Below are 46299 nucleotides of genomic sequence, written 5' to 3' on the forward strand. Positions count from 1 at the left end.
AGGCGCGCGGCCAGGTAGGACTCCAGCTGGTCCATCGCCACGCGCTCCTGCGACATCGTGTCGCGCTCCCGCACCGTGACGGCGAGGTCGGTGAGCGTGTCGAAGTCGACCGTGACGCAGAACGGCGTGCCGATCTCGTCCTGGCGGCGGTAGCGGCGGCCGATGGCGCCGGCGTCGTCGAAGTCGACGTTCCAGTTGCGGCGCAGGGCCGTCGCGAGGTCGCGGGCCTTCGGCGAGAGGTCGGCGTTGCGCGACAGCGGCAGCACCGCGACCTTCACCGGGGCGAGGCGGCGGTCGAGCTTGAGCACGACGCGCTTGTCCACGCCGCCCTTGGCGTTCGGGGCCTCGTCCTCGGTGTAGGCCTCGAGCAGGAACGCCATCATCGGGCGGCCGACGCCCGCCGCCGGCTCGATGACGAACGGCTTGAAGCGCGAGTTCGTGGCCTGGTCGAAGTACGACAGGTCGACGCCCGAGTGGTTCGAGTGCGTGGTGAGGTCGAAGTCGGTGCGGTTCGCGATGCCCTCGAGCTCACCCCACTCCTGGCCGCCGAACTGGAAGCGGTACTCGACGTCGACCGTCCGCTTCGAGTAGTGCGACAGCTTTTCCTTCGGGTGCTCGTAGTGGCGCAGGTTCTCCTTGGAGATGCCCAGGTCCGTGTACCAGCGGGTGCGCTCGTCGATCCAGTACTGGTGCCATTCCTCGTCCGTGCCGGGCTCGACGAAGAACTCCATCTCCATCTGCTCGAACTCGCGGGTGCGGAAGATGAAGTTGCCCGGCGTGATCTCGTTGCGGAACGACTTGCCGATCTGGCCGATGCCGAACGGCGGCTTCTTGCGCGACGTGGTCTGCACGTTCAGGAAGTTCGTGAAGATGCCCTGCGCGGTCTCGGGGCGCAGGTAGTGCAGGCCCTCCTCGGTCTCGATCGGACCGAGGTGCGTCTTGAGCAGGCCGTTGAACATCTTCGGCTCGGTGTACCGGCCGCGCGTGCCGCAGTTCGGGCACGGCACGTCGGAGACGTCGCCCTCGGCGACCTCCTTGCCGGTGCGCTCCGCGTACTCCTCGGACAGCGTGTCGGCGCGGAACCGCTTGTGGCACGACTCGCACTCGACCAGCGGGTCGACGAACGCCTCGACGTGCCCGGAGGCGACCCACACGTCACGCGGGAGGATGACCGACGAGTCCAGGCCGACGACGTCCTCGCGGCCGCGGACCATGAAGTTCCACCACTGGCGCTTGATGTTGTCCTTCAGCTCCACGCCGAGAGGCCCGTAGTCCCACGCCGAGCGGGTACCGCCGTAGATCTCCCCGCACGGGTAGACGAACCCCCTGCGCTTGCAGAGGCTGACAACGGTTTCGATGCGATCGGCGGGCAAGGGGAACTCCATCGGGGATGAGAATCGGGGGCTCAAGCCTAGCCCGTCACGTCGAGCCCCGAACGGGCGACCGGAGCCTTACCCTGCAGGAATGGAAGACCGGCTGCGAGAGCTGTGGGACTTCGCCGACCTGGACGGCACCGAGGCGAGGTTCCGCGCGTTCCTGGGTGACGTCGAGACCGACGACGAGCGGGCGGAGGTGCTGACCCAGCTCGCCCGCGTCGAGGGCCTGCGGGAGAACTTCGCCGCAGGTCACGCCCTGGTCGACGAGGCGGAGGTGCTGGTGGCCCCCGACTCGACGGGCCGGGTGCGGGCGCTGCTCGAACGCGGCAGGCTGCACCGCTCCGGCGGCGACCCCGCGGCCGCCCAGCCGCTGTTCGTGGCGGCGTTCATCCTGGCCAAGACCCGCGGCGACCTGTCGCTCGCCGTCGACGCCGCGCACATGGCGTCGCTGGTCGACGACCCGGAGAAGTGGACGAAGCAGGGGCTCGAGATCGTCGTCGCGAACCCCGGGCTGGTGCGCTGGCTCGGGCCGCTGCACAACAACCTCGGCTGGTTCTACTTCGAGAACGGCCGCTACGACGAGGCCCTGGAGGCGTTCGAGAAGACGCCCGAGGCGTACGCGGAGAGCGGCAAGGCCAAGACGCTGCACGCGCTGGGCCGCACGGAGGAGGCCGCGGCGGCCGCGCGGCGGGCGCTGGAGCTCCTGCCCCACGACTCGCACGACGAGTGGGTGGAGGAGATGGAGGCTATCGCCGCGGGGTAGCCGGGCCCGCGGCCTCGCCGAGCCGCACGGTGAACGCGTCCTCGGCGAGCAGGCTGGTGTGCACCTCGACCTCGCCGCCCGCGCTGGTCAGCGCCGGCTCGTACATCGCGGGCTCGTCGGTCAGCGCCTCGGACAGCAGCGGGACGACGTGTTCGCGCACGGGGAACGGCGACATCGCGCGCCGGTAGGCCACCACGGAGTCGAACTCGACCGTCAGCACCCACCGGTCGTCCTCGTCGGTGGACCGCGCCAGCGTGCCCTTGCGGCACCCCGGCTGGGCGGTCAGCAGCTTCAACGCCTCCTCGACGCGCGAGGTGAACGTCTCGGGGTCGGAAACGCGGAAGCGGCACACGAGCAGCACGGTGCAAGGATGGCACGGTGACCTCCAAGCGCCCCCTGCTGCCCGGCGACGGCCCGCTCGCACGCGTCCGCCCCGTGGTGGCGTTCGTGCTCGTGCTCGGTCTGTTCGTCACGGGCGTCCTGGTCGGCGGACTCGTCGGCACCGTCCTGCTCGGCGTCCTGGTCCTCGCCGCCGGGGTGCTGCTGGCAGCCACCTGGAGGGTTCTTTCACCAGCTCAGCGCACATTGCGCGTGGTGGTCCTGATGGTACTGCTCATCATCACCGTAGAATTGGTTGTGAAAATCCCTACCAGGTGAGGTGCGCCGCCATGACCGTCCAGTTGCACGGCGAGCACTCCCCCGAACGCGCGGCCCCCGCGCCCGCTCCGCCCCGCTCCGCGCACACCCTCGCCGAGGCGGGCGACCTGCTGCGCGCACTGGCCGCCCCCGTCCGCATCGCCATCGTGCTTCAGCTGCGGGAACACGACCGCTGCGTGCACGAGCTGGTCGAGGCGCTGGGAGTCGCGCAGCCGCTGATCAGCCAGCACCTGAGAGTGCTCAAGTCGGCGGGCGTGGTGCACGGTGAGAGGCACGGCCGCGAGGTCGTGTACCGGCTGGTGGACGAACACCTGGCGCACATCGTGGTGGACGCTGTGACGCACGTCGAGGAGAAGTTGTGACCGGACTGAGGTCCACCAAGCAGCGCACCGCGGTGTCGAACCTGCTCGACCAGCTCGACGACTTCCGCAGCGCCCAGGAACTGCACGAGGAACTGCGCCGCCGCGGCGAGGGCATCGGCCTGACCACGGTCTACCGCACCCTGCAGTCGCTCGCGGACGCGGGCCAGGTCGACGTCCTGCGCACCGACTCGGGCGAGGCGATCTACCGCCGTTGCTCGGCTCACCACCACCATCACCTGGTGTGCCGCCACTGCGGCCGCACGGTCGAGGTGGAGGGCCCCGCCGTCGAGAAGTGGGCGGACCGGGTGGCCGCGGAGAACGGCTTCTCCGAGGTCAGCCACACCGTCGAGATCTTCGGCACGTGCGCGGAGTGCACGGCCAAGGGTCTGAAGTAGCGGGTCCGGGGCGCGCGGCGCCCCGGACCGTCAGCTCTCGTAGGGCTCGACCGGCTCCGGCACCGAGGTGAACGACTCCACGGTGAAGCTCGGCACCCACGAGTTCTGCTCGGTGGCCGACTTCGGCACGACCTGCCCGGTCACCTCGACCCACTGCTCGTCGGCGATCGTGGGCACGTCCCCGGTCAGCTTCACCTTGAGCGGCCGGGCGTCGGCGGCGCAGCACGAGATCGCGAGCCGTGCGACGAACGTGTCGCCTTCCGAGCGCAGCATGAAGCCGGTCAGCCTGACCCGGCGGCCGTCGAGCGTGCCGGACTCGTCCCACGCCGTGCGCGTGACGAACTCCGTCATGGACAGCGGGATGACGTCGCCGGACGGCAGCTCGCCCAGCAGGTTGCGCGACCGCTGCGTCTGGTTCGTGTCGGCGGCCGAGTTGACGACGTCGCCGCCCAGCGCGGGCGGCGAGATCAGGAACACCGCCATCACCGGCAGCAGCATCAGCCACGTCGAGCGCGACGAGTGCGAGTGCTCGTGGTCGTGCTCGTCGGCCGCCTTGCCCCGGCGGATGTCCCGGATGATCGCGAACAGCGCGAGGCCGATCATGACCACGCCGGCCGCGATGAGCAGCGGCAACAGGCTCTTCTGCACGTAGCGCAGGTACAGGCCCGAGAAGCTGATCTTCAGCAGCGCACCGCCGAGCAGGACCAGCAGGATGTTCTGGGTTTCCCGTCTCACAGCAGCACCACTCCCGACACGACGGCGCACAGGATCGCCACCACGAAGGTAGCGGGCGCGAAGCGGAAGGCGAAGGACCTGCCGAACGCACCGGCCTGCAGCGCGATCAGCTTCACGTCGACGGCGGGGCCGACGACGAGGAACACCAGGCGCGGCAGCAGGGGCAGCGCGGAGAACGCCACCGCCACGAACGCGTCGGCCTCCGAGCACAGCGCGAGGACCACGGCCAGGAACGCCATCACGATGACGCCCAGCACGATCTGACCACCCAGCGTCTGCATCCAGGCGACCGGCACGAACGTCTTGAACGCCGCCGCGAACAGCCCGCCCAGCACCAGGAACCCACCGGCGTCGACGAGGTCGTGCCGCGCGCTCTCGGCGAATACGGCCCACCTGTTGCGGCCGGTGTGGTCCTCCAGGCGCGCCAGCGCGCGTTCGGCGATCCACTCGGCCTTGCCGAAGCGCACCCACAGCCAGCCCATGACCATCGCGGTCAGCAGCGAACCGGTGAACCGGGCGACGACCATCATCGGGGTGTCGTTGAACGCCACCGCCGTCGACACCAGCACGATCGGGTTCACCGCGGGCGCCGCCAGCAGGAACGTCAGCGCGACCGCCGGGGCCACGCCCTGCTGCATGAGCCGTCGCGCCACGGGCACCGAGGCGCACTCACAGCCGGGCAGGGCCACGCCCGCGACACCGGCCACGGGCACGGCCAGCGACGTCTTCGACGGCAGCAGCCTGCGCAGGACCGAGGCCGGCACGAACGCCGCGATGGCGCCGGAGATCAGCACGCCCAGCACGAGGAACGGCATGGCCTGCACGCAGATCGCCACGAACACGGTCGACGCGGTGCGCAGCTTCGGCACGTCGAGCAGGTCGACGAGCCGGGACTGGAAGAGCAGTGCGAGAACGAGGATCCCGCACAGCACCTCCAACGACGTGATCTTCAGCCGAGGCCCGCCGGAGCGCCGCTTCGGCGAGCGGATCTCGCCGGTGATCGTCATTCCGCGTCCAGGTCCAGGAGCCGGCGGTACGTGCGCGCCATGCCTTCGCGGATCTCCTCGGGCGACGGCGGCTCGGCGAACTCCGCCTCTTCCTCCTCGAGGTCGTCCTCGTCGTCGAAGTCGACCGGCGTGCCGTTGACGGTCTCGTCGTCGGCGTCCTCCTCGAGGGCGGCTTCGCGCAGCTCCTCGATGGTGGCGCTGACGTCCTCGGCGCTCAGGGCGGGCAGCATCGGCTTCACGATGGCCAGCACGCCGCCCTCGGCGTCGTCCAGCGCCACGGCCTCGGCCAGCGCGACGGCGTGGTCGCGCTCGTACGGGCCGCAGATGAACGAGTCCCAGTCGTCACCGCCCGACGGCTCGAACGTGACGGTCCACGGGAACTCGTTGACGTCCGAGTCCTCTTCCGGCTCGTAAATGATCACGCCACCCATGGAAGGGTCCTTTCTCAAGAAAACCGGGAGAGGAGCTCGCCGCGCACCTGCGACGCGGTCGACACGACCAGCATGAGCAGCGTGCTCAGCGGCTCCGGCTTGAGGCCGTCCGCCGGGAACGCGTAGCGCAGCATGACGTCCGTGCCGCGCTCGGAGTGGATCACGCCGAGCGTGCCGAACAGGCCCTGACCGGCGCGTTCGGCGACCCACGCGGCCGCTTCGGCCGGCAGGTCCCACGCGACGACGACTGTCAGCGAGAGCACCGTCAGGCCCTCGGCCAGCTCCATGCCCTGCACCGCGCACGGCACGTCGCCGTGGCGGAAGCTCAACGCGCCGTCGTCGTCCACGGACACGTCGTGGAACAGCTCCAGCGCCTTGCGCGCGGCCTCCAGGGCCTCACCGCTCGCGTTCACGACGACACCACCTCCTCGCCCGGCTTGTCGACGGCACCGCCGAAGCGCCGGTCGCGACCCGCGAACTTCTCGCAGGCGCGCCACAGGTCGCGGCGGTCGAAGTCCGGCCACAGGATGTCCTGGAACACCATCTCGGCGTACGCGGACTGCCACAGCAGGAAGTTCGAGATGCGCTGCTCGCCCGACGGCCTGATGAACAGGTCGACGTCCGGCATCTCCGGCTTGTAGAGGTGCTTGGCGAGGGTGCGCTCGTCGACCTTGTCCGGGTTGAGCTTCCCGGCGGCGACCAGGCGCGCCACCTCGCGGGCGGCGTCACCGATCTCCGCGCGGCCGCCGTAGTTCACGCACATCACGAGGTTGAGCACGTCGTTCTCGGCCGTGCGGACCTCGGCCTCCTGCAGCTGCTTGATGACGCTGCCCCACAGGCGCGGCGCACGGCCGGCCCAGTGGATGCGCACGCCCATCTCGTCGAGCTCGTCGGTGCGGCGCGCGATCACGTCGCGGTTGAAGTTCATGAGGAAGCGCACCTCGTCGGGGCTGCGCTTCCAGTTCTCCGTGGAGAAGGCGTAGAGGGACAGCCACTTCACGCCCAGCTCGATGGAGCCCTTGGCGACGTCGAGCACGACCTGCTCACCGCGCTTGTGGCCCTCGACCCGCGACAGGCCGCGCTGGTTCGCCCAGCGGCCGTTGCCGTCCATCACGATCGCGATGTGCTGGGGCACCAGGTCGGCGGGGATGTCCGGGGGCGTCGCTCCGGACGGGTGCGGCTCCGGCGGGCGCGGGACGCGCTTCTCACGCTCGGAGCGGCGGCGACGCAGCATTGGACCAGGCATCCTTTCGACCGAAAACCGTTGTCGACTCGCGCCACCCTAGCCGTCCGCCGGCTGCGCCTTCCGCTCGACCAGCGGCAACGAACGCAGCTGCCGTTCGAGGTGCCACTGCAGATGGGCCGCGACCAGCCCACTCGCGTCACGGCGGGCGATGTGCGGGATCTCGTCCACCACGGTCCACTGCCCGTGCAGCAACGCCGACAGCAACGTCAGCGTGTCCCGCGACGGCGACGACGACCCGGCGGGCCGGCAGTTCGGGCAGCACGAGCCCCCTGCCTGGACGCTGAACGCCCGGTGCGGACCGGGATCGCCGCACTTCGCGCACTCGTTCACAGCGGGCGCCCAGCCCGCGAACGCCATCGCACGCATGAGGAACGCGTCCAGCAACAACGACGGGTCGCGCTCAGCACCCGCCAACGCCCTGAGGGCCCCCACAACCAGCATGTAGAGCCGCAGCACCGGTTCGCCCTCTTCGGCGGTCAGGCGGTCCGCGGTCTCGACGATCGCGCACGCGGCCGTGTAGCGCTGGTAGTCCTTCACGATCCCCACGCCGAACGCGTCCAGCGTCTGCACCTGCGTGATGATGTCGAGCGTCCGGCCGGGGTGGAACTGCACGTCGACGTGGCAGAACGGCTCCAGCCGCGCACCGAACTTCGACGACGTCTTGCGCACGCCCTTGGCCACGGCGCGGAGCTTGCCGTGGCGCTGGGTCAGGAAGGTGATGATCCGGTCCGCTTCACCGAGCTTCTGCACGCGGAGCACGACGCCGGTGTCGCGGTACAGGTTCGCCATCTGCAGCCCCGCCGTCTAGAAGCCCAGGCGGCGCAGCTGCTTCGGGTCGCGCTGCCAGTCCTTGGCGATCTTGATGTGCAGGTCCAGGTACACCCGGCTGCCCAGCAGCCGCTCGATCTGCTTGCGCGCCGCCGTGCCGACCTGCTTGAGCCGCTCACCCCGATGCCCCAGGATGATCGCCTTCTGCGACGGCCTCTCCACGAACACGAACGCGTGGATGTCGATCAGGTCGTTCCGGCCCTCGCGCGGCTGCATCTCCTCCACCACCACGGCGATGGAGTGCGGCAGCTCGTCGCGCACGCCCTCCAGCGCGGCCTCGCGGATGAGCTCGGCCACCAGCGTCTGCTCCGGCTCGTCGGTCAGGTCGCCGTCCGGGAACAGCTGCGGGCCCTCGGGCAGCTTCTGCAGCAGCAGGTCGCTGAGCTTGTCGACCTGGAAGCCGTCGACCGCGGAGACCGGGATGATCTCGGCGAACTCCATGACCTTCTGCAGCGCGAGCAGCTGCTCCATCACCTGCTGCTGCGACACCAGGTCCGTCTTCGTCACGATGCCGACGACGGGCGTGCGCTTGGCGACCTTCTCCAGCTCGGCGGCGATGAACTTGTCACCGGGACCGACCTTCTGGTCCGCGGGCACGCAGAAGCCGACCACGTCGACCTCCGACCACGTCTCGCGCACCAGGTCGTTCAGGCGCTGGCCGAGCAGCGTGCGCGGCCGGTGCAGACCCGGCGTGTCGACGAGCACGAGCTGACCGTCCTCGCGGTGCACGATGCCGCGGATCGTGTGGCGGGTCGTCTGCGGCTTGCTGGACGTGATGGCGACCTTCGTGCCCACCAGCGCGTTCGTCAGCGTCGACTTCCCTGCGTTCGGGCGGCCGACGAAGCACGCGAACCCGGAGCGGTAACCATCCATCAGTCCATTGTCCCTCTACCCGCTTCGGGCCGTGCGCTGACCCTCAGACCCGCTCGCGCACCTCACCGGAGGTGTTCGCGAGGAACACCGGACCGGTCGGAGTGAGGTCGCGGACCGCCGCCAGCGACTCCGCGTCCACCGCCGTGTGCTCGGTCACCACGACGGCCGCCTCCAAGCCCTCGGCACCGCTCGACACCGCCGCGGCGACCGCGGCCTGCAGCGCGGTCAGCTTCAACGACGGCAACGAGACCGTGGACGCGTTGTACGTGCGGCCGTCGAGGTCGCGCACCGCCGCGCCCTCCGCCGCGCCGTTGCGCGCACGGACCGAGCGCGCCAGCGTGACGAGCTTGGCGTCCTCGGGATCGATGTCAGTCATCTTCTTCTGTCTCCTTCTGCACGGGACGCACGAGCACAGTGGTGACGCGGATGCGGCCGCGCACGTCCTTGCCGCCCTCCGCCCGCATGCGCAGACCCGCGATCTCCGCCTCGGTGCCGGGCAGCGGCACGCGCCCGAGCCGCTGCGCGAGCAGGCCGCCCACGGTCTCGACCTCGTGGTCGTCGAGCTCGGTGCCGAACAGCGCGTCCAGGTCGTCCACCGGCAGGCGCGCGCTGACCCGCACCGCGCCGTCCTCCAGGTGCTCGACCGGCGGCCGGTCGTCGGTGTCGGACTCGTCGGTGATCTCGCCGACGATCTCCTCGAGGATGTCCTCGATGGTCAGCAGGCCCGCGGTGCCGCCGTACTCGTCGACGACGATCGCCATGTGCTTGCGGGAGACCTGCATCTCGCGCAGCAGGTCCGCGATCGGCTTCGAGTCCGGGATGAAGCTCGTCGGGCGCATCAGCTCCGCCACGGTCTTCGGGTCCTCGCCGTCGGCCAGCGTCGCCCGCATGAGGTCCTTGAGGTTCACCACGCCGAGCACGTCGTCGACGCTCTCCCCGATCACCGGCAGGCGCGTGTAGCCGGTGCGCAACGACAGCGCAAGCGCCTGCCGCACCGACTTGGCCTGCTCGATCCACACGATCTCCGTGCGCGGCACCATGATCTCGCGCGCGATGGTGTCCCCCAGCTCGAACACCGAGTGGATCATCTCGCGCTCGCCCTCGTCGACGACGCCGCGCTCCTGCGCCATGTCGACGAGCTCGCGCAGCTCCACCTCGGAGCTGAACGGGCCCTCGCGGAAGCCCTTGCCGGGCGTGATCGCGTTGCCGATCAGGATCAGCAACTTCGACAGCGGCCCGAGAACCCGGCCGAGCTGCCGGACGGTGCCCGCGGCGAGGAGCGACACGGCGTAAGGGTGCTGACGGCCGAGGGTGCGCGGACCGACGCCGACGAGCACGTACGACACGATGAGCATGCTCAGGCACGAGTACAGGACAGCGAGCCCGTCCTCGGCGACGTAGTCGAGGAACACCGTCGTGACCAGCACCGCCGCCGACATCTCGCACGCCAGGCGCAGCAGCAGCAACAGGTTGACGTGCCGCGGCCGGTCGTTGAGCACGTGCAGCAACTGCCCGGTCCCCCAGCGCCCCTGCCGTTGCAAGGACTCCACCCGTGCACGTGACACGGTGCCGAGAGCGGCATCCACACACGCGAACAGACCTGCGGCCAGAACGAGCACAACGGCCAGCACGATCACACTGGCAGGGTTCGCGCTCATGATCCAGTTTCTCTAGGGGGACTTCAGACTTCTTCGTTCTTCTCGTCGAGCCCGACCGCGCCGAGCACCTTGTCGTCGGCGCTGCGCTGGTGCGCGGCCCGCTGGGCCTCGTCACGCGCGGTGCGGAAGTCCGCGAGGATGCGGTTCTGCAGGGTGAACATCTCGCGTTCCTCGGCGGGCTCGGCGTGGTCGTAGCCGAGCAGGTGCAGCACGCCGTGCACCGTCAGCAGGTGCAGCTCGTCCAGCAGGCTGTGACCGGCCTTCTTGGCCTGGTCCTTGGCGAACGCGGGGCACAGCACGATGTCCCCGAGCAGCGCGGGACCGAGCCCCGCGGCGTCGGGCCGGCGCGCGGAGTCCAGCTCGTCCATGGGGAAGGCCATGACGTCCGTCGGACCCGGCAGGTCCATCCAGCGCTCGTGCAGGTCCGCCATCACGTCCAGCTCGACGAGGAGGACGGACAGCTCGGCCAGCGGGCTCACGCCCATGCGGTCCAGCGCGAAGCGGGCGGCGGAGACGATGGAACCCTCGTCGACCCCGACACCCGACTCGTTGGCGATCTCGATGCTCACGGCGCCTATCGTCCCCGCCGCTGGTTCCCCCGCCTTGCACCGGGTCCGTGGTGCTGCGTGTTCTGGTCGATCGCGTCCTGCTGGACCTGCCACTTGTCGTACGCGTCGACGATGTCGCCGACCAGGCGGTGGCGCACCACGTCCTGGCTGGTCAGCTCCGAGAAGTGCACGTCCTCGACGCCGTCGAGGATGTCCCGCACGACCCGGAGGCCGCTGCGCTGGCCACCCGGGAGGTCGACCTGGGTCGTGTCGCCCGTCACCACCATCTTGGAGCCGAAGCCCAGCCGGGTGAGGAACATCTTCATCTGCTCGGGCGTGGTGTTCTGCGCCTCGTCGAGGATGATGAACGCGTCGTTCAACGACCGGCCGCGCATGAACGCCAAGGGCGCCACCTCGATCGTCCCCGCCTGCGTGAGGCGCGGGATCGACTCCGGGTCGACCATGTCGTGCAGCGCGTCGTACAGCGGGCGCAGGTACGGGTCGATCTTCTCGTAGAGCGTGCCGGGCAGGTAGCCCAGCCGCTCGCCGGCCTCGACGGCCGGACGGGTGAGGATGATGCGGTTGACCTGCTTGGCCTGCAGCGCCTGCACGGCCTTGGCCATGGCGAGGTAGGTCTTGCCGGTGCCGGCGGGGCCGATGCCGAACACGACCGTGTTCTTGTCGATCGCGTCGACGTAGTGCTTCTGGTTCAGCGTCTTCGGCCTGATCGTGCGGCCTCGGCGGCTCACGATGTCGAGGCTCAGCACCTCCGCGGGCGACTCGACGTCGGTCTCGCTCAGCATCGCGACGATGCGGCGGACGGCGTTCTGGTCGATGACCTGGCCGCGGCTCGCGAGGGTGATGAGCTCGGAGAAGACGCGTTCGGCGAAGGCCACGTCGGCGGGGTCGCCGGACAAGGTGATCTCGTTCCCGCGCACGTGCACGTCGGCGTCGAGCAGTTCCTCCGCGAGCCGGAGGTTCTCGTCGCGCGACCCGAGCAGCGTGAGCACCGCGCCTTCCGGCACGGCGAACCGGGACTGACCTTCCTTGTTGCTCTGCTGTGTTTCTTCGGCCACGTGGCCCCGGCCTGCTTCCTGTCGCTCGGATCTGGTGGCGTCGATGCTAGTCCGGCCGAAAATGGGTGGCTACCGCTTTGCTCACCGTGTGTGCTCATCGACCGTGGAGATCCGCAGGCTTGGCGTTGACGACGTACCCGAGTGCATGAAGCTCATCACAGACCGGGGCTGGACCTGGACGCCCGCGCAGTGGGAGATGATGCTCGCCCTCGGCCCCGGTTACGGCGCCTTCGACTCGTCCGGACTGGTCGGCACGGCTTTGACGACGCCTTATCCCGAGATGCAGGCGATCAGCGGCGTTCTGGTGGCGTCCTGGGCGGAGCGCCGGGGCATCGGCACGCGGCTGATGGCGAGAACGCTGGAGGTCAGTCCCTCGGTTCTGTACGCGACGACGATGGGGGAACCGCTGTACGCCCGGCTCGGCTTTCACCCGGTCGGGGCATCGGTCTCCTACCACGGCGTGTTCACCGGTTCCGCTCCCGGCGTGTCGCGGCCGGGCACGCCCTCGGACGTCCCGGTCCTCGCCGGGCTCGACCGCGAGGCCAGCGGGTACACGCGGCCCGCGCTCTGGGACCGGCTGCTCGACCCGTCGTCGCCGTACGACGTGCTGGTGTCGGACTTCGCCGTGGTCGCCACCAGGCCGAACCCCACCGGCGTCACGATCGGGCCGCTGATCGCGCCGGACGCCGCGGCCGCCTGCGAGTTGCTCGCGGACGTGACGGCCGGTCGTGGTGACGTCCGGGTGGACACCGGCAGCGCCGACGTGGCCGCGTTCCTGCTGGAGAACGGCTTCGGCAAGATCGAGGGCGGCTGCACGCTGATGGTGCACGGCGCCGCGAACGTGCCGGGTGACCGCGCGCGCTACTTCGCGCCCGCCTCACACGCGCTCGGATGACCCCCGGGGGACCCTGTGGAACTGCGCAGACTGACGAAGGACGACATCACCGCGTGCTCCGACCTGGCCGAGAGCCGGTCGTGGCCGCGTGAGGAGAGCAAGTGGGAGTTCCTGCTCGCGCACGGCGAGGGCTGGGGACTGTTCGACGAGCGGGGTCTCGTCGGGACGACGATCGTGACGCACTACCCGGAGCTGGCGGCGATCAGCATGGTGCTGGTCGCCGAGCGCGCGGCGCGGCAGGGGCACGCCCGCCGGTTGGTGTCGCACGTGCTGGGCACGGGTGTCTCGACGTTGTTCGCGACGGACATGGGCCGTCCGCTGTACGAGCAACTGGGCTTCCACGCCGTCGGCTTCACCGACATCCACGCGGGCACGTTCACGGGCCCGGCGGCCGGTGTGTCGCGTCTCGCCGCGGAGGCGGACCTCGACGACGTGGTCGCGCTCGACACGAAGGTCACCGGCATCACGCGGCCGTACCTGTGGGAGTCGTTGCTGAGGATGGGCACCATCCGGATCTCCGACCACGGCGTCGCGGGCACGTGGCAGGTCCGCGCCCAGCGGATGCTCATCGGGCCGGTCATCGCGGACACGCCGGCGGACACGTGCGCGCTCATCGCCGACTGCGCCGCGGGTGTCCCGAGCGTGCGCGTCGACGTGCACGACCCGGAGGTGATCGCGTTCGTCCGTGCGAACGGGATGGAGTCGTGGGACGAGGCCACCTGGATGGTCAGGGGCGCGGAGCAGCTGCCCGGTGACCGCGCCCGCTACCGCGCTCCCCTGCTGCAGGCGCTGGGTTAGAGGCGCCGGCCGCCCAGCAGGTGCAGGTGGGCGTGGAACACCTCCTGCCCGCTGTCCGGTCCGGTGTTGAACAGCAGCCGGTAGCCCGACTCTGCGACGCCCTCGGCCTCGGCGACCTGCTTCGCGGCGGCGAAGAGGTCGCCGAGCTGGTCACCGTCGAGGTCGACGGCGTTCGGCACGTGCTCGCGCGGGATGAGCAGCACGTGCACGGGTGCCTTGGGCTGGATGTCGCGGAACGCGAGCGTCGTCTCGGTCTCGTGCACGACGGTCGCGGGGATCTCACTGCCGACGATGCGGCAGAACAAACAGGACATGCCCCGACGCTAGGCGAAGATGCGGTCGAGCTGCTCGTCGACGGCCTCGACCACGTCCGCGGCGGTGAGCTCGTCGGGCCCGAGGCCGTGGTGGATGTTGAGGCCGTCGACCAGCGCGACGAGGCGCCGGGCGGCCTTGATCGGCACGACGCCGTCCCGCAGCTCACCGGCTTCCTGCGCCGCCGTGAGCACCTGTGCGATCCCGTCGTACAGCTCGCGTGTGCCGCGGCGTTCCAGCTCGTGCAACGTCGGTTCGACCATCGCCCGCGGGAGGAACGACAGCAGCACCGCGGCCTCCGTCCGGCGTTCGTCGTCCACCGCCAGCATCTCGTGGGCGAGGGCCCGCACCACCTCGCGGTGGCCGGCGGTGGCGTCGATCCGCTCCAGCCGTGCGAGGAACCGCCGGTACGCGAGCTCCATCGCGAACCCCAGCAACGCGTTCTGCGTCGGGAAGTAGTGCCGCAGGGACCCGCTCGACCACCCGGACTCCGCTGCCACGGCGCGCACCGAGGCGTGGCCGATGCCGTCGCGCCGCACGATGCGCCACACCGCCTCGGCGAGCTCGCGGCGGCGTTGCTCGTGGTCGACAACCTTGGGCACCGGCCTTTTCTAGCAGTCGCGGGCGAGCCCGTGGACAGCCGTCCGGCACCGCTCCCAGGCCTCGGTCCCCGGCGTGATCACGTCCATGTGCCCGGCTCCCCCGACGACCACGAGCTCGGCCTGCGGCTCGGCGGCGCAGAACGCGACAGACTGCTCGACGGGCACGTCCTCGTCGCGGTCGCCGTGCACGCAGACAACCGGCTTGCCGATGGGGATCAGCGCGGTCGGCGAGGCCTCGGCGAACTGCTCCTCGGTGCACAGCTCGAGCGCCCGCGGCGTGATGTGGCGGGTGAAGTCCAGCACCGCCGCCTGGGCGACCGCCCCGGCCACGCGCGCGCTGTTCTTGGCCGCCCACACGGCGAGGTGGCCGCCCGCGCTGTGGCCGAGCGTCACGACGGGCCCGAGGTCGACGGCGTCGATGGCGGCGAGGACGTCCTGCCCCGTCCGCGGCCATCCCCCGCCGCCGCTCACCCGGCGGTACTCGATGTTCCAGACGGCGAACCCGTCGGCGACGAGCACGTCGGCGAGCGGGCGGCCGAGTTCGAGGCCGTAGCGCTGGTGCCAGAAACCACCGTGAATGACGACAACGGCACCCTGGGCAACACCGTTCGGAAGGGAAAGCTCGCCGAACTGACTGGGGTGGTCACCGTAAGCAATTCTCTGCACACGCAGAAAGTACGGGAAAAAGGCGCCGCCGAACTTGTCGGACCTCGTGAGTACGTTGAAACGCAGGGGTTCCCAGTCAGGGGGTACCCCTGCGAAAGCGTGCCCGCACGCGTGCGTGAAGTCTGCGGCGCGTTCCGGGAGCCTGAAACCCAAAGACTGCAACACAGTCCGAGATGCTGCCGCCCAAGCCCGTGACCTGCACTGAGAGCCACCGCGTGGTGACTCATCACATCATCCCTGCGCGCGACGCGAAGTCTTCGAGCCCCGAAAACAAAAGGGGCGCCTCGCGGTCCGAAGCCTGGGGGTCGCTTCGCCGCGAGGCGCCGACGCCGGACCGAGGGGGGAGGTGTCCGGCGAGTCCTTTGTCAGAAGGCCCAATCGTCTACTCCGTTTCCGGATAGACCAATCAGCCCCTCTGCCATCCAGGGTAACCCCACCCGCCTGGGATTCGCTACAACTTCCGTCAAGCCAATCCATCCGGTGTTCATCTTCGGAGTGATCGGGGTCACCACCGTGACGTGAGTACCCCGATCGCACCGAGAGCAACCGCGGCGGCGGTGGATGCACGCAGAACGGTTGGGCCCAACCGGACGATTCGGGCACCCGAAGATCGCAACGTGTCGAGCTCCTCCTGCGTGATCCCGCCCTCGGGACCGACGACGAGCAGCACGTCTCCGGACTCGGGCAGCTCGACGTCGGCGAGCCGCTCGGTGGCGCTCTCGTGCAACACGAGCGTCAACGCCGAGGACGACACGCGATGGGAGAGCTGTGTCGTGCTCACGGGTTCGTCGACCGACGGCACTCGCGAGCGCCGGGCCTGTTTCGCCGCCTCGCGGACCGTGGACCGCCAGCGTCCCAGCGCTTTCGCGCCGCGCGGGCCGTCCTCCCACTTCGTGATGCACCGGGAGGCGCGCCACGGCACCACACCGTCCACGCCGGCCTCGGTGGCCAGTTCGACGGCGAGCTCGCCCCGGTCGCCCTTCACCAGCGCCTGGGCGAGCACGACGCGCGGCGACGGTTCGGGCTCGACCCAGCGCTCGAGCACGCGCAGCGACAGCTCGGCGCGGTCCACCGCCGTCACCGAGCACCGCACCTGCGTGCCGGAGCCGTCGGACAGCACGAGCTCCTCACCGACGCGCAGCCGCTTGACCGTCGCGGCGTGCCGGCCTTCCGGGCCGTCCAGCACGAACTCCTCGCCGGACGGCAGCGCCTCGACGAGGAAGACCGGCAGGGTCACCGGTTGCCGCGCGAGGCCCGCAGGCGCGAGAACAGCCCGCCGCCGCCCTTGCCGTTGTGCGACAGCGAGGGTTCGCTCTCGCCGCGCAGCTCGGCCAGATCGCGCAGCAGCGAGGCCTGCGCCGCGTCGAGCTTCGTCGGGACGACGACCTCGAGGTGCACGTGCAGGTCGCCACGGCCGTCGACGCGGCCGGTGGAGCGCAGCTTCGGCATGCCGCGGCCCGTGAGCACGAGCTGCGTGTTCGGCTGCGTGCCGGGCTCGATCTGCAGCTCTTCCTCGCCGTCGAGCGTCTTCAGCGGCAACGTGGCGCCCAGGGCGGCCGTCGTCATCGGGATCTGCACGACGCAGTGCAGGTCGGAGCCGTCGCGTTCGAAGATCTCGTGCGGGTGCTCCTCGACCTCGACGTAGAGGTCGCCGGCCGGGCCACCGCCGGGGCCGACCTCGCCCTGGCCCGCGAGGCGCACGCGCATGCCCTCGGCGACACCGGCGGGGATGTTCACGGAGATCGTGCGGCGCGACCGCGTGCGGCCGTCACCGGCGCACTGCTGGCACGGGTCGGGGATGACCTCGCCGAAGCCGCGGCAGACCGGGCACGGGCGCGACGTCACGACCTGGCCGAGGAACGAGCGCTGCACCGACTGGACCTCGCCGCGGCCGTGGCAGGTGTCGCACTGGACGGGCTTGGAGTCGTTCTGCGTGCCCGCGCCGTGGCAGCGGTCGCAGAGGATCGCCGTGTCGACCGTCAGCTCGCGCGTGGCACCCGCCGCGCACTCCTCCAGCGTCATGTCGAGCCGGATGAGCGCGTCGGAACCGGGCTGCACGCGGCTGCGCGGCCCGCGGCCACCACCGGACGTCGCGCCGAAGAACGCGTCCATGATGTCGCCGAGACCGAAGCCGGAGAACGGGTCACCGCCGGGGCGGCCACCGCCGCCCGAGTCGAGGGGGTCGCCACCCAGGTCGACGACGCGGCGCTTCTCGGGGTTCGACAACACCTCGTAGGCGGCCGTCACCTCCTTGAAGCGGGCCTCCTCGTTGGGATTGACGTCCGGGTGCAGCTGCCTCGCGAGCTTGCGATAGGCGCGCTTGATCTCATCCTGTGTCGCGTTCTGCGAAACACCGAGGATGCCGTAGTAATCCCTGGCCACCTTGTTCGCTTTCGTGTTCATCTTTCAGATCAAAGTCCTGGTTCAACGACCGGTCAGGATCTCACCGACGTAGTTGGCGACCGCACGCACGGCCGCCATGGTCCCGGGGTAGTCCATGCGCGTCGGTCCGACGACGCCGAGGCCACCGAGGGGGTTGTCGCGGCTGCCGTAGCCGATGGACACCACGGAGGTGCTGCGCATCTCGGCCGCCTCGTTCTCCTCGCCGATGCGCACGAGCACACGACCGGGGTCGCGGCTCGCGGCGAGCAGCTTGAGCACGACGACCTGTTCCTCGAGCGCCTCCAGCACCTGCCGGAGCGAGCCGGGGAAGTCCGTGATGTTGCGCGTGAGGTTGGCGGTGCCGCCGAGCACGAGCCGTTCCTCGGGGTGCTCCACCAGTGTCTCGATCAGCACGGTGGCCACCCGCAGCATCGGGTCGCGCAGGGTCGTCGGCACCTCGTCGGGCAGTTCGGCGACCTTGGCACTGGCGTCGGCCAGCCGCTGCCCCGCCATCGCCTGGTTCAGCACACCGCGCAACTGAGCCGTGTGCTCCTCGCTGATCACGTCGCCCAGCTCGACGATCCGCTGGTCGACGCGGCCGGTGTCGGTGATCAGCACCAGCATCAGCCGCGACGGCGTGATCGGCAGCACCTCCAGGTGGCGCACGGCCGCGCGGGACAGCGTCGGCACCTGGATCACCGCCACCTGCCGGGTGAGCTGCGCGAGCAACCGCACGCTGCGGCGCATCACGTCGTCGAGGTCGAGCGCCCCGTCCAGGAAGCTGCGGATCGCCCGCTTCTCCGCCTGCGAGAGCGGCTTGACCTCGCTCAACTTGTCGACGAAGAGCCGGTACCCCTTGTCCGTGGGCACGCGCCCGGCGCTGGTGTGCGGCTGGGCGATGTAGCCCTCGTCCTCCAGCGCCGCCATGTCGTTGCGCACCGTCGCGCTCGACACACCCAGGTTGTGCCGCTCCACCAGGGCCTTCGACCCGACGGGCTCCTGGTTGGACACGTAGTCGGCGACTATGGCGCGCAGCACCTCGAACCGACGCTCATCGGCGTTCACCGCTGTTCACCTCCGTGTCCACTACTTCCCGAGTTTACCCAGCCGGATTCGTGACCGGTGCCCGCTCCGAGGTCCTGCTCGGTCACCGGGGCCGTTCGAGTGATCGGCGGGCGGAAGAACTCCGAGCCGACGCCTCGCAGCTAACTTGCGCAGGGTGGTCATCGCGCGCGAAACGACGCTCAAGGATCTCCTGAACGGCTCGAAGCAGTACCGGGTCCCGCTCTACCAGCGCACCTACTCCTGGCAGGAGGAGCAGCTCTCCCGGCTCTGGGACGACGTCGTCCGGCTGGCGGAGATCCGGGTCACCCAGCACGCGGCCACCCACTTCATCGGCTCCGTCGTCTTCGCGCCGAGTCCGGGCAACGGCCCGATCGGTGTGCCGCAGTACCTGGTCGTCGACGGTCAGCAGCGGCTCACCACGCTGACGCTGCTGTTGTGCGCCATCCGAGACCACCGCGCCGCGCACGAAGGACCGCAGCACCGCCACCGGATCAACGACCTGTACCTGATGAACCCGCACGAGCCGGAGCAACACCGGCTCAGGGTCGTGCCGACGCAGACGGACCGCGACTCCTACCTGGCGTGCGTCGACTCGACGCCCCACGCCGGGGCCAGCGACCCGATCGGCACCGCCCACCGGTTCTTCGCCGCGCGGATCGCCGAGCTGACCGGCCCGCTCGACGCCGAGCGGGCCGAGGACGCCGTCACCCGCGGGCTGGTGCTGGTGTCGATCACCACCCGCCCCGGCGACAACGCCCACCGGATCTTCGAGTCGTTGAACAACACCGGCGCCGCTCTCACCCAGGCCGACCTGCTGCGCAACCACCTCTTCATGCGCCTGCCGACCCGCGGTGAGCGCGTCCACCGGTCGCTCTGGCTCCCACTGCAGTCCGAGCTGGAGCCAGGAGAACTCGACCTGCTCTTCTGGCTCGACCTCGTCCAGCGCGACCCGAGGGTCAAGCAGGGCGACACCTACGCGGGTCAGCAGGCCCGGCTCGACCGGTTGCGGGGCGAGGAGGACGTCGAGGCCGAGGTGGCCAGGCTGTGCGGCCTGGGCAGGCTGCTCCGCAGAATCCTGAGCCCGGACGCCGAACCTGACCCCGCGGTGCGCACGAGGCTGCAACGGCTGAAGGACTGGGGCACCACGACGGTCCACCCGCTGCTGCTGCACCTGCTCGACCGCAGGCAACGGGGAACCGCCACCTCCGACGAGATCGCGGCGGCGATGCTCCACGTCGAGAGCTTCCTGGTGCGACGTCTGCTCATCGGTCGCGCCACGGCGAACATCAACAGGATCCTGCTCTCGGCGGTCACCGAGCTGGACGGCACGCAGCCGGTGGACCAGGCGGTGCGCGCCCACCTGTCGGCCGGAAGGAAGTACTTCGCCGGCGACGACGAGGTGCGCGCCGCGGTACGTGCGGTCCCGTACTACCTGAACGGCCGGCCGCACCAGCGCGCGGCGGTCCTGCGGTGGCTGGAGGTCGGGTACCGCAGCAAGGAGCCCGTCGAGCTCACCTCGCTGACCATCGAGCACGTCCTGCCGCAGACCTCCACCGATGCGTGGGAGCAGGCCGTCAGCGCTGACCTGGAGCCCGGCGAGTCGTACGAGCAGGTGCACGACGCCCTGGTGCACACGCTCGGCAACCTGACCCTCACCGGCTACAACTCGGAGCTGAGCAACAGCCCGTTCGACGTCAAGAAGGCCCAGCTCGCGAAGAGCGGACTCGTGATGAACCAGCACATCGCCGCACAGGCCGAATGGGGCAGGCCGCAGATCCTCGCGAGGGCCGACGCGCTGGCGGAGCGCGTCATCGCCCTCTGGCCCGGACCGTTGGACGTCACGTCCGCGCCCCCCGCCGCCGTCAACCAGGGGTCGCTGGAGCAGCGGTTCTTCGTCCAGGTGCACGACAAGCAGGGCGAGGACGTCGCCGCGGCGGTCCGGGAGGTGGCGGAGAGGTGGTGCGAGCTCGGCGGGAGCCTCGAGCTGGGCACCGGCCGCAGCGAGACCTCGTGCTTCCTGATCGCCAGGGAGAAGGGCGAGGAAGGCGGCAACATCTGGCCGTTCGCGATCTACCCGAGCGGCAGGGTCGAGGTGGTGTTCCAGCACCTCCGCGTCCGCCCGCCGTTCGACGAGGTCACGATGCGCGAAGAGCTCCGGCAGCGGCTGAACGGCGCGCCCGGCGTGGACATCGCCGCCGCGAAGATCGAGCTGCGGCCGAGCTTTCCGCTGAAGGTCCTCCTGGACCCCGGCGCACGTGCGGTGGTGCTGGAGACCTTGAAGTGGTTCTACGAGCGGGCTCGCTCGACGGTTTTTGTCGGTGGTGCTCGCTAGGGTCCAAACGTGGGCAACGTGGTGTGGCTCCGGCCACCTGAGGAGGACGGCCCGGCACCGGGGAGGGCGTGCCTGGTCCACAGCGAGGACGAGTGGTGGGAGGGCACCGTCGTCTGGGAGCGGGCCCGGCGGGCGGACGGGTTGTGGTGGGGCACCGCGACCTACCGCAAGCACGGGCAGGTCGTCGTCGAGGTGTTCAGCCAGCACGACCTGCGCGCTCGCTGAACCGGGAGGTCAGGGCAGCAGGCGGCGCACGACGGCGTCGGCCAGCAGGCGGCCCCGGTCCGTCAGCACGCAGCGGTCGTCGTGCGGCTCGAGCAGGCCGTCGGCGATCGCCTGCTTCGCCTCCTCGCGGCCCGGCTCGTCCAGCACGTCCATCGGCAGGCCGGAGGCGAGGCGCAGTTCCAGCAGCACCCGTTCCACGCGCTGGTCCTCGGCGGACAGCACCTCGCGACCGGCGGCCGGGGACGCGCCCGAAGCGAGCAGGGACGAGTAGCGGGCCGGGTGCTTCACGTTCCAGAAGCGCACGCCGCCGACGTGGCTGTGGGCGCCGGGGCCGAAGCCCCACCAGTCGGCGCCCTTCCAGTACAGGACGTTGTGCCGGCACCGGGCGGCTTCGGAGGTGGCCCAGTTGGAGACCTCGTACCAGGAGAAGCCGGCGCCCGAGAGCACCGAGTCGACCATCTCGTAGGACGAGGCGAGCACGTCGTCGTCCGGCATCGGCAGGTCGCCGCGGCGGATGCGGCGGGCCAGGCCGGTGCCGTCCTCCACGATCAACGCGTAGGCGGACACGTGGTCGACGCCCGCGGCCAGCACGGCGTCCAGGGAGGCGGCCAGGTCCGAGGGCCGCTCCCCCGGCGTGCCGTAGATGAGGTCGAGGTTCACGTGTTCGAAGCCGGCCGTGCGGGCCTCGCGTGCGGCATCGACCGGACGGCCGGGCGTGTGTTTGCGGTCCAGCACCTGCAACACGTGCCGTGCGGCGGACTGCATTCCCAGGGACACACGGGTGTAGCCGGAGGCGAGGATGCCCTCGAAGAACGAAGGTGAGGTCGACTCCGGGTTCGACTCCGTCGTCACCTCGGCGCCGGGCGCGAGGCCGAACGACTGGCGCACGGCGTCGAGCACGTCGCCCAGGCCGGAGGCGCCCAGCAACGACGGGGTGCCTCCGCCGACGAACACCGTCTCGGCCTGGACGGGGGTGCCGAGGACGGACGCGGCCAGGTCCAGTTCGCGGCGCAGGCCCTCCAGCCACGACTCGGGTGACGCGGAAGTGCCTAGTTCGCCGGGCGTGTAGGTGTTGAAGTCGCAGTAGCCGCAACGGGTTGCGCAGAACGGCACGTGCACGTAGATGCCGAAGGGGCGTGAGCCGACACCGGCGACGGCAGAAGGGGGGAGCGAACCGTCGGCGGGCGCGGGCTCGCCATCGGGCAAAGCGGAGGGCATGACTCCCAGTGTCCCCTACACGCCCCAATGGCGGTGTTCGACCAGGGGAAGTGTCTGTCGGTGACAGAGATGTCACGGAGTGAAACCAGCCTGAGATGTCAACTCCTCCTCGTCGATCCCAGCATTCGGTTGGCGGTGGACCACGCTCTGGACGGCATGCACACTGAGGCCATGCATTCGACTGGAGTCCGCCTCGTGGCCCGCCGCCACGTCGACTTCCGTCGTGTCTCCAGCGCGATGTGCCGTCGTTCGGCCTGACCGCGCGCTGATTTGTTCCCGTCGGCGCCCGGCGCGCTGACGACGCCCCCACCACAAGCACCTCCGGGCTCGCACGCGCACCGAGCGCCTCGAAACCCCGGAGGATGGCGATGGTCCCGCCGCAGACGTCACCGCGCGCCAAGCAGCGTCGCGGCGAGGGGCAGTGGGCGCTCGGTTACCGAGAGCCGCTGAACCCCAACGAGCGGAGCAAGAAGGACGACAACCCGCTCAACGTCCGCACCCGCATCGAGAACATCTACGCCCACGGCGGTTTCGACTCCATCGACCCGGCGGACCTGCGCGGGCGGTTCCGCTGGTACGGCCTCTACACCCAGCGCAAGCCCGGCATCGACGGCGGCCGCACCGCCACGCTCGAGCCGGAGGAGCTGGACGACGAGTTCTTCATGATGCGCGTGCGCAGCGACGGCGGGGCGCTGACGACGCGGCAGCTCGAGGTCCTCGGCGAGATCTCGCAGACCTATGCGCGCGACACCGCGGACATCACCGACCGGCAGAACATCCAGTACCACTGGATCCGGATCGAGGACGTCCCCACGATCTGGCAGAAGCTCGAAGCCGTCGGCCTCACGACGATGGAGGCGTGCGGCGACAGCCCGCGCGTCATCCTCGGCTCGCCGGTCGCGGGCATCTCGCAGGACGAGGTGCTCGACGGCCAGCCGGCGATCGACACGATCCTCGAGCGCTACATCGGCGACCCGCGCTTCTCCAACCTGCCACGCAAGTTCAAGACCGCCATCTCCGGGCTGCAGGACGTCGCGCACGAGATCCACGACATCGCGTTCGTCGGCGTGCACCACCCCGAGCACGGGCCCGGCTTCGACCTCTGGGTCGGTGGCGGCCTGTCCACGAACCCCATGCTGGGCAAGCGGCTGGGCGCGTGGGTGCCGCTCGACGAGGTCCCGGACGTGTGGGAGGCGGTCATCTCCGTCTTCCGCGACTACGGCTACCGCCGCCTGCGCCACCGCGCGCGCATCAAGTTCCTCGTCGCCGACTGGGGCCCGGAGAAGTTCCGCCAGGTCGTCGAGGACGAGTACCTCAAGCGCAAGATGATCGACGGCCCGGCGCCCGAGGTGCTGGACCAGCAGCTCGACCACATCGGCGTGCACAAGCAGAAGGACGGCCTGTTCTACGTCGGCGCCGCGCCCGTCGCGGGCCGCGTGTCCGGGTCGATCCTGGTCGAGGTCGCGAAGTACGCCGAACGGGCGGGCTCGAACCGCGTCCGCTTCACGCCGCAGCAGAAGATCATCGTGCTGGACGTGCCCGAGGCCGAGATCCCGGCGCTCAAGAGCGACCTCGCGAAGCTCGGCCTGCAGGTCGACCCGTCGCCGTGGCGCCGGGGCATCATGGCCTGCACCGGCATCGAGTTCTGCAAGCTCGCGATCGTCGAGACCAAGGCCCGCGCCCTCGACCTCGTCACGCAGCTCGAGGCGAACCTCAAGGACATCGTCGACGGCGTCACGGCGCCGATCACCGTGCACATCAACGGCTGCCCCAACTCCTGCGCCCGCATCCAGACCGCGGACATCGGGCTGAAGGGCCAGATCGTCACCGACGACGCGGGCAACCAGGTCGAGGGCTTCCAGGTGCACCTCGGCGGCGGCCTCGGCCTCGACGCCGGCTTCGGCCGCAAGCTGCGCGGCCACAAGGTCACCGCGGCCGAGCTGCCCGAGTACGTCGAGCGCGTGGTGCGGAACTTCGTCGCCCAGCGGGAGACCGACGAGCGGTTCGCCCAGTGGGTGGCCCGCGCGGAGGAGGGTTCGCTGCGATGAGTGAACGCGCGACGCCGTTCTACTGCCCCTACTGCGGCGACGAGGACCTCCGGCCGCAGGAGGAACCCGGCTACGCGTGGCTGTGCACCGGGTGCCGCCGCGTCTTCAAGGTCTCGTTCGTCGGTCTGAACCTGCCGCAGGAGGTGAAGAAGTGAGCGGTCTCAAGGAAGACCTCAAGATCGTCGCCAACGCCGCGCAGGAGGAGCTGGCCGGCGCCTCGGCGATCGAGGCCCTGGAGTGGACGGCCCGCATGTTCGGCGACAGCTACATCGTCGCGTCGAACATGCAGGACGCCGTCCTGATCGACCTCGCAGCACAGGTGAAGCCGGACTTCGACGTGCTGTTCCTGGAAACCGGCTACCACTTCCCGGAGACGATCGGCGTGCGCGACGCCGTCGGTGTCGTCTACCCGGACGTGCGCATCGTCAACGCCGCCGCCGAGCAGTCGGTGGAGGAGCAGGAACGCGAGTTCGGCCTGCTGTACCGGTCGGACCCGGCGCAGTGCTGCAACCTGCGCAAGGTCGTGCCGCTGCGCCGCGAGCTCGCGAAGTACGACGCGTGGGTCACCGGTGTGCGCCGCGTCGACGCCCCGACCAGGGCGAACACGCCGATCGTGCAGTGGGACGAGCGCAACGGCCTGGTGAAGATCAACCCGATCGCGCCGTGGAGCGACGAGGAGTTCAACTCCTACATCCGCGAGAAGGGGATCCTCGAGAACCTGTTGGTGCAGGAGGGATACCCCTCCATCGGCTGTCTGCCGTGCACCGCCAAGCCGTTGCCTGGCCAGGACGCGCGCAGCGGCCGGTGGGCCGGGCAGTCGAAGACGGAATGTGGGTTGCACGGATGACTCTCGCGCTGGACACGTTGGGGCGCCTCGAATCCGAGGCCATTCACATCTTCCGCGAGGTCGCGGGCGAGTTCGACCGGCCGGTGATCCTCTTCTCCGGCGGCAAGGACTCGACGCTGCTGCTGCACCTCGCGATCAAGGCGTTCTACCCGGCGCCGGTGCCGTTCCCGCTGCTGCACGTCGACACCGGGCACAACTTCGACGAGGTCATCGAGTTCCGCGACCGCGTCGTCGCGCAGCACGGTCTGCGCCTGGAGGTCGCGAAGGTCCAGGACTGGATCGACGACGGCCGCCTCGAGGAGCGCCCGGACGGCACGCGCAACCCGTTGCAGACCGTCCCGCTGCTGGACTCGATCACCCAGCACAGGTTCGACGCGGTCTTCGGCGGCGGACGCCGGGACGAGGAACGCGCCCGCGCCAAGGAGCGGATCTTCAGCCTGCGCACGGCGTTCGGCCAGTGGGACCCGAAGCGCCAGCGCCCCGAGCTGTGGAACCTCTACAACGGCCGGCACCGCGCCGGTGAGCACGTCCGCGTGTTCCCGCTGTCCAACTGGACCGAGCTCGACGTGTGGAACTACATCGAGCGCGAGGGCATCGAGCTGCCGGACATCTACTACTCGCACGAGCGCGAGGTGTTCCTGCGCGACGGCATGTGGCTCGCGGAGGGCCCGTGGGGCAGGGCGCGCGAGGGCGAGACGCTGGTGCGCAAGACGGTTCGCTACCGCACGGTCGGCGACGGCTCCTGCACGGGCGCCGTCGAGTCCGACGCCGCCGACATCCACGCGGTGATCGCCGAGGTCGCCGCGTCACGGCTGACCGAGCGCGGCGCCACGCGGGCCGACGACCGGCTGTCCGAGGCCGCCATGGAAGACCGCAAGCGGGAGGGGTACTTCTAGATGAGCGACCTGTTGAGGCTGGCCACCGCGGGCAGCGTGGACGACGGCAAGTCCACGCTCGTCGGCCGGCTGCTCTACGACACCAAGTCCGTGCTCGCGGACACGCTCGACGCCGTACACCGCGCGAGCGCCGACCGCGGTCTCGCGACCCCCGACCTGTCGTTGCTGGTCGACGGCCTGCGTTCGGAACGCGAGCAGGGCATCACGATCGACGTGGCGTACCGCTACTTCGCGACGCCCAAGCGGTCGTTCGTGCTCGCGGACACCCCCGGACACGTGCAGTACACCCGCAACACCGTCACGGGCGCGTCCACCGCGCAGCTCGCGGTCCTGCTCGTCGACGCGCGCAAGGGCGTCATCGAGCAGACCCGGCGGCACGCTGCGGTTCTCGCGCTGCTGGGCGTGCCGCGGCTCGTCCTGGCGGTCAACAAGATCGACCTCGTGGACTACGACGAGGTGACGTTCTCCCGCATCGCCAAGGAGTTCACCGCCCACGCCACGGCCCTGGGCTACACCGAGGACTCGGTGGTCGAGATCCCGGTGTCGGCGCTCGCGGGCGACAACGTCGTGGAGAAGTCGGCGAACACGCCGTGGTACTCCGGCCCGACGCTGCTGGAGCACCTGGAGACCGTGCCGGTCGAGCCCGACCCGCACGACGCGCCGTTCCGCTTCCCGGTGCAGTACGTGATCCGCCCGCGCACGGCCGAGCACCTCGACTACCGGGGCTACGCCGGTCTGATCGCGGCCGGCACGGTCAAGCCGGGCGACGAGGTCGTCGTGCTGCCCTCCGGCCGCCGCTCGACCGTCACGAAGATCGACACCGCGGACGGCGAACTGGCGGAGGCGGCGGCCGGCCGGTCCGTGACGCTGCTGCTGGCGGACGACATCGACATCTCCCGCGGCGACCTGATCTCGGTGGCGGGCAACGAGCCCAACGTCACCGACGAGCTGGACGCCACCCTCTGCTGGCTCGCGGAGAAGCCCCTGCGACCCGGCGCCCGGGTCCTCGTCAAGCACGGCACGCGCACCGTGCAGGCGATGGTCACCGACCTGCGCGACCGCTTCGACGAGCAGCGGCTGTCCAGTGTGGACAGCCCCGGCTCGCTGGAGCTCAACGAGATCGGCCGAGTGGCTCTGCGCCTGGCAGAGCCCGTTCCGCTGGACGACTACAGCTCCAGCCGGCGCACCGGGTCCTTCCTGGTGATCGACGCGAGCGATGGTTCCACGCTCGCGGCCGGGCTGGTCGGGGCTCCGCTGCCGTTGCTGGAGAACGGCGTGGAGAGCTGTAGCGGGGGTGGCGAGAACGCCACCCCGGACAACCACGCCCTCGTCTCCCCCGGTCCCTGAAAGGCAAGACTTCCGTGAACCTCAAGCCCGCCCTTGCCGTCGCTCTGATCGCACTGACAGCCATCTCCGGTTGCAGCCGCGCCGGAACCTCAGAGACTCCCGCCGCCGAGTCCAAGGGCGCCGCTGCCGAGGTCCGCCTCGGGTACTTCCCGAACGTCACGCACGCCGCCGCGCTGATCGGCGTCGAGAAGGAGCTGTTCAAGTCCGGGCTCGGCAGCACCAAGCTCACCACCCAGACGTTCAACGCGGGCCCCGACGAGGTCAACGCGCTGCTGGGCGAGTCCCTCGACATCGGCTACATCGGTTCCGGGCCCGCCATCAACGCGTACTCGAAGTCCAAGGGCGAGGCCGTGCGCCTGATCGCCGGCGCCACGTCCGGGGGCGCGCAGCTGGTGACCAAGCCCGAGATCAACTCGGTCGAGGACCTCAAGGGCAAGACCATCGCGACGCCGCAGCTCGGCAACACCCAGGACGTGGCGTTGAAGAAGTACCTGGCGGAGAAGGGCCTCACCGGTCAGGTCACCGTCACCAACGTGGAGAACGCCGCGTCGCTCGACCTGTTCAAGAAGGGCGACATCGCCGCCACGTGGTCGCCGCAGCCCTGGTCGGCGCGCATCGTCGCCGAGGCGGGCGGCAAGGTGCTGCTGGACGAGAAGACCCTGTGGGAGGGCGGGAGCTTCCCGACCACGGTGGTCATCGTGCGGACGAAGTTCCTCCAAGAGCACCCGGAGACGGTCGAGGCCGTGCTCAAGGCCCACGTCGCGGCCATCGACTGGGCCAAGGCGAACCCCGGCGAGGCGAAGAAGACGGTCAACGCCGCGCTCGAGAAGCTCACCTCCAAGAAGCTCGGCGACAAGATCCTCGACGCCGCCTGGGACAACATCGAGCTGACCACCGACGCGCAGGCCAAGCACTTCCCGCAGCTCGCGAAGGACGCCGTGACGGCGGGCGTGGCCAAGGAGGCCGCCGACGTCGCCGGGTACGCCGACTTCACGTTGCTGAACAAGGTTCTCCAGGCACAGGGCAAGCCGCAGGTGCAAGCAGCCGGTCTGGACAAGAAGTAACTCTGCCGAGGGGACACGGACATGACCGCCACGCTCGAGACCACTGTTTCGTCCACTGTGGATGCTGCCGTTGAACTGGCCGGGATCCGCAAGGTGTTCGGCCACGGCAGCTCGGCCGTGGTGGCGCTCGACGGCGTCGACCTCAAAGTCAAGCCGGGGGAGTTCGTGTGCCTCCTCGGCGCGTCGGGCTGCGGCAAGAGCACCCTGCTGAACATCGTCGCGGGCCTCGACGGCGCGACGGCGGGCGAGTTGCAGGTCAACACCTCGCGCCCGGCCGTGATGTTCCAGGAACCGGCGCTCATGCCGTGGCTCACCGCCCAGCGCAACGTCGAGCTGGCGCTGCGCTTCGCGGGCGTGGGCCGCCTGGCCCGCAAGCGCCGCGCGCTGGAGCTGCTGGAGCTCGTGCGGCTCGGCGACGCCGCGGACAAGCGTCCGCACGAGCTCTCCGGCGGTATGCGCCAGCGCGTGGCACTGGCCCGCGCGCTCGCCTCCACCACCGTGTCCGCGGACGGCTCCCCCGCCCTGCTGCTGATGGACGAGCCGTTCGCCGCGCTCGACGCCATCACGCGGGACGTGCTGCAGAGCGAACTGCTGCGCGTGTGGGAGACCACGAACACCGCGATCATCTTCGTGACGCACGACGTGCGCGAGGCCGTTCGCCTCGGCCAGCGCGTGGTCCTGCTGTCCTCGCGTCCCGGCCGCGTCGTGCGCGAGTGGGACGTCCGGGACTCCTCAGACGAGGTCCTCGCCGAGATCAACACCCACCTGCGAGAGGTCATCAGTGGCCACGCCTCCTGACACGCTCGACAAGGTCGGTGCCGGCCTCGACGCGCTCGACGCGCCCGTCGAGGCGCACAAGCCGCCGGTCTGGCGCCGTTTCCTCAAGACGGGCGTGCCACCGCTCATCGCCTTCGCCCTGCTCCTCGGCGTGTGGCAGGCGTTGTGGGCGTCGGCTCTGCTGCCCGAGTTCCAGCTGCCCGCCCCGGTCGACGTGGGGGACGAGCTCATCCGCTCGATCTCCACCGGTGAGGCGTTCGGCATCCTGTGGACCTCGCTGCACCGCGCGGTGCTCGGGTTCCTCGCGGCGGTGCTGATCGCCACGCCGCTGGGCCTGCTGATCGCCAAGGTGCGGGTGGTGCGCGCGGCGATCGGGTCGTTGCTGACCGGCCTGCAGTCACTGCCCTCCGTGGCCTGGGTGCCGGCGGCGATCCTGTGGTTCGGCGTCACGCCGTCGACGATCTACTTCGTCGTGCTGATGGGCTCGGTGCCGTCGATCGCGAACGGCCTGGTGGCGGGCATCGACCAGATCCCGCCGCTGCTCCCCCGCGTCGGCCGGGCCCTCGGCGCCGGACGGCTGGCGTCGGCGCGGCACATCCTGCTGCCCGCCGCCCTGCCCGGCTACCTCGCCGGCCTGAAGCAGGGCTGGGCGTTCTCGTGGCGGTCGCTGATGGCCGCGGAGATCATCGCGACCTCGCCGCAGCTCGGCACCGGCCTCGGCCAGTACCTGCACAACGGGTCGTCGCTCAACGACATCAACATGGTGATCGCGGCGATCTTCCTGATCCTGTTGGTGGGCATCGGGATCGAGCTGCTGCTGTTCCGCCCGCTGGAGCGCGCCGTGCTGCGGGCGCGTGGCCTGACGGGGGCGTTGTGATCCCCCTGGTCGCCGTCGCGCACGGCAGCCGCGACCCGCGTTCGGCCGCGTCGATCCACTCCTTGCTGGACGTGGTGCGGTCGCTGAGGCCGGAGCTCGACGTCCGCGGCTGCTTCCTCGACCTGTGCGCACCGCGGCTGCACGACGTGCTGCGCGGCCCGTCCGTCGTCGTGCCCCTGTTGCTGGGCAAGGCCTACCACGCCCGCGTCGACGTGCCGGCCGCCGTCGCCGAGTCACGCGTCCCGGCCGCCGTCACCGACGTGCTCGGCCCGGACCCGCGGCTCGAGTCGGCGGCGTTGCGGCGGCTGTCGGAGGCGGGCGTCGACTTCGGCGACCGGTCGCTCGGGGTCGTGCTCGCCGGCGCCGGGTCGTCGCACGCGCCGGCGAACCAGGCCGTTGCCGGGGTGGCCCGCCGGTGGGCCCGCGAGTCCGGGTGGGCCGGGGTGGAGGCGGCGTTCGCGTCCATCGCCTCGCCGACCGTTCCGGAGGCGGTCGAACGGCTGCGGGCTCGTGGTGCGCGGCGGATCGCGGTGGCGTCGTGGTTCCTCGCTCCCGGACGACTGCCGGACAAGGTCGCGTCGCTGGCCGGGGATGCCGTGGTGGCTCGGCCGTTGGGTGACGACGTCGAGGTCGCGCAGCTGGTGCTGGACCGGTACGACCAGGCGGTGGCGCGGCAGACGGTGGCCGCCTGAATCCGCTCGTCTGCCGAACCGGCGTGGAAGGTGAGCGACGCGGTTGCCCGGTGCTTGGAAGCCGGTGGCGGCAGGTCGCCCTGTCGTGACCCGCACCTGCCCTCAAAGCGCGAAGCCCAGGCAGCGACCGTCCGGAAGCGCACCTGGGCTCACTTCCTCCACCTAGTGGCAGAGGCTATGGGACCGAGCATAACTCATTTGAACCCAACAGCTGCATCACGTCGCTTCCGGCCGCCGCCACCAGATCGAACGCACAGCGCCGTTCGGGCGACGTGCACCGCAAACCGTTGACGTGAAACCTACTCATGAGTAGGCAGGTGACCACGCCGCGTGCTGGAGATGTCCCTCGTCCACTCATCGGGGAGAGGTCATGAAGCTAGCCGCAATCGCCGCAGCCGCACTGGTACCGGTCCTGCTGTTCACCACGAACGCGTCAGCCGCGCCGCAAACGGTCACCTACAAGCTCCGGGCGAGCGCCGCCGGGCAGTCGTCCGACTTCACGCTCGACCAGGGCGTCGACGCGTCGGCGCCCGCGACCGCCGCGCCCGGTTCCGCCGTGGTGGTCACCATCGACCCCGCGCCCAACACGATCCCGTCCGAGGCCGGTGGGCGGCAGGTGCGCGAGATCAAGGGCCTCGCGCTCCGGCTGCCGGTGCCCGCGAACTCGACGTTCACCTCGGCGTCGCTGTCGGGCGGCTCCGGGCTGGGCGGCACTCCGACGGTCGCCTTGCGGGGCACCGACGTCGTGCTGAGCGTGCCCGGGCCGATCAAGGGCGGCGCGAACTTCGAGCTGCCGACCGTCACGATCACCCTGGCGGCGGGTGCCTCCGGGGCGATCACCACGAAGCTGGGCGGCACGAGCTACGACGCCCCCGGCCTCACCTTCACCGCGGTGGTCACCGTCTTCGGGTTCCCGATCGACGCGGCCGCGAAGGGCTACCCGGACCCGAGCCCCGTGCTGACCACGACCACGATCGGCTAGCACCGGTGCCCCACCCCTGCCGGGCATCAGGAAGTAGCCGCGACCAGCTTGGTCATGGTGTCGAGCGTCGTGCGCAGGTCTTGCAGCGAGACCTGCGCACCGACGCGGTTCGCCCACTCGTGCTGCGCCTCCCGCAGCCGGGCGACCGCCGCGAAACCCTCGGCGGTGGGCCGGACCAGCTTCGCGCGGGCGTGCGCCGGGTTCGGCAGGTACTCCGCCAAACCCCTGTCCACCAACAGGTCCGCGATCCGCTGCACGGACTGGCGGGTGAGGCCCATCTCGCGTGCCACCCCCGACACCGACAACGGCTCGCGCAGCACGGCGCCGAGCACCTGCCACCACGCCGCCGTCAGCCCGACCGGCTTCGTCATCACCTCGGCCGCGTCGAGGAACGCGCCGTAGAGGCGGAAGGTCCTCATCACGACGTCGGTGAGCACGTCGCCCGCTTCAGTCCTGGACACTCGCCACCAGCTTCCCGAACGCCTCGGCCGTGTCGTCGCGGTGGAGCTCGTACCAGGCCTGCACCGTGGCCGGCGAGAACACCTCCAGCTCCGCCAGCACCTCCCGCGCGAACTCCAGCGGGCTCGCACCGCCCGCCGTGATCACGCCCTGGTCCCGCACGACGCGTTCGTCGCGGTAGAGCGCCGCTCCGCCGTAGGACCCGAGGCCTTCGAGGAAGTTCGACGTGTGCGCCACGTCGTCCAGGAGCCCTTCCGCCGCGAGGCCGACCGTCGCGCCGCAGATCGCCGCGACCGGCTTGCCCGCCTCGCGGAACCGCCGCGCGAGCTTCCCGAACGCCGCCAGCTCACCGGTCTCCCAGCCCTCACCGCCGGGCAGCACGAGCATCGCCGCGTCGTCCACCGAGACGTCCCCCAGGGCGACGTCCGGCAGCATCCGCACGCCGCCGATCGTGCGGACCGGATCGGTCGTCAGCCCGACCGTCCTGATCTCGTAGCGGCCCGGCCGCTGCTGGAACTGCTGAGAGCTCACCTGCGCGGCCACGTGGCCGTACTCCCAGTCCGCGAGCTGGTCGTAGAGGCCGAGGTACACCGTCCGCGTTGTCATGACAGTAGGCTGTCATATTGACAGGACACTGTCAACAAGGCCGGGAGCTAAGGTCAGCCGCATGGCAGATGAGCTGGTCCACTACGAGGTGCGGCGTGGCATCGCGACGATCACGCTGGACTCCCCCCACAACCGCAACGCGCTGTCCTCGCAGCTGCGCCGGGAGCTCCGCGAGCACCTGAGCACGGCGGCGCAGGACGACCAGGTGCGCGTGGTCGTGCTGACGCACACGGGCCCCGTGTTCTGCTCCGGCATGGACCTCAAGGAGGCCGCCGGCGCGAGCGCGGGCGACCAGGGCGTCAACGAGTTCCCCGCGATCCTCGAACAGCTGTGGACCAGCCCCAAGCCGGTCGTCGCCGCGCTCAAGGGCCCGGCTCGCGCGGGCGGCGTCGGGATCGTGGCGGCGTGCGACATCGCCATCGCCGCGAACGAGGCCACGTTCGCGTTCAGCGAGGTCCGCATCGGTGTCGTGCCGGCTGTCATCTCCGTGACGGTGCTACCGCGCCTGCTCCCCCGCCAGGCCCACGAGCTGTTCCTCACCGGCGAAGCGTTCGACGCCCGGCGCGCGGTCGAGATCGGCCTGCTCAACTCCGCGGTGCCCGTCGACGGGGTCGACGCGGAGGTCCGCCGCTACACCGACATGCTCGCGCTCGGCGCACCGCGGGCGCTCGCGGCCACCAAGGAGATGCTGCAGCGGGAGAGGTCCACGAACCTCGGCGAGGTCTTCGCGGACATGCTGGAGCTGTCGGCACGGCACTTCGGCGGCCCGGAGGGCCAGGAGGGCATCACGGCGTTCCGGGAGAAGCGCAAGCCGTCCTGGGTGCCCGCGGAGGACTAGAACCAGCCGGTGCACTCGATGACGCCCTGCGAGGACCCGCAGGCGCGCATCAGCTTGCCGTCGTTCTTGAACGCCTCTGTGTACTTCGCGGAACCCGAGTCGATCCTGGTGTACCCGAGGAAACCCTCGTGCTCTTCGGCCGAGGGTTCCTCGCGGTCGGTCCAGATCTCCTCGCCGGGGGTGCCGTGCGAGATGCGGCCCCACGCGCACTTCGACACGTTCGACGCGCGCAGCTCGACCACGCGGCCGTTCAGCGTGGTGACGGGGTTGTCGCCGTCGATCGTCTCGAACGGCGTGAAGGCCTTTTCCTGCGAACAGCCGGGGTCACCGGCGAACGAGACCGCCGGGAAGAGCACCGAGACGACCGCGACGACGCCGGGCACAAAGCCCGCGCGGCGGAAATGCGTTCCCATGGAACGACACTGTCCACTCCGGACGGGAATCGCGCAGCCCTTGTCACCGTTCCGTGCGAACCACGCGCAATCTCCGGTCACCTGATCCGGCGGTCTGCTTCGCGGCGTCACGCAGGACCTCGAGAACGGACGGGTCCAGTTCCGCGGGTACGACCAGCACGTATTCGCCCTCGGGCAGCCACGAGAGGTCGGTCAGGCTGTCGTGCAGCGCGTCCAGGTTCTGCCCGAACCACTCCGGGAAGTCGAGCGCCTCGGCAATGGCCGCGATGGCGGCTTTCTTCTCCGAAACGAGAATGCGCCGTTTCACTTCGTCACGTCCACGACGACGAACGTCGAATAGTGGTCACCGGTGTAGAAGACTTCCTTTTCCGACCCGGTGACGATCCGGCGCGCGCCCCGGTCCGGGCTTCCGGGCGTCGGCACCGTGTACTCCTTGTAGTACCCGGACTCCTTGGTCGGCAGCCGCTTCTCGCGGTTCTGGAACGTCACGCCGTCGTTGCGCGGGTACGGGAACGGCCCCTTCGACTCGATCAGCTTCCACGTCTTCGCGGCCTCGGCGGGCAGCTTCGACAGCGCCTGGACGTCCAGGCCGGACTTCCCGCCCGGCACCTCGGCCGGCCGGGACGCCGACGGCGCGGTGCTCGCGGGCGGCGTCCCGGGGTTCGAGGCGGTGTCCTTGACGAACCACCCGACGACGACCAGAGCGATGAGCCCGACCAGTGCGACGGTCAGGCGACGACCAGGACTCACGCGGCGACCTTCTCCGATTCGGGCTCCGGCTCGGGCGAGCCGACGGACGCCGGGTTGTTCGCACCCCAGTCGGCGACGCGGTCGATCAGCCGCGCCACGCCCAGGCAGAGCGGCAACACCACGATCATCACGACGGGGAACTGCACGGCGACGGGCAGCTGCACGAGCCACAGCTCGACCCCGTCCCACCACTTCACCAGCCAGTCCACCCACCCCACCCTAGTCTCGTGACCGGTGTCACGGCATTTGGCCACGATCCAGGTGGGTATGTTGCGGACCATGTTCGCCGTTTACGCAGCAGAACCCAGTCCCGAGAACCCGCTGGCCTCGCTCCGCGTCGGCGAGCGCCCCGAGCCCGAGGTGCCCGCCGGGTGGGTGCGCGTCGCCGTGAAGGCGGCCAGCCTCAACATGCACGACCTGTGGACGCTGCGCGGCGTCGGCATCAAGCCCGAGCAGTTCCCGATGATCCTCGGCTGCGACGGCGCGGGCACCCTCGACGACGGCACCGAGGTGGTGCTGCACTCCGTCATCGGCGACCCGGCCTGGGCCGGCGACGAGACGCTCGACCCGAAGCGCACGCTGCTCACCGAGAAGCACCAGGGCACGTTCGCCGACTACGTCGTGGTGCCGGCCCGCAACGCGCTGCCCAAGCCCGCGGGCCTGTCGTTCGCCGAGGCGGCCTGCATGGGCACGGCGTGGCTGACCGCGTACCGGATGCTGTTCGTGAAGTCCGGCCTGCGCCCCGGCCAGACGATGCTCGTGCAGGGCGCGTCGGGCGGCGTGTCGACCGCGCTGATCCAGCTGGGCCGCGCCGCCGGGTTCCGCGTCTGGGTCACCGGCCGCACGGAGGAGAAGCGCGCACTCGCCAGCGGCCTGGGCGCGCACGAGGTGTTCGAGTCGGGCGCGCGCCTGCCCGAACGGGTCGACGCGGTGTTCGAGACCGTCGGCAAGGCCACCTGGTCGCACTCGATGAAGGCGCTCAAGCCCGGCGGCATCGTGGTGATCTCCGGCGCGACGTCGGGCGACGCCTCGGCGGCCGAGCTCCAGCGGCTGTTCTTCCTGCAGCTGCGGGTCGTCGGCTCGACCATGGGCACGCGCGAGGAGCTGGGCGATCTCCTGCGGTTCTGCGCGCTCAACGACCTCAAGCCGCAGATCGGCGCCGAACTGGCGTTCGAGGACGCCGAGCAGGGCCTGAAGGCGATGCTGGACGGCGAGACCGCCGGCAAGATCGTGTTCTCCCGCCCGTAAACAGCACCCGAAGCCAAAAATCGGGCTTCTGATTGGTGGGTCCGGACAAACCGCGTGACAGTGGTCGCGAATAGGTTCGCCCGGACCCACTTCTCAAGGGAGCTAGGCATGACCACACAGGGCGTCTTCCGGCGCAAGCCCATCGACCAGATCGCCGAGGACAGAGGCGACGGGCTCACCAGAACGCTGGGCCTGTGGCAGCTCACGGCGATCGGCATCGGCGGCATCATCGGCGCGGGCATCTTCAGCCTCGCGGGCGCCGTCGCGAACAAGACCGCGGGGCCGGCCGTGCTGGTCTCGTTCCTCGTCGCCGGTGTCGCGAGCGCGGCGGCGGCGTTCTCGTACGCGGAGTTCGCGGGCCTGATCCCCAAGGCGGGCAGCGCCTACACCTACGGCTACGCGGTGCTGGGCGAGATCGTCGGCTGGTTCATCGGCTGGGACCTGCTGCTCGAGTACACCGCGATCGTGGCGGTGGTCGCGATCGGCATCTCGGGCTACTTCACGGAACTGCTGTCGTTGCTGAACATCCACCTGCCGCAGTGGATGCTGGGAGCGCCGGGCACGGAGTCCGGTGACGTCGCGGCGGGCACGTACAAGGTGAACCTGTTCGCCGTCGTGCTGTGCCTGCTGATCGCGTACGTGCTGAACATGGGCATGAAGAACGCCGCGCGGTTCGAGACCACGCTGGTGTACCTGAAGGTCGCGGTCGTGGCGCTCGTCATCATCGTCGGCGCGTTCCACATCAACACCGACAACTACAACCCGTTCTTCCCGTTCGGCATCTCGGGTGCGCTCACGGGTGCGGCGACGGTGTTCTTCGCGGTGTTCGGCTACGACGCGATGTCCACGGCGGCGGAGGAGTCGAAGGACTCGCAGCGGCACATGCCCAAGGCGATCCTGTACTCGCTGGCGATCTCCATGGTGCTGTACGTGCTGGCCTGCCTGGTGCTGACGGGCATGGTGAACTACCGCGACGTCGACTCGGAGTCCGCGTTCGCCACGGCGTTCGCCGACATCGGCCTGCCCGCGCTCGGGATCGTCATCAGCGTCGGCGCGATCCTCGGCATCACGACGGTGCTGTTCACGTTCCTGCTGGGCGCGGCCCGTGTCGGCTACTCGATGAGCCGCGACGGCCTGCTGCCTCAGTGGTTCGCGAAGACGCACCCGGTGAAGCACGTCCCGTCGCGCATCACCTGGGTGCTGGGCGTCGCCTCCGCGGTCATCGCCGGGTTCCTGCCGATCGCGGAGGCCGCCGAGCTCACCAACATCGGCATCCTGCTGGCGTTCGTCGTCGTGTGCATCGCCGTGGTCGTGTTGCGCTACAAGCAGCCCGACCTGCCGCGCACGTTCAGGACGCCGGGCATGCCGGTGGTGCCGATCATCGGCGTGGTCTTCTCGATCTGGCTGATCACGTTCCTCACACCGGAGACCTGGCTGCGGTTCGCGGTCTGGTTCGTGATCGGCCTGATCATCTACTTCGCCTACTCGAAGCGGCACTCCGTCATGGAGCCGCGGTCCAAGCGCTGACGATCCGGTCGAGGGTGGAGAGCGGCACCGCGCCGCTCCCCACCACCAGGTCGTGGAACGCGCGGACGTCGAACCGGTCGCCCAGCTTCGTCTCGGCCTCGGCCCGGATGCGCTGGATCTCGAGGCGCCCCACCATGTACGCGAGCGCCTGGCCCGGCGTCTCGATGTACCGGTCGATCTCCGAGTGGATCTCGGGCTCGGTCATGACCGTGTTCTCGCGCAGGTAGTCGACGGCCTGCTGCCGCGACCAGCCGAACGCGTGGATGCCCGTGTCGACGACGAGCCGCCCGGCGCGCATCGCGTCGAGCCCCAGCATGCCGAGGCGCTGCTCGTCCGACGAGTAGAGACCCATCTCGTCGGCGAGGCGCTCGGTGTAGAGGCCCCAGCCCTCCAGGTACGCCTCGATGAACGCGTACTTGCGCAGGTTCGGCAGCTCGGTCTCGGCGGCGATCGAGAACTGGTAGTGGTGGCCCGGCACGGCCTCGTGGAACGCCGTCACCTCGGACAGCGTGCGGCTGCGTTCGGTGGCGCCCAGCGGGTTGAGCCAGTACGTGCCGGGACGCGACCGGTCGGCGGACGCGGGCTGGTAGAACGCGATCGCCGACGTCGCCTGCTCCTCCGGCGGCACGGCCCGCACCCGGCAGCCCACGGCCGGCATGCGCCCGAACCACTTCGGCGCCTCCGCCTCGGCCCTGGCGATCGCCTCCACCGCGCTCTCGACCATCTGCTGTTCGTCGTCCCACAGCAGTTCCGTGCGCAACCGGTGGAAGATCTCCGGCACGTCCGCCGTGCCCCACAGCCGCGAGCCGATCTCGGCGTACTCCTCGCGCAGGGACGCGATGACGTCGAGTCCCAGCCGGTGCAGCTCATCGGGCGTGCGGGAGGTCGTGGTGTAGTTGCGGACCAGGTTCGCGTAGTTCCGCTCGCCGTCGGGCAGCCAGCACAGGCCCGCCCGGTCGTCGCCGCGGCCGTCCTCGATCGACGCCAGCACGTCGCGGAACCCGGCGACGGCGGCGCGGATGTCGTCCGAGTGGCCGCCCTCCCACTCCTGCGCGGGCAGGGCGAGGAACGCGTCCATGCGCTGCACGCCGGTCCGGAGGTGCCGCGACAGCGGGCGGCGGTCGGAGTCTCGCACCCTCTCGCCCGCCTGCTCGACGTAGCGCGGGTACAGGCCGAGGCGCCCGGAGACGTCCAGTTTCGAGGAGATCATGAGCAGGCTGTTCACCGGCGCACTCATGGTGGCGACGGTGTGCTCGACCAGCCTCGCGTCGATGCGGTCGACGGCCGCTGTGCCCTGCTGCCGGATGACCGCGAGCGTGACCGGGTCCTCGGAGTCGTCCGTCTCCGCCCTGCTCACGAGGGCCGCGATCCGGTCCCGGCTCGCCTGCTGGCCCTCGGCGCTCAGGTCGCCGAGCCCCTCCTCCCAGCCCGGCACGCCCAGCATCGCCGCCTGCAACGGCGAGTAGTCCATGAGCGCCGTGAACATCTCATCGGCGAGTGACATCAGGCCCTCCTGGACCAGTCGGAGACGAGGTTGCCGAGCGTGGACAACGGTACGACGCCGTTCTCCAGCACGAGGTCGTGGAACGCCTTGATGTCGAACCGCTCGCCCATCGCCGCCCGCGCCTCGCCGCGCAGCCGCAGGATCTCCAGGCGCCCCACCATGTACGCGAGCGCCTGACCCGGCGTCTCGATGTACCGGTCGACCTCGGAGCTGATCTCCGAATCGTCCATCGTGGTGTTCTCGCGCAGGTAGTCGACGGCCTGCTGGCGCGACCACCCCAGCGCGTGCAGGCCCGTGTCGACCACGAGCCGCCCGGCGCGCATCGCGTCGAGCCCGAGCATCCCCAGCCGTGCCTCGTCGGAGGAGTACAGGCCCATCTCGTCGGCCAGGCGCTCGGTGTAGAGGCCCCAGCCCTCGAGGTAGGCGTCGATGAACGCGAACTTGCGCAGGTTCGGCAGCTCGGTCTCGGCGGCGATCGAGAGCTGGAAGTGGTGGCCGGGCGTGGCCTCGTGGAACGCCGTCACCTCGGACACCGTGCGGCTGCGTCCGGTGGCGTTGAACGGGTTCACGAAGTACGTGCCGGGACGGGAACCGTCGAGCGCCGCGTCCGTGTAGTACGCGAAAGGTGCGCTTTCCCGGTCGATCTCGGGCACGAAGCGGACCTCGCAGCGCGCCTTCGGCAACCGCCCGAACCAGTTCGGCGCCTCGGCCTCCGCCCGCGCGACGGCTTCGACGGCGCTGACGAGCATCTCGTCCTCGTTGCGCCACAACAGGTCTGTGCGCAGCCGCCGGAAGATCTCCAGCACGTCGCTGACGCCCCAGACCCGCGACCCGATCTCCGCGTACTCCTCGCGCAGCCGGGCGATGAGGTCGAGGCCGAGCGCGTGCAGCTCGGCCGGGGTGTACGAGGCGGTCGTGTAGTCGCGGACGAGCTTGCGGTAGTTCTCCTCGCCGTCGGGCAGCCAGCACAGACCGGCCTGCTCGTCGTCACGGCCGGGCAGGCCCAGCAGGACCTCGCGGTAGCGGGCGAAGTCGCCGCGCAGGTCCAGCTCGCCCTCCCACTCCTGCCTCGGGGAGGCGAGGAACCGCTCGACGTGCGCGGCACCGTTGCGGGCGTGCCGGAGCAACGGCCTGCGGTCGCTGTCGAGGAGCCGTTCGCCCGCCTGCCGCAGGAACCCCGGCACGAGGTGGCGGCGCCGGGAGAAGTCGATCTGCGAGGTGGCCCGGAGCAGGACGCCGACCGGGGCGTTGAGGCCGCGGGACACGGTGTGCTCGACCAGGCGCGCGTCGATCTTGGTGATGATCGACGTGGCCTGGTGCCGGATCACGTCCTTCGCGACCTGGTCCTCGTCGCTGGAGCCGACGCGGTCGAGGATGGCCGTCAGCCGCGCGCGCAACGCCTGCTGGCCGCCGGTGCTGAGGTCCTCGAGCCGGTCGTCCCAGCCGGGCACGCCGACGAGCGTGGCGAACAGCGGGTCGGAGTCCATCATCGCCTGGAACATCTCGTCCGAAAGGGACATCAGGGCCTCCCCGCCCACGTCGTGACCAGATCACCGAGGGTGGACAGGGGAACGGGTCCGCTGCCCACCACGAGGTCGTGGAACTCCCGGACGTCGAAGCGGTCGCCCAGCCGCTCCCGCGCCTGCGCCCGCAGCCGCTGGATCTCGATGCGCCCCACCATGTAGGCAAGGGCCTGCCCCGGCACCTCGACGTACCGGTCTACTTCCGACCCGATCTCCGGTTCGGGCATCACCGTGTTGGCCCGCAGGTAGTCGACGGCCCGTTGCCGCGACCAGCCGAACGCGTGCAGACCGGTGTCGACCACGAGCCGGGCGGCGCGCATCGCGTCGGCCGAGAGCATGCCGAGGCGTTGCTCGTCGGAGGAGTACAGGCCCATCTCGTCGGCCAGGCGCTCGGCGTAGAGGCCCCAGCCCTCCAGGTACGCGTCGATCGCGGCGTACTTGCGGAGGTCGGGCAGCTCGGTCTCGGCGGCGAGGGTGGTCTGGTAGTGGTGACCGGGAATCGCCTCGTGGAACGCCGTGGTCTCGGACTGCGTGCGGCTGCGTTCGGTCGCGCCCAGCGGGTTCAGCCAGTAGACGCCGGGACGGCTGCCGTCCAGCGGGGCCTGCAGGTAGTACGCGATCGGCGCGGTCGCGCGTTCGGCCTCCTCGACGAGCCTGACCTCGCAGCCGACCTCCGGCATCCGGCCGAACCACCTGGGCGCTTCCGCCTCGGCGCGCGCGATGGCCCGCACCGCACTCGCGACCATCTCTTCTTCGTTGTCCCACAACAGTTCTGTGCGCAACCGGTGGAAGATCCTCGACACGTCGGCGGTGCCCCACACCCGCGAGCCGATCTCGGCGTACTCCTCGCGCAGCCGCGCGATCAGGTCGAGGCCGAGCTGGTGCAGCTCCCGCGGTGTGCGGGTGGTGGTCGTGTAGTCGGCGACCAGGTCGGTGTAGTTCCGCTCGCCGTCGGGCAGCCAGCACAGGCCTGCCCTGTCGTCGTCGCGGGTGGCGTCCAGGGCGAGCAGGGTCTCGCGGTACCGCGCGATCGCGGCCCGGATGTCGCCGGACGAGTCGCCCTCCCACTCCTGGGCCGGTGACTCCAGGAAGCTCGCGAGCCGTGCCGTGGTGCTCAGGACGTGCCGGCGCAACGGTCTGCGGTCGGAGTCGCGCACCCGCGCGGCGACCTGGTCGAGGAACCTCGGCACCTGCGCGAGCCGCCGGGACATGTCCACCTGCGGCGCCGTCATCAGGAGGTTGTTGACCGGTGCGGCGAGTCCCTCGGCGACGGTGTGCTCGACCAGCCGCGCGTCGATGCGGTGGCGGGCGAACTCGGCCTGGTGCCGGACCACCGCGAGGGTGACCGGGTCCTCGTCGCTCGTGCCGACACGGCTCAGGATGTCGTCCAGACGCCGCCGGACCTCCCGCTCGCCTTCGTCGCTGAGGTCTTCGAGCCGGTCGTCCCAGCCCTCGACCCCGACCAGGGACGCGAACAGCGGCTCGCGGTCCATGGCCACCTGGAACATCTCATCGGAGAGCGAGGTCACGCTCTCCTTCTTAGCCGCGTCCGAAGCGCTCTGCCAGCACTGTGATCGCTTCGGTCAGCTCGGCGGCGATCCGCGCGACGACCTCCGCGGCCGGAGCGCTCGGCGCGAGCGGGTAGGTGGTGCCCGCCCACAGCGACATGACCTCCACCTCGCCGGTGGCGCGCACCGGCTTCGTGAGGTGGTGCACGTTCGGGTACGCCGCGGGCGCGTGAGGGCTTTGTTCGACCAGGAACCGGTTGACGAGACCGCGGGCGGGCCGTCCGCTGAACGCCCGCGTGAGCGCGGTGCGCCTGCTCCCCTCGGCAAGCGCTTCGCGTTGCGCGGCAGCGGTTCCCGCCTCCGGGCAGCCGAGGAACGCGGTGCCGAGCTGCGCCGCGACCGCTCCCGCGGCCAGCACGGCGGCGACGTCGGCGCCGGTGACGAGGCCGCCGGTCGCGATGACGGGCAGGTCGACGGCGCTCTTGACGAGCCGGATCGCCGCGAGGGTGCCGTAGAGCTCACCGCCGCCGGGTGAGATGCCGTCGTCGGTGAACGTGCCGCGGTGGCCGCCCGCGTCCGAGCCCTGCACGCACACGACGTCCGCGCCGACGTGCTGCGCCTGCCGCGCCTCGCCCGGGGTGGTGACCGTCACGACGACGGTCGAGCCGGCCGCCTTGAGCCGCCGCACGTCGTCCGCCTCGGGCAGGCCGAAGGTGAACGACACCACCGGCACCCGCAGGGCCAGCACGAGTTCGAGCTTCGCCGCGTAGTTGTCGTCGTCCCAGCGCGGTTCACCGGGTGTCGCGCCGACCTTGTCCGCGTAGTCCGTGACGCGTCGCACGTAGGAGGAGATGTCGGCCGTCGGCCGCGTGCCGGGCACGAACAGGTTGACCCCGAACGGCTTGGCGGTGAGCTCCGCGGTGCGGGTGATCTTCTCCGCGAGCTGCTCGACGGTGATGTACCCGGCCGCGAGGAACCCGAGGCCGCCCGCCTCGTTCACCGCGGCGACCAGCTCGGGGGTGGAGGGGCCACCCGCCATGGGCGCGGCGATCACGGGCACGGCCAGCGTGGGGAACATGAGCACAACCTAGTTGGACGCGACGGTGGACGCCCGGCGGAACGCCTGTGTCGTTGCCGACGCCCGGCCGTTCCGGCGGGCGCCGGCGCCGCGTCCACTGTGGACGTGGCGCCGGCGGTGTCCATCATCTAGGGCAGGGAGTCCAGATGAGGGGCGACCGTGTTCGCGAACTGCCAGTTGTTCGAGGCGTCCCAGTTGATCGACCACGTCATGGCGCCGCGGATCGACGGCCAGGTCGTGCTCGGCTTGAACGTCCCGCAGTTCGTGCCGCGGGCGAGGCAGCTGAGCGCGTTGTTGACGTTCGCCGGCGGCTGGTAGCCGCCACCGGCACCGGACGGCGACGCGGGCAGGCCGAGGCCGACCTGGTCGGCGCGCAGGCCGGACTGCAGCTGGATGCACGCGAGCGCGGTCAGGAAGTTGACCGTGCCCTGGCTGTGGACCTGCTGGTCGCAGCCGAGCATCGAACCGGAGTTGTAGTACTGCATGTTGACGATCGTCAGGATGTCCTTGGTGGCCAGCGCCAGCTTGAAGTACTCGGCGTTGACGTTCTGCATGTCGATCGTCTGCGGCGCCATGGTGATGACCTTGCCGCCACCGGCGTGGATGTCGCGCAGCGCCTGACCCATGTACTGGGCGTTGACGCCGTTCTCCAGGTCGATGTCGACGCCGTCGAAGCCGTAGGTGGAGATCAGGCCCTTAACGCTGTTGGCGAAGTTCGTCGCCGCCGTCGAGTTGCCGACGCTGATCGTGCCCTTCTCACCGCCGACGGAGATGATCACCTTCTGGCCGCGGCTCTGCAGGGTCTTCACGTCGGCGCGGAACTGCGCGTCGGTGTAGCCGCCGAGCTGGCTGCTCAGCCCCGGGTCGAGGTTGAACGCGACCTGCCCCTGCACCGCCGTGGCGTCGGCGAACGAGACGGCGACGATGTCGTAGGTGGTGGGCACGTCCGACAGCCTGAGAGCGCGCGCACCGTTGTAGAAGTTCTGCCAGTAGCCCGTCAGGACGTGCTTGGGCAGGCCGGTGTTCGGCGGGTTGCTCGTCGTCGTGGTGGTGGTCGTGGTCGTCGTCGTAGTGGTGGTGGTCGACGTCGTGGTGGTCGTGGTCGTGGGCGGGGTGCCGGGGCCGTCGAGGGTGATGTCGTCGGCGTAGTAAGCGGGCTGGCCGTACCAGCCGTGCAGGTAGATCGTGACGCTGCCGGCGCTGCCGGAGTTGAAGTCGAGGCTCAGCTGGCTGAAGCCGCTCGAGCCGGGTGTCCAGGTGTTCTTCTCGACGCCACCGGTGACGCCGAGGTAGACGTAGCTGCCCTGCACCCACGCGGACAGCTTGTAGGCCGTGTTCGGTTGCACCGTCACGGTCTGCTGGCACCGTGCGTTGCTCTGGCCCGCGGGTGCGCCTTGCAGCGCGTACGAACCGGTGCGCTTGGTGCTGCTGGTGGCGCTCGTGCCCTCGGTGCAGGTCCAACCGCTCAGGTTGCCGGCCTCGAAGCCGCTGTTGGCCGCGAGGTTGGCGGCGGCGGCACTGCCGTTGATCACCAGCACCAGACCGGCGCACGACACCAGCGCGGCGAGCAGCGCTACAGCCGCTCGTCTGGTCTTGGACATGGTCCACCTCCACACATCATGCGGCGGCCATGTTGTGAGTGGACTAAAAATGGACTAGACCACTACGCCAGGTCAAGCCCTGGATTAGCTTGGGGCCGTGTTCACCCTCGAAGACGCCGTCGCGATCGCCACCTCCGCCCACGAGGGGCAGGTCGACAAGTCGGGCCAGCCGTACATCGGACACCCGTTGCGGGTCATGGCGTCGGTGTCCGGCGAGCACGAGCAGATGGCCGCCGTGCTGCACGACGTCATCGAGGACACCCCGGTGACGGCCGACGACCTCCTCGCACGCGGCTGTCCTCCCGCCGTCGTCGACGCGGTGGTCGCCCTGTCGCACCTCGACGGCGAACCGCAGGAGGACTACCTGCGGCGCGTGGCGGCGAACCCGCTGGCACTCAGCGTGAAGCGCGCCGACATCGGCGACAACCTCTCCCCCGCGCGCATCGCCCGCCTGGACGAGGAGACCCAGAAGCGGCTGAAGGCCAAGTACGAACGAGCGCTGAGGTTGCTCGACGAGTACGTGAGCTAACTCGCTTCTATATCGGTACAGATGTCGTGAGCAGGGTGTATTATCGAAACGTAACCAAGATTGGAAGGACGAGATGACCCGCCACGACCTGTCCGTGAAGTCCCTGCGCTCGAGCCTGGCCTCCCGCCGCACGGCTCGCGTCAAGCGCCAGAGCCTGGAACGGCAGTTGGCCAGCTACACCACCGAGAGTGACCGACTGGAGTTGGACGCCATTCTTTCCCGCCACACCGCGGAGGAGACCGGCGAGCTCCGTTCGATCATCAACCGCCAGGCGATGGACCGCCTCCTGCGTTCCGCCTGACGAACTGGATCCTTGGGCCACCCCGGCAACGATGCCGAGGGTGGCCTTCGCGTTTCTAGAACAACCGCTTGAGGGTGAGGACGTTGTCCTTGCGCATCTCCTCCTGGCCCTCCGGCCCGACGAGCGGCCGTTCCACCACCTCGTCGGTGACGATGATCCAGTTGTCCTTGAGCCCGAGGTGGTCGAGCACGTCCTTGGTCGTCGGGAACCGGTAGTCCTGGTGCCCGGACCACGACGGCGCACCCGCGTGACCGCCGATGACGAGGTACCCGCCCGGCGCCACCGCCTCCGAGGCCCGCTTGAGGATGCTGTTGCGCTCCCCGTCCTCCTCGACCGGCGAGTGCAGGAACTGAGCGCTCACCAGGTCGTACAACCCCTCGGGGAACGTGACCTTGAGGTCGTGCCGCTCCACCGAGATCTCCACGCCGGCGTCG

54 protein-coding genes and 1 pseudogene (1 of these 55 running past the window's edge) are annotated in these 46299 nt (G+C 70.2%); 23 read left to right on the forward strand and 32 right to left on the reverse strand.

Annotated elements, in window-relative coordinates; genetic code table 11:
* A protein-coding gene (locus L6E10_RS31050) for a glycine--tRNA ligase (RefSeq protein WP_236223698.1) crosses the window boundary here: on the reverse strand, positions 1–1373 show its 5' portion. The gene continues 13 nt to the left of window position 1, outside the view; only the first 1373 of its 1386 coding nucleotides appear in the window; its start codon is at positions 1371–1373; its stop codon lies beyond the left edge, outside the window.
* 91 nt (positions 1374–1464) lie between these two features.
* Here L6E10_RS31050 and L6E10_RS31055 point away from each other — a divergent pair, with 91 nt between their 5' ends.
* On the forward strand, positions 1465–2139 hold the full coding sequence (locus L6E10_RS31055) for a tetratricopeptide repeat protein (protein ID WP_236223699.1): 675 nt from the start codon (positions 1465–1467) through the stop codon (positions 2137–2139).
* On the opposite strand, the gene L6E10_RS31060 is transcribed toward L6E10_RS31055, so the two are convergent.
* Positions 2123–2500 (reverse strand): antibiotic biosynthesis monooxygenase, encoded by a 378-nt coding sequence (locus L6E10_RS31060; RefSeq protein WP_236223700.1) that lies wholly within the window; start codon positions 2498–2500, stop codon positions 2123–2125. The genes L6E10_RS31055 and L6E10_RS31060 overlap by 17 nt on opposite strands.
* A gap of 17 nt (positions 2501–2517) precedes the next feature.
* Here L6E10_RS31060 and L6E10_RS31065 point away from each other — a divergent pair, with 17 nt between their 5' ends.
* Genes L6E10_RS31065 through L6E10_RS31075 form a run of 3 tightly spaced genes read left to right on the forward strand, consistent with a single transcriptional unit; the run spans position 2518 to position 3553 of the window.
* The gene (locus L6E10_RS31065) at positions 2518–2796 is read left to right on the forward strand and encodes a hypothetical protein (RefSeq protein ID WP_236223701.1); all 279 of its coding nucleotides are present in this window, start codon (positions 2518–2520) and stop codon (positions 2794–2796) included.
* 11 nt (positions 2797–2807) lie between these two features.
* On the forward strand, positions 2808–3158 hold the full coding sequence (locus tag L6E10_RS31070) for a helix-turn-helix transcriptional regulator (RefSeq protein WP_089950753.1): 351 nt from the start codon (positions 2808–2810) through the stop codon (positions 3156–3158).
* The gene (locus L6E10_RS31075; RefSeq protein ID WP_090100492.1) at positions 3155–3553 is read left to right on the forward strand and encodes a Fur family transcriptional regulator; all 399 of its coding nucleotides are present in this window, start codon (positions 3155–3157) and stop codon (positions 3551–3553) included. Before L6E10_RS31070 ends, L6E10_RS31075 begins: the two co-directional genes overlap by 4 nt.
* A gap of 30 nt (positions 3554–3583) precedes the next feature.
* Here the strand turns inward: L6E10_RS31075 and L6E10_RS31080 are convergent, their stop codons facing one another.
* From L6E10_RS31080 to L6E10_RS31130, 11 genes are read right to left on the reverse strand one after another with little or no spacing between them, the layout of a single operon-like run.
* On the reverse strand, positions 3584–4288 hold the full coding sequence (locus L6E10_RS31080; RefSeq protein WP_236223702.1) for a TIGR03943 family protein: 705 nt from the start codon (positions 4286–4288) through the stop codon (positions 3584–3586).
* On the reverse strand, positions 4285–5295 hold the full coding sequence (locus L6E10_RS31085; RefSeq protein WP_236223703.1) for a permease: 1011 nt from the start codon (positions 5293–5295) through the stop codon (positions 4285–4287). The genes L6E10_RS31080 and L6E10_RS31085 overlap by 4 nt, the downstream gene beginning before the upstream one ends.
* Positions 5292–5717, reverse strand: a complete 426-nt coding sequence (locus L6E10_RS31090) for a hypothetical protein (protein WP_176959953.1) — start codon at positions 5715–5717, stop codon at positions 5292–5294. Before L6E10_RS31090 ends, L6E10_RS31085 begins: the two co-directional genes overlap by 4 nt.
* Before the next feature lie 23 nt (positions 5718–5740).
* On the reverse strand, positions 5741–6139 hold the full coding sequence (locus tag L6E10_RS31095; RefSeq protein WP_090100486.1) for a YbjN domain-containing protein: 399 nt from the start codon (positions 6137–6139) through the stop codon (positions 5741–5743).
* Positions 6136–6960, reverse strand: a complete 825-nt coding sequence (locus L6E10_RS31100; protein ID WP_236223704.1) for an isoprenyl transferase — start codon at positions 6958–6960, stop codon at positions 6136–6138. The genes L6E10_RS31095 and L6E10_RS31100 overlap by 4 nt, the downstream gene beginning before the upstream one ends.
* A gap of 48 nt (positions 6961–7008) precedes the next feature.
* Positions 7009–7761, reverse strand: coding sequence for a DNA repair protein RecO (gene recO / locus L6E10_RS31105; RefSeq protein WP_236223705.1), 753 nt, complete (start codon positions 7759–7761; stop codon positions 7009–7011).
* Between the two features lie 15 nt (positions 7762–7776).
* Entirely contained in the window at positions 7777–8673 is an 897-nt protein-coding gene (gene era, locus L6E10_RS31110; protein WP_090100480.1) for a GTPase Era, read from the reverse strand.
* A 43-nt stretch (positions 8674–8716) separates the two neighbouring features.
* On the reverse strand, positions 8717–9049 hold the full coding sequence (locus L6E10_RS31115; RefSeq protein WP_236223706.1) for a cytidine deaminase: 333 nt from the start codon (positions 9047–9049) through the stop codon (positions 8717–8719).
* Complete coding sequence (locus L6E10_RS31120; RefSeq protein ID WP_236223707.1) at positions 9042–10331, reverse strand: hemolysin family protein; 1290 nt, start codon at positions 10329–10331, stop codon at positions 9042–9044. The genes L6E10_RS31115 and L6E10_RS31120 overlap by 8 nt, the downstream gene beginning before the upstream one ends.
* Positions 10332–10354: 23 nt before the next feature.
* Positions 10355–10900, reverse strand: a complete 546-nt coding sequence (gene ybeY / locus L6E10_RS31125; protein ID WP_090100474.1) for an rRNA maturation RNase YbeY — start codon at positions 10898–10900, stop codon at positions 10355–10357.
* A 5-nt stretch (positions 10901–10905) separates the two neighbouring features.
* On the reverse strand, positions 10906–11955 hold the full coding sequence (locus L6E10_RS31130) for a PhoH family protein (RefSeq protein WP_236223708.1): 1050 nt from the start codon (positions 11953–11955) through the stop codon (positions 10906–10908).
* Positions 11956–12100: 145 nt separating this feature from the next.
* Between L6E10_RS31130 and L6E10_RS31135 the strand changes: the two genes are divergently transcribed.
* Together L6E10_RS31135 and L6E10_RS31140 are read left to right on the forward strand one after the other, a co-directional pair.
* The gene (locus tag L6E10_RS31135; protein ID WP_236223709.1) at positions 12101–12850 is read left to right on the forward strand and encodes a GNAT family N-acetyltransferase; all 750 of its coding nucleotides are present in this window, start codon (positions 12101–12103) and stop codon (positions 12848–12850) included.
* Between the two features lie 15 nt (positions 12851–12865).
* Positions 12866–13648, forward strand: coding sequence for a GNAT family N-acetyltransferase (locus tag L6E10_RS31140; protein ID WP_236223710.1), 783 nt, complete (start codon positions 12866–12868; stop codon positions 13646–13648).
* On the opposite strand, the gene L6E10_RS31145 is transcribed toward L6E10_RS31140, so the two are convergent.
* The 6 genes from L6E10_RS31145 to hrcA all read right to left on the reverse strand — a co-directional run bounded on the left by L6E10_RS31145 (position 13645) and on the right by hrcA (position 18675).
* On the reverse strand, positions 13645–13962 hold the full coding sequence (locus tag L6E10_RS31145) for a histidine triad nucleotide-binding protein (RefSeq protein ID WP_236223711.1): 318 nt from the start codon (positions 13960–13962) through the stop codon (positions 13645–13647). The genes L6E10_RS31140 and L6E10_RS31145 overlap by 4 nt on opposite strands.
* 9 nt (positions 13963–13971) lie before the next feature.
* Complete coding sequence (locus L6E10_RS39960; RefSeq protein ID WP_236223712.1) at positions 13972–14562, reverse strand: TetR/AcrR family transcriptional regulator; 591 nt, start codon at positions 14560–14562, stop codon at positions 13972–13974.
* Positions 14563–14571: 9 nt separating this feature from the next.
* A complete protein-coding gene (locus tag L6E10_RS31155; RefSeq protein WP_236223713.1) occupies positions 14572–15228 on the reverse strand; it encodes a S9 family peptidase in 657 nt (218 codons plus the stop codon).
* A gap of 505 nt (positions 15229–15733) precedes the next feature.
* Entirely contained in the window at positions 15734–16465 is a 732-nt protein-coding gene (locus L6E10_RS31160) for a 16S rRNA (uracil(1498)-N(3))-methyltransferase (RefSeq protein WP_236223714.1), read from the reverse strand.
* A complete protein-coding gene (dnaJ, locus tag L6E10_RS31165) occupies positions 16462–17610 on the reverse strand; it encodes a molecular chaperone DnaJ (RefSeq protein WP_236223762.1) in 1149 nt (382 codons plus the stop codon). Before dnaJ ends, L6E10_RS31160 begins: the two co-directional genes overlap by 4 nt.
* A gap of 42 nt (positions 17611–17652) precedes the next feature.
* Entirely contained in the window at positions 17653–18675 is a 1023-nt protein-coding gene (hrcA, locus tag L6E10_RS31170; protein WP_236223715.1) for a heat-inducible transcriptional repressor HrcA, read from the reverse strand.
* A gap of 154 nt (positions 18676–18829) precedes the next feature.
* On the opposite strand from hrcA, the gene L6E10_RS31175 reads away from it, so the two are divergent.
* Together L6E10_RS31175 and L6E10_RS31180 are read left to right on the forward strand one after the other, a co-directional pair.
* Positions 18830–21007, forward strand: coding sequence for a DUF262 domain-containing protein (locus L6E10_RS31175; protein WP_236223716.1), 2178 nt, complete (start codon positions 18830–18832; stop codon positions 21005–21007).
* Positions 21008–21016: 9 nt separating this feature from the next.
* A complete protein-coding gene (locus L6E10_RS31180) occupies positions 21017–21232 on the forward strand; it encodes a hypothetical protein (RefSeq protein ID WP_236223717.1) in 216 nt (71 codons plus the stop codon).
* A gap of 9 nt (positions 21233–21241) precedes the next feature.
* On the opposite strand, the gene hemW is transcribed toward L6E10_RS31180, so the two are convergent.
* Positions 21242–22450, reverse strand: coding sequence for a radical SAM family heme chaperone HemW (gene hemW, locus L6E10_RS31185; RefSeq protein WP_236223718.1), 1209 nt, complete (start codon positions 22448–22450; stop codon positions 21242–21244).
* Positions 22451–22818: 368 nt separating this feature from the next.
* Here hemW and L6E10_RS31190 point away from each other — a divergent pair, with 368 nt between their 5' ends.
* The 10 genes from L6E10_RS31190 to L6E10_RS31235 all read left to right on the forward strand — a co-directional run bounded on the left by L6E10_RS31190 (position 22819) and on the right by L6E10_RS31235 (position 31980).
* The gene (locus L6E10_RS31190; RefSeq protein WP_275677199.1) at positions 22819–24498 is read left to right on the forward strand and encodes a nitrite/sulfite reductase; all 1680 of its coding nucleotides are present in this window, start codon (positions 22819–22821) and stop codon (positions 24496–24498) included.
* Positions 24495–24653, forward strand: a complete 159-nt coding sequence (locus tag L6E10_RS31195; RefSeq protein WP_236223720.1) for an Insertion element protein — start codon at positions 24495–24497, stop codon at positions 24651–24653. The genes L6E10_RS31190 and L6E10_RS31195 overlap by 4 nt, the downstream gene beginning before the upstream one ends.
* Positions 24650–25345 (forward strand): phosphoadenylyl-sulfate reductase, encoded by a 696-nt coding sequence (locus tag L6E10_RS31200; RefSeq protein WP_236223721.1) that lies wholly within the window; start codon positions 24650–24652, stop codon positions 25343–25345. Before L6E10_RS31195 ends, L6E10_RS31200 begins: the two co-directional genes overlap by 4 nt.
* A complete protein-coding gene (gene cysD, locus L6E10_RS31205; RefSeq protein WP_236223722.1) occupies positions 25342–26241 on the forward strand; it encodes a sulfate adenylyltransferase subunit CysD in 900 nt (299 codons plus the stop codon). The genes L6E10_RS31200 and cysD overlap by 4 nt, the downstream gene beginning before the upstream one ends.
* Complete coding sequence (locus L6E10_RS31210; protein ID WP_236223723.1) at positions 26242–27588, forward strand: sulfate adenylyltransferase subunit 1; 1347 nt, start codon at positions 26242–26244, stop codon at positions 27586–27588.
* 14 nt (positions 27589–27602) lie between these two features.
* Positions 27603–28652, forward strand: a complete 1050-nt coding sequence (locus tag L6E10_RS31215) for an ABC transporter substrate-binding protein (protein ID WP_236223724.1) — start codon at positions 27603–27605, stop codon at positions 28650–28652.
* A 21-nt stretch (positions 28653–28673) separates the two neighbouring features.
* Positions 28674–29450 (forward strand): ABC transporter ATP-binding protein, encoded by a 777-nt coding sequence (locus L6E10_RS31220; RefSeq protein ID WP_236223725.1) that lies wholly within the window; start codon positions 28674–28676, stop codon positions 29448–29450.
* On the forward strand, positions 29434–30306 hold the full coding sequence (locus L6E10_RS31225) for an ABC transporter permease (RefSeq protein ID WP_236223726.1): 873 nt from the start codon (positions 29434–29436) through the stop codon (positions 30304–30306). Before L6E10_RS31220 ends, L6E10_RS31225 begins: the two co-directional genes overlap by 17 nt.
* Positions 30303–30998, forward strand: a complete 696-nt coding sequence (locus tag L6E10_RS31230; RefSeq protein ID WP_236223727.1) for a sirohydrochlorin chelatase — start codon at positions 30303–30305, stop codon at positions 30996–30998. The genes L6E10_RS31225 and L6E10_RS31230 overlap by 4 nt, the downstream gene beginning before the upstream one ends.
* A gap of 370 nt (positions 30999–31368) precedes the next feature.
* The gene (locus L6E10_RS31235; protein ID WP_236223728.1) at positions 31369–31980 is read left to right on the forward strand and encodes a cyclase; all 612 of its coding nucleotides are present in this window, start codon (positions 31369–31371) and stop codon (positions 31978–31980) included.
* A gap of 26 nt (positions 31981–32006) precedes the next feature.
* Here the strand turns inward: L6E10_RS31235 and L6E10_RS31240 are convergent, their stop codons facing one another.
* Complete coding sequence (locus L6E10_RS31240) at positions 32007–32441, reverse strand: MarR family winged helix-turn-helix transcriptional regulator (protein ID WP_236223729.1); 435 nt, start codon at positions 32439–32441, stop codon at positions 32007–32009.
* Positions 32428–33045 (reverse strand): type 1 glutamine amidotransferase family protein, encoded by a 618-nt coding sequence (locus L6E10_RS31245; protein ID WP_236223730.1) that lies wholly within the window; start codon positions 33043–33045, stop codon positions 32428–32430. Before L6E10_RS31245 ends, L6E10_RS31240 begins: the two co-directional genes overlap by 14 nt.
* 61 nt (positions 33046–33106) lie before the next feature.
* Here L6E10_RS31245 and L6E10_RS31250 point away from each other — a divergent pair, with 61 nt between their 5' ends.
* Positions 33107–33883 (forward strand): enoyl-CoA hydratase family protein, encoded by a 777-nt coding sequence (locus L6E10_RS31250; RefSeq protein WP_236223731.1) that lies wholly within the window; start codon positions 33107–33109, stop codon positions 33881–33883.
* Here the strand turns inward: L6E10_RS31250 and L6E10_RS31255 are convergent.
* From L6E10_RS31255 to L6E10_RS31270, 4 genes are read right to left on the reverse strand one after another with little or no spacing between them, the layout of a single operon-like run.
* Positions 33880–34296, reverse strand: a complete 417-nt coding sequence (locus tag L6E10_RS31255) for a hypothetical protein (RefSeq protein WP_236223732.1) — start codon at positions 34294–34296, stop codon at positions 33880–33882. The genes L6E10_RS31250 and L6E10_RS31255 overlap by 4 nt on opposite strands.
* Before the next feature lie 43 nt (positions 34297–34339).
* Positions 34340–34603, reverse strand: coding sequence for a barstar family protein (locus L6E10_RS31260; protein WP_236223733.1), 264 nt, complete (start codon positions 34601–34603; stop codon positions 34340–34342).
* Positions 34600–35046, reverse strand: a complete 447-nt coding sequence (locus tag L6E10_RS31265; protein WP_236223734.1) for a ribonuclease domain-containing protein — start codon at positions 35044–35046, stop codon at positions 34600–34602. Before L6E10_RS31265 ends, L6E10_RS31260 begins: the two co-directional genes overlap by 4 nt.
* Positions 35043–35255 (reverse strand): hypothetical protein, encoded by a 213-nt coding sequence (locus L6E10_RS31270; protein ID WP_236223735.1) that lies wholly within the window; start codon positions 35253–35255, stop codon positions 35043–35045. The genes L6E10_RS31265 and L6E10_RS31270 overlap by 4 nt, the downstream gene beginning before the upstream one ends.
* A gap of 70 nt (positions 35256–35325) precedes the next feature.
* Here L6E10_RS31270 and L6E10_RS31275 point away from each other — a divergent pair, with 70 nt between their 5' ends.
* Entirely contained in the window at positions 35326–36294 is a 969-nt protein-coding gene (locus L6E10_RS31275) for a zinc-binding dehydrogenase (protein WP_236223736.1), read from the forward strand.
* Positions 36295–36402: 108 nt separating this feature from the next.
* On the forward strand, positions 36403–37821 hold the full coding sequence (locus L6E10_RS31280) for an amino acid permease (RefSeq protein ID WP_236223737.1): 1419 nt from the start codon (positions 36403–36405) through the stop codon (positions 37819–37821).
* Here the strand turns inward: L6E10_RS31280 and L6E10_RS31285 are convergent.
* The 5 genes from L6E10_RS31285 to L6E10_RS31305 form a co-directional block, all read right to left on the reverse strand.
* Positions 37796–39325, reverse strand: a complete 1530-nt coding sequence (locus L6E10_RS31285; protein ID WP_236223738.1) for a DUF885 family protein — start codon at positions 39323–39325, stop codon at positions 37796–37798. The genes L6E10_RS31280 and L6E10_RS31285 overlap by 26 nt on opposite strands.
* A complete protein-coding gene (locus L6E10_RS31290; RefSeq protein WP_236223739.1) occupies positions 39325–40845 on the reverse strand; it encodes a DUF885 family protein in 1521 nt (506 codons plus the stop codon). The genes L6E10_RS31285 and L6E10_RS31290 overlap by 1 nt, the downstream gene beginning before the upstream one ends.
* The gene (locus L6E10_RS31295) at positions 40845–42377 is read right to left on the reverse strand and encodes a DUF885 domain-containing protein (protein ID WP_308102917.1); all 1533 of its coding nucleotides are present in this window, start codon (positions 42375–42377) and stop codon (positions 40845–40847) included. Before L6E10_RS31295 ends, L6E10_RS31290 begins: the two co-directional genes overlap by 1 nt.
* 10 nt (positions 42378–42387) lie before the next feature.
* Entirely contained in the window at positions 42388–43434 is a 1047-nt protein-coding gene (locus tag L6E10_RS31300) for a nitronate monooxygenase (protein ID WP_236223740.1), read from the reverse strand.
* Between the two features lie 128 nt (positions 43435–43562).
* The gene (locus tag L6E10_RS31305; protein WP_236223741.1) at positions 43563–45035 is read right to left on the reverse strand and encodes a chitinase; all 1473 of its coding nucleotides are present in this window, start codon (positions 45033–45035) and stop codon (positions 43563–43565) included.
* Positions 45036–45132: 97 nt separating this feature from the next.
* Between L6E10_RS31305 and L6E10_RS31310 the strand changes: the two genes are divergently transcribed.
* Both L6E10_RS31310 and L6E10_RS31315 read left to right on the forward strand, forming a co-directional pair.
* Entirely contained in the window at positions 45133–45564 is a 432-nt protein-coding gene (locus L6E10_RS31310; RefSeq protein WP_236223742.1) for an HD domain-containing protein, read from the forward strand.
* Between the two features lie 73 nt (positions 45565–45637).
* On the forward strand, positions 45638–45865 hold the full coding sequence (locus L6E10_RS31315; protein WP_236223743.1) for a hypothetical protein: 228 nt from the start codon (positions 45638–45640) through the stop codon (positions 45863–45865).
* Between the two features lie 55 nt (positions 45866–45920).
* Here the strand turns inward: L6E10_RS31315 and L6E10_RS31320 are convergent.
* Positions 45921–46299: pseudogene (locus L6E10_RS31320) on the reverse strand (SAM-dependent methyltransferase); the annotation flags it as partial.

Origin of the sequence: Lentzea sp. CC55, assembly GCF_021056325.1 — a bacterium.
Classification (GTDB): domain Bacteria; phylum Actinomycetota; class Actinomycetes; order Mycobacteriales; family Pseudonocardiaceae; genus Lentzea; species Lentzea jiangxiensis.

Coding starts and splice junctions, on each gene's coding strand:
- L6E10_RS31055 (WP_236223699.1), top strand. CDS start 1,465: ATGGAAGACCGGCTGCGAGAGCTGTGGGACTTCGCCGACCTGGACGGC.
- L6E10_RS31070 (WP_089950753.1), top strand. CDS start 2,808: ATGACCGTCCAGTTGCACGGCGAGCACTCCCCCGAACGCGCGGCCCCC.
- L6E10_RS31085 (WP_236223703.1), bottom strand. CDS start 5,295: ATGACGATCACCGGCGAGATCCGCTCGCCGAAGCGGCGCTCCGGCGGG.
- L6E10_RS31100 (WP_236223704.1), bottom strand. CDS start 6,960: ATGCTGCGTCGCCGCCGCTCCGAGCGTGAGAAGCGCGTCCCGCGCCCG.
- recO (WP_236223705.1), bottom strand. CDS start 7,761: ATGGCGAACCTGTACCGCGACACCGGCGTCGTGCTCCGCGTGCAGAAG.
- era (WP_090100480.1), bottom strand. CDS start 8,673: ATGGATGGTTACCGCTCCGGGTTCGCGTGCTTCGTCGGCCGCCCGAAC.
- L6E10_RS31115 (WP_236223706.1), bottom strand. CDS start 9,049: ATGACTGACATCGATCCCGAGGACGCCAAGCTCGTCACGCTGGCGCGC.
- L6E10_RS31120 (WP_236223707.1), bottom strand. CDS start 10,331: ATGAGCGCGAACCCTGCCAGTGTGATCGTGCTGGCCGTTGTGCTCGTT.
- L6E10_RS31135 (WP_236223709.1), top strand. CDS start 12,101: ATGAAGCTCATCACAGACCGGGGCTGGACCTGGACGCCCGCGCAGTGG.
- L6E10_RS31145 (WP_236223711.1), bottom strand. CDS start 13,962: ATGTCCTGTTTGTTCTGCCGCATCGTCGGCAGTGAGATCCCCGCGACC.
- hemW (WP_236223718.1), bottom strand. CDS start 22,450: ATGCCCTCCGCTTTGCCCGATGGCGAGCCCGCGCCCGCCGACGGTTCG.
- L6E10_RS31190 (WP_275677199.1), top strand. CDS start 22,819: ATGGTCCCGCCGCAGACGTCACCGCGCGCCAAGCAGCGTCGCGGCGAG.
- L6E10_RS31195 (WP_236223720.1), top strand. CDS start 24,495: ATGAGTGAACGCGCGACGCCGTTCTACTGCCCCTACTGCGGCGACGAG.
- cysD (WP_236223722.1), top strand. CDS start 25,342: ATGACTCTCGCGCTGGACACGTTGGGGCGCCTCGAATCCGAGGCCATT.
- L6E10_RS31210 (WP_236223723.1), top strand. CDS start 26,242: ATGAGCGACCTGTTGAGGCTGGCCACCGCGGGCAGCGTGGACGACGGC.
- L6E10_RS31220 (WP_236223725.1), top strand. CDS start 28,674: ATGACCGCCACGCTCGAGACCACTGTTTCGTCCACTGTGGATGCTGCC.
- L6E10_RS31235 (WP_236223728.1), top strand. CDS start 31,369: ATGAAGCTAGCCGCAATCGCCGCAGCCGCACTGGTACCGGTCCTGCTG.
- L6E10_RS31245 (WP_236223730.1), bottom strand. CDS start 33,045: ATGACAACGCGGACGGTGTACCTCGGCCTCTACGACCAGCTCGCGGAC.
- L6E10_RS31250 (WP_236223731.1), top strand. CDS start 33,107: ATGGCAGATGAGCTGGTCCACTACGAGGTGCGGCGTGGCATCGCGACG.
- L6E10_RS31255 (WP_236223732.1), bottom strand. CDS start 34,296: ATGGGAACGCATTTCCGCCGCGCGGGCTTTGTGCCCGGCGTCGTCGCG.
- L6E10_RS31275 (WP_236223736.1), top strand. CDS start 35,326: ATGTTCGCCGTTTACGCAGCAGAACCCAGTCCCGAGAACCCGCTGGCC.
- L6E10_RS31280 (WP_236223737.1), top strand. CDS start 36,403: ATGACCACACAGGGCGTCTTCCGGCGCAAGCCCATCGACCAGATCGCC.
- L6E10_RS31285 (WP_236223738.1), bottom strand. CDS start 39,325: ATGTCACTCGCCGATGAGATGTTCACGGCGCTCATGGACTACTCGCCG.
- L6E10_RS31290 (WP_236223739.1), bottom strand. CDS start 40,845: ATGTCCCTTTCGGACGAGATGTTCCAGGCGATGATGGACTCCGACCCG.
- L6E10_RS31300 (WP_236223740.1), bottom strand. CDS start 43,434: ATGTTCCCCACGCTGGCCGTGCCCGTGATCGCCGCGCCCATGGCGGGT.
- L6E10_RS31305 (WP_236223741.1), bottom strand. CDS start 45,035: ATGTCCAAGACCAGACGAGCGGCTGTAGCGCTGCTCGCCGCGCTGGTG.
- L6E10_RS31315 (WP_236223743.1), top strand. CDS start 45,638: ATGACCCGCCACGACCTGTCCGTGAAGTCCCTGCGCTCGAGCCTGGCC.